This window comes from Rhodococcus sp. 2H158, assembly GCF_053764755.1.
This window is the reverse complement of the sequence record NZ_JBSNCE010000014.1, coordinates 111304-167725: the sequence shown is the minus strand read 5'-3', so window position 1 is coordinate 167725 and position 56422 is coordinate 111304. Positions and strand designations below refer to the sequence as shown.

Sequence of the window (56422 nt, the reverse complement as noted above, 5' to 3'; positions counted from 1 at the left end):
GACGTCGAGACCATGCCGCTGCACACCGGGTTCGCGGCGGCCTGGCCGGACCTGCGGACCCGCGCGGTGCGGATGCTGCTCGACACCGCCAACGTCCTCGGGTCGCGGCCGACGGGCTGGTGGCGCGACCGCCCGGGCGCCACCGCACGGCTGCTCGGGGAGCTGGCGGAGGCATTGCCCCGCACCGTCGAGCTGCCCGACGGGTGTTTCGGCTGGGTGAGCCGCATCGAGGCGGTCCTCGAGGGGCAGGCCCGCGCGGCGGTGATCCACGACGACCGGACCGCGGTGCACACCGCCGCCGGCAGCGGAGACGACGAGCTGGCCTCCCTGGCGACGGGCACGTCGGCCGTGCTGGACCAGGTGCTCACGGTGGTGGTGACGGCCGACCGGGGACTGCGCGCCCGGCTGCCCGGGGACGTGCCGACCCTGTCGCCGTCGACGGTCCTGGGCTGGCTCTAGCGGACTGCCGGCCGGCGGGCTGGCTCTGGCGGACTGCCGGCCGGCGGGCTGGCTCTGGCGGACTGCCGGCCGGCGGGCTGGCTCTGGCGGACCGTCAGCCGGGCAGCGCGGCTTTCAGCGCCGCCGCGGCGGCCCGCGGATTCGGTGCCGCGGTGATGGCCCGGACCACCGCGATGCGGGTGGCGCCGGCGGCGAGCACCTCGGGCAGCCGCTCGGCGTCGATGCCGCCGATCGCGAACCACGGCCGCTGCGGCTGCGACCGGGCCACCTCCCGCAGCACCTCGAGTCCCGCCGGGGTGCGCCCCGGCTTGGTGGGGGTGGACCACACCGGCCCGTGGGCGAAGTAGTCGACGCCCTCCTCGATGTCGGACAGGCTCGCCTGCGCGCGGCTGCCGGTGGACCGGCCGATCACGATCTCCTCGCCGAGGATCTGCCGGGCGTACCGCACCGGCAGGTCGCCCTGACCCAGGTGCAGGATGTCGGCGCCCGCGGCGAGGGCGATGTCGGCACGGTCGTTGACGGCCAGCAGCGCACCGTGCCGGCGGCACGCCGCCGCCAGCACCTCGAGTGCCGCGAGTTCCTCGCGGGCCTCGAGCGGGCCGAACTTCTTCTCGCCCGCCGAACCCTTGTCGCGGAGCTGGACGATGTCGACTCCGCCCGCGAGGGCCTCCTCCGCGAATCGGGCCAGGTCTCCGGTGTCGCGACGGGCGTCGGTGCACAGGTAGAGCCGGGCCTGCGCGAGGCGTTCCCGGGGGGCGGGACGGTTGCCGCGGTAGGTAGTCACGGCGAAGACGGTAGTCTCTGCACTGAACGAATCGACACGGGAGTCCCGGGGATCGCGGGGCTGAGAGGGGGCCTGCCGGCCCCGACCGTCAGCACCTGAACCGGATCATGCCGGCGCAGGGAGTGAGGTGGACGAACTGTGGGAACCGTATCCGTCGTCGGCGGAGGCGTGATCGGGCTGTCGATCGCGTGGCGCGCGGCCCGTGCCGGCTGGACCGTGACCGTGCACGACCCGTCCCCGGGGGCGGGGGCGTCGTGGGTGGCCGGCGGGATGCTGGCACCGTTGTCGGAGGGCTGGCCGGGGGAGGAACACGTCCTCGAGCTGGGCGCGGCGTCGCTGGCCCGCTGGCCGGAGTTCGGCGCCGAGCTGTTGCGGGAGACCGGACTGGACCTGTTCACCTCCGACGCGTCGCTGACCGTCGCGCTGGACGCGGCCGACGCGGCCGATCTGCGCACGATCGCCGAGTGGGTGTCGGCTCAGGGACACGAGATGCGCGTGCTCGGCCGCGCCGAGGTGCGCGAGCTCGAGCCGTCGCTGGGGCCGCGCATCCGCCTGGGCCTGCTGGCCCCGGACGAGCTGGCCGTGGACAACCGGATCCTCGTCGACGCGCTGCGGCGGGCCGTCGCCGAGGCCGGTGTGGCCCTCGTCGATGTGCCGGTGCGCGACCTCGCGGACCTGGACGCCGACCGGGTGGTGCTCGCGGCGGGCGCGGCGTCGGCCCGCCTGTGGCCGGGCTTGCCGGTGCGGCCGGTCAAGGGGGAGATCCTGCGGTTGCGGACCCGCCCGGGCGCGGCTCCTGCCCCGCATCGGACGGTCCGCGGCAGTGTGCACGGCCGACCGGCATACCTGGTGCCGCGCGCAGACGGCCTCGTCGTGGGCGCGACCCAGTACGAGGCCGACGACACGCAGGTCACCGTCGCGGGGGTGCGGGACCTGATCGCCGACGCCGAGGCGCTGTTCCCGGCGATCGGCGAGTACGAGCTGCACGAGGCGAGCGCGGGGCTGCGGCCCATGAGCCCGGACAACCTGCCGCTGATCGGCCGGCTGTCCGAACGGGTGATCGCCGCGACCGGGCACGGCCGCAACGGGGTGCTGCTGACCCCGGTCACCGCGGACGCGGTGGTCGCGGAGCTCGCGGACGAACCCCTCGCTGTCTCGAAACATGCCGATCCACAACGATTCTCGAAGGGGAGAAGGTCATGAACGGTGCGCCGACGGTGGGTGTCACGGTCAACGGGGAGGAGCGCTGGTTCGCGCAGGCGCCGACGATGGCCGAACTGCTCAGCGAACTCGGTCTGCCCGACAAGGGCGTCGCCGTCGCCGTGGACGGTGCCGTGTTCCCGCGGGGGCGCTGGTCCGAACGCGTCGAAAAGGGCTGGCAGATCGAGGTTCTCACGGCGGTGCAGGGTGGCTGAGCGCAACACCGGCCGCGACCCCGGCCACGACCTGCCGCCGCTGACGATCGCCGGGCGGACCTTCTCGTCGCGGCTCATCACCGGCACCGGTGGGGCCGCGAACCTCGCGGTGCTCGAGGAGGCCCTCGTCGCCTCCGGCACCGAGCTGACCACCGTGGCGATGCGCCGCGTGGACGCGGCGTCCGGGACCGGCGTGCTCGATCTGCTGCGCCGCCTCGGCATCGCGCCGCTGCCCAACACCGCCGGCTGCCGCGGCGCCGCCGAGGCGGTGCTCACCGCACAACTCGGGCGCGAGGCCCTCGGGACGGACTGGGTCAAGCTCGAGGTCATCGCCGACGAACGCACCCTGCTGCCCGACGCGATCGAACTCGTCGCCGCCGCCGAGCAGCTCGTCGACGACGGGTTCGTCGTGCTGCCCTACACCACGGACGATCCGGTGCTGGCGCGACGGCTCGAGGACGTCGGCTGCGCCGCCGTGATGCCGCTCGGCTCGCCGATCGGGACCGGCCTGGGCATCGCCAACCCGCACCACATCGAGATGATCGTCGAGGCCGCCGGGGTGCCGGTGATCCTCGACGCCGGCATCGGCACCGCCTCGGACGCCGCGCTCGCGATGGAACTCGGGTGCGACGCGGTGCTGCTGGCGACCGCGGTGACGCGGGCGAAGGACCCGGCGCTCATGGCGTCGGCGATGCGGCACGCCGTCGAGGCGGGTTTCCGGGCCCGGCACGCGGGCCGCATCCCGAAGCGGTTCTGGGCGCAGGCCTCCTCGCCGCTCGAACCGTAGGGCGACCCGATGTGACGGTGACCGGTTGGTCGCTCGACGTGCGGGTGGTGCCGCACGGGCCGCGGCACCACCTGCGCTGTCAGGCGGCGGAGAGCAGCCGTGCGAGGGTGGCTCTTCCCTCGGGTTCGAGGGGCAGCAGCGGCGCTCGGGGATCCCCGACGTCCGAGCCGAGAATGCCGAGGCCCGCCTTGATCGTGGTGGGGAGGCCGCCGGCGACGATGAACTCGAGCAGGGGCTGCAGTTCGGCGTACAGGGCCTGAGCGCGGGCGAGGTCGCCGTCCTCGACGGCCGTGTACAGCGCGAGACACGGCTCGGGCCGCAGGCACGGCGCGGCGGTGCACCAGCCGGACGCCCCGGCCCTCAGCGCCTCGAGCACGAGCGGGTTGCTGCCGTTGTAGAACGGCAGGCGGCCCTCGCTGAGCTCGGCGATGCGCTGCATCCGGGACAGATCGCCGGTGGACTCCTTGACCATGGTGAGGTTGTCGATGGTGTCGAACATCGACACCAGCAGTTCCGGACTCATGTCGATGCCGCTGGTGGCGGGGTTGTTGTACGCCATGACGGGAATGTCGATCGCGGCACCGACAGCGGCGTAGTGGCAGGCGATCTCGCGATCGGTGAGCTTCCAGTACGACACGGGGAGCACCATGACGGCCGCGGCGCCCGCCGTCTGCGCGCGACGGGCCCGGCGCACGGTGTTCGCCGTCGTCAGGTCGGACACTCCGACGACGACGGGGACACGGCCGGCGACGGCGGCGATCGTGGTGTCGAGGACGGTGTCGAACTCCTTCTCGGTGAGATAGGCGCTCTCGCCGGTACTGCCGAGTGGGGCGACGGCGTGCACGCCGTCCCCGACGAGGCGGTCGACGAGCGCGGCGAGCGCGCCGGTGTCGACCGTCGCATCGGCGCCGGAGGTGAACGGGGTGATCGGGTAGGCGATGATGCCTTCCAGTGTTGTCAAGGCAGAGAATCCTTTTCGTCTCGTGAAAGCGGGGGCGAGCAACCTCGCCGGGTGCCGGTGGGCGTTCAGCCGGCGATCGCGTCCGGGTGCCGGGCCAGGGCGCGACGCGCGTAGTAGGCGAAGTTGGCCTGGCTGCGTTTCGGGGTGAGGGTCCAGTCGTGCGCCTCTCGCGCGAGCCGGTCCGGAAGTTCGGCGATCGTGCCGGCCGCCATGGCGGCGAGTTGCAGCTCGGCGCCGCGTTCGATCAGCACGGCGAGCGAGCACGCCTCCTCGATGCCGGCCCCGGCGACGACGTGGCCGTGGTGGGCCAGGAGGATCGCCTTCTTCGAGCCGAGCGCGGCCGTGATGATCTCGCCTTCCTCGTTGCCGACCGGCACGCCGGGCCAGGCGGGGAGGAAGGCGCAGTCGTCGTAGAGCGGCGCGATGTCCATCTGGGACACCACGAGCGGGACTTCGAGCATGGACAGTGCGGCGACATGGAACGGATGGGTGTGGACGATGCACTGCACGTCGGGGCGCGCGCGGTAGATCCAACTGTGGAACCGGTTGGCGGGATTGGCCATCCCGGAGCCGTCGAGAACCTGGAGGTCCTCGTCGACCAACAGCAGGTTGTCCTCGGTGATCTCGTCGAACCCGAGGCCCAGCTGCTGGGTGTAGTAGGTCCCCGGTTCTTCGGCGCGGGCGGTGATCTGGCCCGCCAGGCCGGAGTCGTGCCCGGCGTCGAACAGGATTCGACAGGTCAGGGCGAGCTTCTGGCGTGTCGTCCAGCCGGACTCCGCAAGGTGGGTCCGCATGCGGGCCTGGGCCTGGTGCATCAACTCCGCTTTCGTAGCGGTGAACGTCCCGGACATCGATCGGCCTCCTCGATCTCGACTGTGGTGGACACGATGGAGACTATAGGACACCTTGTGTCATGTACAGCCACTTTCGCCGGCAGGGACCTCGACAGGACACTTTGTAGACTCGCCGTGTGAGGGGTGACGAAGGAAGGACGGGGCCGTGACCGCGCTGGTGCGAGCGCTACGCAAGGAGCGGGGGCTCACGCTCGAAGCCCTCGCGGCGCAGACCGGGTTGACCAAGAGCTACCTGTCCAAGATCGAGCGCGAGCGCAGCACGCCGTCGATCGCGGTGGCGATGAGGATCGCCCGCGCCCTCGATGTCGACGTCGGGCAGTTGTTCGCGGACGACGCCTCGCGCTCGCGGATGACGATCGAGCGCGCCCCCGCCCGGGCCGGGGCGGACCGCTACCACCCCGTCGCCGCGGGAATGCTGGGGAAAGCGATGTCCCCGTTCGTCGTCCGGCCCGGACGCGACTTCGCCGACGACCCGCACCCCGAGCACAGCGGCCAGGAGTTCGTGTTCGTCGTCTCCGGATCGATCGAACTCGACCACGGGGGGACGATCGTCACCCTGGACTCCGGCGACTGCGCCTATTTCGACGCCTCCCTCGATCATCGGCTCCGCAGCACCGGCCCGGTGGACGCCGAGGTCCTCGTCGTCGCATGCAACGACAACCACTGATCGAGACGCCTACAGGACCGTAGGGTGACCCCGCGCGGCGCGATCCGCCCGAATCGGGCAGGCTGTGGGTCATGATCGAAGTGACCGGACTGACGAAGACCTTCGGTTCCACCGTCGCCGTCGACGACGTGACGTTCACGGTCCGGCCGGGGATCGTCACCGGATTCCTCGGCCCCAACGGGGCCGGGAAATCCACGACGATGCGGATGATCCTCGGCCTCGACCGGCCCACCGCCGGGACCGCGCTGATCGACGGCGTCCCCTACCGGCAGCTGAAGCGGCCGCTGCGGACCGTCGGTGCGCTGCTCGACGCGCGCTGGGTACACCCGAACCGGTCGGCGCGGGCACACCTGCGCTGGCTCGCCGCGTCCAACGGCCTGCCGAACTCGCGGGTCGAGGAGGTGCTCGCGCTCGTCGGCCTGACCGAGGTGGCCGACAAGCGCGCGGGCGGTTTCTCGCTCGGCATGTCGCAGCGGCTCGGACTGGCCGGTGCCCTGCTCGGCGACCCGAAGGTGCTGCTGTTCGACGAGCCCGTCAACGGCCTCGATCCCGAGGGCATCGTGTGGATCCGGCGGTTCATGCAGGCCCTCGCGACGGAGGGCCGCACCGTGCTCGTGTCGAGCCACCTGCTGTCGGAGATGGCGCAGACCGCCGACCACCTGCTGGTGATCGGCCGGGGCCGGCTCATCGCGGACACGTCCGTCGCGGAGTTCGTCGAGCGGGCGTCGGAGGCGACGGTGCGGGTGCGCAGCCCACAGCTCGACACGCTGCGGACGGCACTGACCGGGCAGGGCCACACCGTCCGGGACGACGAGGGCGCGCTGATCGTCAGCGGCGTCACCACCGCGCAGGTGGGTGAGGTCGCTGCTGCGCACTCGGTGGTGCTGCACGAACTGGCGGCCCAGAACGCGTCGCTCGAGGAGGCGTTCATGAAACTGACCGGAGACGACGTGCAGTACCAGGGAGCCGCGGCCGGGGGCCCGGCTGTGCAGCCGATGAAGGGGGAGCTGCGATGAGCGTGGCCGTGGACAACGCCGGGACGACGAGCGTGGTCGTGGACACCGTCAAGGCGGAACGGATCAAACTGACCTCCACCCAGTCGCCGTGGTGGTGCACCGTCGTGATCGTCGCGCTGGGCCTCGGCCTCGCGGCGATCCTCGGCGCCGCGTCCAAGGCGAGCATGTCCGTCGACGACGAGGTCGGCCGGTTCTACCCGACCGTCGACGTCGCGGTCAGCGGCGTCGCCGGCTTCGGCGTGCTCGTGCTGATGATCCTCGCGGCACTGTCGGTGACCAGCGAGTACCGGTTCGGGGTCATCCGTACCACGTTCCAGGCCATGCCGAACCGCAGCGCCGTCCTCGTCGTCAAGGCGCTGCTGATCGGGGTGTTCGGCGCGGTGCTGACCGGCGTGCTGGCCCTCGCCTCGTTCTATCTCGCCAAGGCCCTCGCCGGCCCGGAGGCCGGGCGGGACCTGGTGCTCGAGGGCGACGATGCGTGGCGGTCGATCTACGGCGTCTCGATCTACGCGCTGCTGTGCGCGGTGCTCGCCGTCGCGGTGGGGGCGCTGTTGCGCCAGTCCGCCGGCACCATCGCGCTGCTGCTGCTGTGGCCGCTGCTGATCGAGTCGCTGTTCGCGCTGTTCGGTTCGTTCGGCCGGCAGGTGCAGCCCTTCCTGCCGTTCGCCAACGCCAACCACTTCCTCGGCAGCGAGCAGGGCATCGACTTCCACTGGGGACCGTGGGGTTCGCTGGTGTACTTCGCGGTGTTCGTCGCCGTGGTGTTCGCGGCCGCGCTGGTCGTGGTGAACCGGCGCGACGCGTGAGTATTCTCGGCGGATGAACCGGGGAGCGCGGGTACGGGCCGGGGGCGCCGTCGCGGCGATCGTGCTGCTGGCGGCGGCATGCTCGGAGGAGCCGCCGGCGCCGCCGCCGGTGGACCCGGCCGCGCTGGCGGGGGCCGTGGGAATCGACGCGGTGGTCGGCCACCTCACGGAACTCGAACGTATCGCCACCGAGCACGACGGCAACCGCGCCGTGGGCACCGCCGGCTACGACGCGAGCGTCGACTACGTCGCCGGCCGGTTGCGCGACGCGGGATTCGACGTGCAGACCCCGGAGTTCGACGTCCGCAGTTTCGACGTCGAGACCGAGACCCTGACCGTCGCCGGCGCGCCGGTGCCGGTCCGGGCCCTCGAGTTCTCGCCGTCCACCGGCCCGGACGGACTCACCGCCCGGCTCGTGCCGGTGCCCGCCGACGACACGCCCGGGTGCGAGGCCTCCGACTACGACGGGCTCGACGTCTCCGGCGCCGTCGTGCTCGTCACGCGCGGGGTGTGCCCGTTCTTCGTCAAACAGCAGGTCGCGGCCGAGCGCGGTGCGGCGGCGATCCTCGTCGCCAATAACGAGGACGGTGCGCTCGCCGGCGCCACCCTCGGCGAGGAGGGCAACGACCTCGTGCCCGCCGCGGGGATCAGCGGCGCCGACGGCCGCGCGCTCGCCGCCGCACCCACCACGGTGACCCTCGTCCTCGACACCCGCGTCGACAGCGTGCGCTCGCGCAACGTGCTCGCGCAGACCGCCACGGGCTCCACCGACGACGTGGTCGTCGTCGGCGCCCACCTCGACAGCGTCCCGGAGGGGCCGGGCATCAACGACAACGGCACCGGCGTCGCTGCGGTGCTCGAGACGGCCCTGCAACTCGGCAGCGACCCGGGTGTCACCAACGCGGTGCGGTTCGCGTTCTGGGGCGCCGAGGAGGTCGGGCTGGTCGGCTCCACCGACTACGTGGTCTCCCTGGACGACGCCGCCCGCGAGGACATCGCCCTGTACCTGAACTTCGACATGCTCGGGTCGCCGAATCCGGGGTACCTCGTCTACGACGGCGACGACTCCGACGCGGTGGGCGCCGGACCGGGACCGGAAGGCTCGGCCGGCATCGAGCGCACGTTCCTGGGCTACCTGACGTCGCGGGGCGTCGCCGCGGACGGCACCGACTTCGACGGCCGCTCCGACTACGGGCCGTTCGTCGACGCGGGCATCCCCGCCGGGGGCGTGTTCTCCGGTGCCGACGACCGCAAGACCCCGGAGCAGGCGGGCAAGTGGGGCGGCACCGGCGACGCGCCGTTCGACCCGAACTACCACAGCCCGCAGGACACGCTCGCCAACATCGACCGGGCCGCACTCGCCGTCGCCGCGTCGGCCGTCGGGTACGGGGTGGGCACGTATGCGCGGACCGTCACGGGACCGGACGGGGTTCCCGTGGGGCCGCAGCGCGCCGAGGTCCGCTCCGATGGATGAGACGCCGGCCCCGGGCTTCGGCCGTCGCCTCGCGGACCGGTTCTCGGCCGTGGACCGGCGGCCCGAGCTGGTCCGGCTGGCCCGGCGGCTGCGGCGCACGCTCCCCGGTGATCCCGGTTTCGGCGATCCGCTGTCCACCGCCGGGACCAGCGGGCCGCAGGCCGTCGCCCGGCTGGCCGGACGGTGGCGCGACGTCGACGAACCGAGCGCGGTGCACGAACTCGGATTCGGCGTGCTGCAGGCCTGGCAGGCGCTGCTCGAACGCGCCGGCGCCGGCCGCGGCGACCGGGAGGTCACCGTGGTCTTCACCGACCTCGTGGGGTTCTCGACGTGGTCCCTCGCCGCGGGCGACGTCGCCACCCTCGACCTGCTGCGGCGCGTCGCCCGGGCGCTGGAGCCGGCGTTCACGGACCGCGGCGGCACCGTCGTCAAGCGGCTCGGCGACGGTCTGATGGTGGTGTTCGACCGGCCGGAACGGGCGCTGGACGCGATCTTCGCGGCCCGGGCCGCCCTGACGGCGGTGACCGTGGACGGCTACCGGCCGCGGATCCGGGTCGGCGCGCACACCGGTCTGCCCCGGCGGATCGGCAGCGACTGGCTGGGCGTCGACGTCACCGTCGCGGCCCGCATGATGGAGCTCGCCGGCAACGGGCACGTGGTGGTGTCCTCCGCGACGCTCGACGCACTGCCGGCCGGTGCCCTCGACACGCTCGGCCTCGAGGTGCGCCCGCACCGGCGCGGGCTGTTCGCCTCGGCCCCCAAGGGCGTGCCGCCCGAACTCGGGATCTGGCGGATCAGGACTGCAGTCGCCACAGGGGGTTGACCGGGCCGTGCCCGGCGCCGAGGTCGTACGACCACTCCAGGCACCGGGTGACCCACTCCTTGCCGAACTCCACGGCCTCGGGCACCGACCACCCGTGGGCGAGGGCCGACGCGATCGCCGCGGCGAGCGTGTCGCCGCCGCCGTGATCGTTGCCGGTGTCGATGCGGGGGCTGGTGAACTCGAGGAACCGGTCCCCGTCGAACAGCAGGTCGGTGCTGACGTCGGAGGTGCGCAGGTGCCCGCCCTTGACGATCGCCCACTGCGCGCCGAGGCCGTGCAGCGCCTCGGCGGCGCGTCGCGCGGAGGCGTCGTCGACGACCTCGATGCCGGTGATCAGCCGCACCTCGTCGAGGTTCGGCGTGACCACCGTGGCCTGCGGTATCAGGGTGTGCCGCATCGCGTCGAGAGCCTCCGTGTGCAGCAGGGGATCGCCGTGCATCGACGCGCACACCGGGTCGACCACGAGCGGCACCGGCCGATCGCGGCCGATGCCGACCTCCGCGCACACCGCGGCGACCGCCTCGATGATCCCGGTGGAGGCGAGCATGCCGGTCTTGGCACCCGAGACCCCGATGTCCTCCACCACGCACCGCACCTGCGCGGCCACCGTCTCGGGCGGGATCTCGTGAAAGCCGCTGACGCCCACGGAGTTCTGCACGGTCACGGCCGCGACGGCGACGCAGGCATGCACGCCGCACATCGCCATGGTGCGCGAGTCGGCCTGGATGCCGGCCCCGCCACCCGAGTCGGTTCCGGCGATGGTGAGGGCACGGACCGGGGTTCGGCCCTTCGGGGCCAGGGGCAGCAGCTTCACGGCTGCGACCCTACCGATTCGATCGGGACGTAGACCTGGCCGCCCGCGCCGGCGAATTCGGCGGCCTTGCCGGCCAGCCCGGCCCGCACGTCCGCGGAGATCCGCATCGAGCAGAACTTCGGGCCGCACATCGAGCAGAAGTGGGCCTTCTTGGCCGGCTCCGCCGGCAGCGTCTCGTCGTGGAACGCGCGGGCGGTGTCCGGGTCGAGGGACAGCGCGAACTGGTCGTGCCACCGGAACTCGAACCGGGCGCGGGAGAGCGCGTCGTCGCGCTCCCGGGCGCGCGGGTGGCCCTTGGCGAGGTCCGCCGCGTGGGCGGCGATCCTGTACGCGATCACCCCGGTCTTGACGTCGTCCCGATCGGGCAGGCCCAGGTGCTCCTTGGGCGTGACGTAGCACAGCATCGCGGTGCCGGCCCGGGCGATCATCGCGGCGCCGATCGCCGAGGTGATGTGGTCGTAGGCGGGAGCGATGTCGGTGGTGAGCGGCCCGAGGGTGTAGAAGGGGGCCTCCTCGCACAGCTCCTCCTCGAGCCGCACGTTCTCCTCGATCAGGTGCATCGGCACGTGTCCGGGACCCTCGATCAGCACCTGGACGCCGTGCGACTTCGCGACGCGGGTGAGCTCCCCGAGCGTGCGCAGCTCGGCGAACTGGGCGGCGTCGTTGGCGTCGGCGACGGAGCCGGGACGCAGGCCGTCGCCGAGGGAGATCGTCACGTCGTAGCGCTGCAGGATCTCGCACAGCTCGGCGAAGTGTGTGTACAGGAACGACTCCCGATGGTGCGCCAGACACCATGCGGCCATGATGGCGCCGCCGCGCGAGACGATGCCGGTCACCCGGTGCGCGGTGAGCGGGATGTGCCGCAGCAGCACCCCGGCGTGGACGGTCATGTAGTCGACGCCCTGCTCGCACTGTTCGATCACGGTGTCGCGGTACATCTCCCAGGTCAGCGCGGCCGGATCCCCACCGGCCTGCTCGACGGCCTGATAGATCGGCACCGTGCCGACGGGCACCGGCGAGTTGCGCAGGATCCACTCGCGGGTCTCGTGGATGCGCGGGCCGGTGGACAGGTCCATGACGGTGTCGGCCCCCCACCGGGTCGCCCACACCATCTTGTCGACCTCCTCGGCGATCGAGGACGTCACCGCGCTGTTGCCGATGTTCGCGTTGACCTTCACCCCGAACGCCTTGCCGATGACCATCGGCTCGAGCTCGGGGTGGCGGTGGTTCGCCGGGATCACGGCCCGGCCGGCGGCGACCTCGGCGCGGACCGTCTCGGCGGGTACGCCCTCGCGGGCGGCGCAGTAGCGCATCTCCGGGGTGACGACGCCCGCGCGGGCGGCGGCGAGCTGCGTGCCCGGGTGCCGCGGCCACCCGGCCCGCAGCGCCGGCAGGCCCGCGGCCAGGTCGACCACGACGTCGGACTCGGTGTACGGCCCGGACGTGTCGTACAGGTCGTGGTGCTCGCCGGTGGTCAGGTGGACCCGGCGGACCGGGATCGACATGCCCGGTTCCCCGGGCACGGTGACGTAGTGCTTGGTGCTGCCCTCGATGGGGCCGGTGGTGACGGCGCCCGCGCCGGACGCGGACGAGCCGGATACAGCTGTGCTCACGAGATGATCTCCCTACGCCGGAATTACCCGGTCAGGTTCTACGGTCGACGGCCCCGAGCCGTCCTCTCAGCCCGCTGGTGCGAGCTCCCGTGTGGTTGCGATGTGCGGTGCCACCATAGCGCAGCACTGTGCCGGGGGCAGGGCAGCACCGTGCCGGGGGCAGGGCAGCACTGTGCCGGGGGCAGGCAGATATTTGCCGTCTACGTCTCGGCGGATACACCCTGCATGCTCTATAGTGGCGTAGGTCACAGTTCGGTTACGGCACCACGGAGGGGATCATGCTCGTCAACTCGCCGCGTACCGAGGTGACCGACAACAAGGATCAGAACCGCTTCGAGCTACGCCTCAACGGGGATCTTGTCGGGATCCTCGGGTATTTCGACACGGATCGTCCCTCGGGCGTGCCCGGGCGCAACCATCCCGTCGTCGATTTCCTGCACACCGTCATCGTCGAGGACTTCGGGCACCGTGGGCTCGCCGGGGTGCTCGTGGGCCACTCCCTGGATCTCGCGCGCGAGCGTGGCTGGCGGGTCCGGCCCGTGTGCACCTACGTGCAACGATTCCTCATCGCCCACCCCGAGTACCGGGACGTCGTCCTGCCGCTCGAGCCGACCGCCGGCCGTCGCTGACGCGCGGATTCCGCCCCGCCCTGACCGGGTCGCCTCAGTCGGCGAGGTCGACGACGACGGGCGCGTGGTCGCTCGCGCCCTTGCCCTTGCGCTCGTTGCGGTCGATCTCCGCGCCGGAGACCCGCGCCGCGAGCGCGGGGGAGCCGAGGACGAAGTCGATGCGCATGCCCTGGCGCTTCGGGAAGCGCAGCTGGGTGTAGTCCCAGTAGGTGTACACACCCGGGCCCGGGGCGTGCGGGCGCACCACATCGGTGAAGCCGCCGTCGAGGAAGGCGCGGAAGGCCTCCCGCTCCGGCTCCGACGTGTGCGTCCGGCCCTCGAAGAACGCCGGATCCCACACGTCCTCGTCGATGGGAGCGATGTTCCAGTCACCGACGAGCGCGATCTGCTTCTGCGGGTCGGCGGCGAGCCAGGCCTGTGCGTCGGCCCGCAGCTTCGCCAGCCACTCGAGCTTATAGACGTAGTGGGGATCGGCCAGCTCGCGGCCGTTGGGTACGTACAGGCTCCACACCCGCACGCCGCCGCACGTCGCGCCGATCGCCCGGGCCTCCTGTGCCGGGTCGGCGTCCGGGTCCTTGGTGAACCCGGGCTGGTCCTCGAACCCGACCTGAACGTCGTCGAGACCGATGCGGGAGGCGATGGCGACGCCGTTCCACTGGGAGAGCCCCACGTGTGCCACCCGGTAGCCGAGTTCTTCGAACCGCTCGTACGGGAACTGCTCGTCCTTGCACTTGGTCTCCTGCATGGCGAGCACATCGGTGCCCGTCCGCTGCAGCCAGTCGAGGATCCGGTCGGTACGGGCACGGACGGAGTTCACGTTCCAGGTAGCAAGACGCACGTCCCCACTCTAGGCGAGCGGACCGACAGGTTCCGCGGCGTACCGGTAGCGGTGGTGCTCGACGAATCCGAGCGCCCGGTACAGGCCCCGGGCGGCGGTGTTCCCCGCCGCGACCTGTAGGTATGCGTGTGTGGCGCCGTGGTCGCGACCCCACTGCAGCAGGGCCCCGCACACGAGCGTGCCGAGTCCGTTCCGGCGGTGCGCGGCGGCCACCTCGACGGCGGTCAGGCCCACCCAGCGGCGGCCGTCGGGGGCGTCGGTGACCGCGGCCCGGGCGATCGCCAGGGTCTCCGTGTCGCCGCCGATGCGGCCGAAGCCCAGGACGCCGCCCAGGACGGACTCGACGACCGCCCGGCCTTCGGCAGGCATCGGCGCGCCGCGATAGCGGTACAGCGACAGCCACCCGGGGTCCGGGCCGGCGTTCACGGTCACGGGGGTGGCGACGCCGGGCAGCGGCACGTTGTCGAGGTCGGCGGCCAGCACCTGCACCTCGTCGCCCGCTGCCCACCCGTGCGGGAGCCGCGCGAGCCGGTCCGGCAGCAGGAGCCGCAGCGGCAGGCCGCGGACCGCGAACCACTCGCGCATCCGGGCGTGCACGTCCGGGTCGAGGGGGTCGGCGACCGTGCCCGGGTCGCCGAGCGGGGTGGCCGAGTTCGCGCGGCCGGTGAAGCCGGCGCCGGCCCGCAGGAGCCAGCCGTCGATCCAGCCCTGTTCCAGCCCGGGCCAGGCGGCGGCCGCGGCGTTCTCGAGGGCGCGGATCTCACCGGTGCGGATCGGCCGGGCACCGAGTGCCTTGAGCGCGACCACGGCCTCGGGCGCAACCTGCACGAGGCGGCTGTCGGCGGTGCGCACCACCACGGCCGGTTCGAGGGAGACCAGCTCGCCGATCACGTCGGTCATCGGGTGGCTGTAGCCGGCGGGCAGCCGGTAGCGCAGCACCACCCGGGTGCCGACGGGTACGGGCTGCTCGGTCGTCACCGGTGCGTCAGTCCTCGTCGTCGTCGTGGCCGAACGGGTCCTCGACCGTCCCGGGCACCCAGCTGAGGCCGGGCACGCCCCACCCCGCCCGCTTGATCGTCTTCTTGGCGGCGCGGGCGTTGCGTCCGATGAGCTTGTCGACGTACAGGTAGCCGTCGAGGTGGCCGACCTCGTGCTGCAACATCCGGGCGAAGAAGCCGTGGCCCTCGATCTCGATCGGGTTGCCCTCGGCGTCGGTGCCGGTGACCTTCGCCCACTCGGCGCGCCCGGTGGGGAACTGCTCGCCGGGGACCGACAGGCACCCCTCGACGTCGTCGTCCGGGTCGGGCATGGTCTCCGGGATCTCCGACGTCTCGAGCACCGGGTTGATCACCTCGCCGCGGCGGCGGACCACGTTGCCGGCCCCGTCCAGGTCGGGGCAGTCGTAGACGAACAGCCGCAGGTCGACACCGACCTGGTTGGCGGCGAGACCGACGCCGTTCGCCGCGTCCATCGTCTCGTACATGTCGGCGATCAGCTGGGCCAGTTCGGCCGGCGACTGGGTGACCGGTTTCGTCGGGTGATGCAGGACGGGGTCACCGACGATCCGGATCGGAAGAATTGCCATGGTGCAAGAGGATAGTGGGCGGGACTCGCCTGTCCGTTGAGCCGGTACCTGTCGTACCACCATGGTTGAATTGCCCTCGGAAACACCCGGGTCCGATCGGACCTCGGCGTGATTCGAGGCAGTCGAGGAGTGAGATGGACGGCGCAGCAGCGCATATCGGTAACGAATCCGAGCAGGTTTCCGACCGGAGCAACCACGCCGAGAACAACCACCCCGCGGCCGGCCCGGACGAGGCCGGTACGGACGGTCTCTCTCGCCGGGAGCGCGACATCCTCGCCTTCGAGCGGCAGTGGTGGAAGTACGCGGGTGCCAAGGAAGAGGCGATCAAGGAACTCTTCGGTCTGTCCGCGACCCGTTACTACCAGGTCCTCAACGCGCTGGTGGACCGGCCGGAGGCGCTGGCGGCCGACCCCATGCTCGTCAAGCGGTTGCGCCGGCTGCGGGCCAGCCGGCAGAAGGCCCGGGCCGCGCGCCGGCTCGGCTTCGAGATCACCAAGTAGTACGAGTACGACGGTGATCCGGCGGGCGCGGCAACTAAGGTCGAGAGCGTGAGCACAACCTCGGAATCGTCGGGTCCGCCGCTGCGAGCGCTCGCGATGGTGCTGATCTCTCTCGCCATCCTGTTCACCGGCCTCGGTCTCGCCTCGCTCGGAAGCTCCGATTCCGAGAGCCCGGCTCCCGAGCCGACGACCGAACCGGCGGCCGCGCCGGCGACCACGTCCGCGACGTCGGCGCCGCTCGCCGCGACGTCGGCGAGGACGACCGTCCCCGGCGCGGCTCCGTCGGCCACGACGACGGTCTCCGCCACCACGTCGGCGGGGGCCGCCGCCCCCGTGCGGGTGCTCAACAACAGCAACGTCTCGGGCCTGGCCGCCCAGACGGCCGGCCTGCTCGAGGACGAGGGATTCACCGTCGCGGAGACGGGCAACTACAGCGACGGCGTGATCGAATCCACGTCCGTGTACTACGGCACGGGTCCGGGGGAGCGGCAGACCGCGGAGGCGGTGGCCGAGGCACTGGGGGTGACGGCCCAGCCGCGCTTCGCCGGGATCCGGGACTCGTCGCCGGGCGTCATCGTCATCGTCACCTCGCCGTGAGGGCTTCCGCCCCCCGGCTATGATCAGGTGACTTTTCGCCACTTCGAAGGAGCGGTTTGATGGCCTCGAGTTCCACCCGTCGCATGTCCTGGCGTGCCCTGGCCCCGATCGTCGCGATCGCTGCGGTGGGCCTGAGCGCGTGCTCGAACAGCGAGGAGCCGAGCGACACCCCCGGCACCACCCCGCCGGTGTGGACGGGTTCCGCGGCGCCGGAGGGCGCCGACGAGGCACACGGCGGCAGCGCTGTCCCGGGGGAGGCCACGACGGGCGCGGCGGGCGGCACCGGCGGCGCGGAACACTCCGCCGAGCTGCGGACCCCGGCCGGTGCGGCCGCCGGCACGGTCACCTTCACCGAGGTCGACGGAGCCGTCGAGGTGACCGTCGAGCTCGAGGGCATGCCGGTCGGCTACCGCGGCGTCCACGTCCACGAGGTCGGCAAGTGCGAGACCAACTCCACCGCCCCGACCGGCGGCGAGCCCGGCAACTTCCTGTCCGCGGGCGGGCACCTGCAGGCCAGCGGCAACACCAGCATCCCCGAGAGCGGTGACCTCGGTGCGGTCGTGGTGCGCGAGGGCGGCTCCGGGTCGCTGGCCGTCACCACCGAGGCGTTCACCCTCGACGACCTGCAGGGCGGGGACGGCACGTCCGTCGTCGTCCACCAGGAAACCGCCGGCGGCGAGCGTCTCGCCTGCGGCGTCGTCTCCTGACGGCCACCTCCCGAAACTCTTCTTGCAGGGCCCCGGCGACCGGCGACGGTCGCCGGGGCCCTGTGGTTGGATCGATTCGTGCCTGTACCGTTTCCCGGTTCACCCCGCCCGACCCTCGGCGTCGAGTGGGAGATCGCGCTGGTGGACAAGAAGACGCGCGACCTGTCGAACACCGCGGCAGTCGTCTTCGACGCGGTCGAGCGGCGCGCCGGGCAGACCCCGCGGCTCACCAAGGAGTTCCTCCGCAACACCGTCGAACTCGTCACCGACGTGCACGACACCGTCGCCGAGGCCGTCGACGACCTGGCCGAATCCCTCGACCTGCTACGCACCGCCGCCGATCCCGCGGGGGTGGATCTGATCTGCGCCGGCACCCATCCGTTCGGGCAATGGACAGACCAGGTCGTCACCCGGTCCCCGGACTACGACGAGATGATCGAGCGCACCCGCTGGTGGGGCCGGCAGATGCTGATCTGGGGCGTGCACGTCCACGTCGGTGTCTCGTCCGCGGAGAAGGTCATCCCGATCCTCAACGCGCTGCTGGTGAAGTACCCGCACATGCTGGCGCTGTCGGCCTCCTCACCGATCTGGGCGGGCGTGGACACCGGCTACGCGAGCAACCGTGCCCTGATGTTCCAGCAGCTGCCGACGGCCGGACTGCCGTACCACTTCGAGAGCTGGGCGCAGTACGAGAGCTTCATCGAGGACCAGCTCAAGTCCGGGGTCATCACGAAGCCGGGCGGCATGCACTGGGACATCCGCCCGTCGCCGCGGTGGGGCACCATCGAGGTCCGGGTCTTCGACGGCATCACCAACAAGGCCGAGCTGGCCGCCCTCGTCGCCCTCGTGCACTCGCTCGTCGTGTACTACGACGAGCGGCTCGAGCAGGGCGAGCAGCTGCCCACCCTGCAGCCGTGGCACGTCAAGGAGAACAAGTGGCGCGCCGCCCGCTACGGTCTCGAGGCCGAGGTGATCCTCGACCCGGTGTGCCACGAGCGCCTCGTCACCGACGACCTGAACGACCTGCTCGAGCAGCTCACTCCCACGGCGGCGCGGCTCGGCTGCGCGGACGAACTCGCCCAGGTGGCGCAGATCCCCGTGCGGGGCGCCTCCTACCAGCGGCAGCGCCGGATCGCGGAGCAGACCGGCGGCGACCTCGTCGCGGTGGTGGACTCGCTGGTGGAGGAACTGCGCGCCTGAACGATCGGCCGCGTTCCCGCACAGTTCACACGCTGTTTACCATGTACCGGTGTCGATCCGAGGGGTGGAGCGCCCGAAGGCGCAGCCGGCGCATGTGCCGCAACTGTTCGTTCCCCTCGCTCTGACCGGCGCGATCCTCGGTGCCCTCGTGGCCGAGGCGGTCGCGCGGTACAGCGGGTTCCCCGGGCCGCTCCCCGGACTCGTCGGCGACGTCGTCGCGATCCCGAAGTCGGCGTCCGTGCCGTGGGCCGGTCTCGCGCTGGCGATGGTGGGCCTGACCGCGCGCCTGCGGTACGTGTCCGTCGGTGCCGCGGTGCTGCTCGACGGGGCGTTCGCGGTCGAGCGGTACCTCACCGGCGGCCCCCTGACGGTGGGGAACGGGCCGACGATCGTGCTCGTGCTGCTGGCCGGATACGCCGCGGTCGCGTTGCACGGCGGCCCGCGCCGCGGTGCGCTGCGCGGCATCGCGCTCGGGGTGCTGCTGGTGCTCTCGGTCAAGATCGGCGACACGTGGCTCGAACTGACCGCACGGACCCGGCCGGACGTGCTCGACGAGTACGTCCAGCTCGCCGACCATGCCCTGGGCAATCCGTCGTGGCTGGCGGGCCGGGTTCTCGAATGGCTCGGGCCCGGCGTGTACGCGGTGCTGCACTGGGTGTACATCGAGCTGCCCGTCGCGGCGATCGTCGTCGCCGTGTACCAGCTCCGCAACGTCGGCGGCGGCCGCCCCTGGCCCGCACACCACCTGGTGCGCACCTTCCTGCTCATCGGCCTGGTGGGGCCGCTGATCTACATGCTGTTCCCGGTGGTGGGCCCCATCTTCGCGTTCGGCGACCACGGCGAGGGCTGGCAGGTGGGGACCTTCTGGCCGGCTGCGGTGCCGTGGAATCCCGACCCGCAGCCGATCCCGTTCGACGCGGTCACCCCGCGCAACTGCATGCCGAGCCTGCACACCGCGTGGGCGCTGGCGCTGTTCCTGCACACCCGCGGCGGCCCCGGGTGGCTGCGGCTGCTCGGCACCGGGTGGCTCGGCTGCACCCTCGCCGCCACGCTGGGCTTCGGCTACCACTACGGGGTGGACCTCGTCTCCGGCGCGGTGCTGTGCCTGACGCTCGAGGCCGCGCTGCGCGACCCGGACCGCGGCTGGGGCTGGTTCCGCATCCGCCTCGTCGCGGGCGGCGCGGCGGTGCTGGCCGCGCAGCTGGCGGCCTACCGGTACCTGCCGGGCCTCATGGCGGAGCACGCCCCGCTCGCCGGGCCCCTCCTGCTCGGTTCGCTGGTGGTGCTGGCGGTGGCCTTCCACGTCACGTTCCATGCGGCCGACGGCGACCGCCGGCCGGACGCGGTCAGCTCCCGTCCGGCGGCCGCTCGTCGCCGCTGAGCAGACCGTCGCGGCCGAGCTGCTCCCGGTAGGCGAGCCGGCCCACCCGGTGGGCGATGACGGGAGCGGTCAGCACCATGAACATGCCCGCCAGCGCCAGCATCCAGATGTCGACGTTGCCCCGCAGGATGAGTATCGCGCCGCCGAGCACGAACAGCAGGCCGACCACCTGCGGTTTCGTTGCGGGATGCATGCGCGAGAGGGTGTCGCGGAAGCGCACGATGCCCACCGCTGCGGTGAGGGAGATGACCGAGCCGATCAGGATGAGGACGTGGCCGACGAGTTCCAGCACGGTGGTCACTGGTCGTCACGCACCCGGAAGCGTGCCACCGACACCGAGCCGATGAATCCGACGAGGGCCAGAGCGACGACGGCCGGCACGATCGTCGTATCCCGGCTGTGCACCGCCCACGCGGCGAGCCCGCACATCGCGATGGCCAGCAGTGCGTCGAGGGCGATCAGCCGGTCCAGCGAGGTGGGGCCGGCCAGCACCCGGTAGGTGATGAGCGCGGCCGCGACCACCAGCAGCGCGCCCGAGAGCGCCAGTATCACCGTCATCACGCCTCCTCCCGGACGACCCAGGGGCTGGGCTGCCATTCGTTGTTGCGTTCGAACGTCGAGATCAACAGGCGTTCGATGCGCCGCGCGGAGCGGTAGAAGTCCGCGACCTTCCGGTCGGTGCCCACATCCAGGACGTGGACGTGGACGATCCGGCGGGCCTGGTCGATCTCGAGGACCATCGTGCCGGGGATGTTGTTCATGATGTCCGCCCACAGGGTGAGCACCAGATCGGACTTGATGGTGAGCCGGCACCGCAGCACACCGGTCACCGGCGGCGGCGCCGGCCGGATCGCGAGCCACCCGACCGAGACCGTGGACTTCATCGTATCCACGAAGATCACGGCGGCCAGGCGCACGGCGGACAGCACGTGCAGGCGGCCCTCGACGGGAACCCGCGGCAGCGGCAGCATCACCATGACGATCACCGCGACGGCGATCCCGCCGAGCAGGTTCGCGGCGCTGAAGGTGCCCCACAACAGCACCCACACCAGCGTCATCCAGCCCAGGACGAACAGGCGCAGCAGATTCGACCGGCTTGTCACGGCTGACCTCCCAGCACGGCTTCGATGTAGACGGACCGATCCCGCAGGTTCTCGGCGGCACGGTCGCTGATGTCGATGAGCGGGCCGGCGAACACGGTCAGGGCCAGGCCGACGACGACGAGACCGATCGTCGGTACCAGCATTGCCGGGGGCATGCGCCCGACGTCGACCCGGTCCGAGAAGGCGACCTCCATCCCGGATTCGTCGATCAGCGCGGACGGGGCGGCGTCGGCGAGGCCGCCCTCGGGTGCGTCGGCGCGGGCCCGCCAGAAGGCCTTGGTCCACACCCGGGCGACGACGTACAGGGTGAGGAGGCTCGTGACGGTGCCGCCCGCAACCAGCACCCACGCCAGGACGGATCCGTCGGCGGCGCCGGCCTGCAGCAGGGCCACCTTCCCGATGAACCCGGAGAACGGGGGGATGCCCCCGAGGTTCAGCGCCGGGACGAGGAACGCGATCGCGAGGACCGGGCTGGCGAGGGCGAGTCCGCCGAGCCGCCGCAGCGACGCCGAGCCGGCCTGCCGCTCGATCAGGCCGACCACGAGGAACAGCGTCGTCTGGACCAGGATGTGATGGGCGACGTAGTACACGGCGCCGGACAACCCCGCCTGCGTCGAGAGGGCGATCCCGAACACCATGTAGCCGATGTGGCTGACGAGGGTGAACGACAGCAGACGCTTGATGTCGTTCTGGGCGATGGCGCCGAGGATGCCGATCACCATCGTCAACAGACCGGCCACCAGGAGCACGTTGTCGAGCTCGCCGCCCGGGAACAGCAACGTGTGCGCCCGGATGATGGCATAGACGCCGACCTTCGTGAGCAGGCCGGCGAACACGGCGGTGACCGGCGCCGGGGCGGTGGGGTACGAGTCCGGCAGCCACGTCGACAGCGGGAACACCGCCGCCTTGATGCCGAACGCGACGAGGAGCACGCCGAAGATCGCGGCGCGGGTGCCCTCCGGCACGTCGTCCATCCGCACCGCCATCTGCGCCAGGTTCAGGGTGCCGGTCGCGGCGTACGCGAACCCCATGCCGGCCAGGAAGATCAGCGACGAGACCATCGAGACCATCACGTACGAGACGCCGGCGCGGACCCGGTCCGCGCTCGCCCCCAGGGTGAGCAGCACGAACGACGCCGCGAGCAGCACCTCGAACCCGACGAAGAGGTTGAACAGGTCGCCGGCGAGGAATGCGTTGCACACGCCCGCGGTCAATGCCAGGTATGTCGGCAGGAAGATCGACACGGGCTGCTGGTCGTTGCCGTCGTGGATGCCCTGTCCGACCGCGTACAGCATGACGGCGAGCAGCACGATCGCCGACACCACCAGCATCAGCGCCGAGAGCCGGTCGACCACCAGGGAGATCCCGATGGGGGAGTCCCATCCGCCGACCTGCACGACCGCGATGCCGTCCCGGTCGGCGAGGTACAGCAGCAGGCCCGAGACCACCAGCACGGCGACGAGCGCAACGAGGGTCACGGCCCGCTGAGCGCGGGGCCGGCGCCCGAGGATCAGCGTCGCGGCCGCCGCCAGCATCGGGATGAGGACGGGCAGCGGGGTCAGCGCCGTCGCGGACAGGGTCATCGGGTCCTTCCTCCCCGGGACGGTGCGTCGTCTCCGCGGGCCGCCTCACCGTCGCTGTAGGCCGAATCCGTCTCGTCGTCGAAGTCGCCGTCGTGCAGGTCCTCGTAGGATTCGAGGTCCTCCAGGTTGACGAGTTCCTCCAGGGGGATCGGGTTGCCGGCCGCGTCGAACGCGTCGCCGCCGCGGCTCGGCAGGCCGGTGAGCGGATCGTCGGAACGGTCGCGGTCGGGGGCTTCGGCGGGCGAGCGCCGCTGCGACACCTTGGTGTCCTCGGGGTCGTTCTCGACCTCGTCGCGGGCACTGAGCGTGAACGACCGGTACGTGAGCGCCAGCACGAAGCCGGCCACGCCCATGGTGATGACGATCGCCGTGAGGATCATCGCCTGTGCCAGCGGGTCGGCCATGTTCTCGTGCAGGTCGTTGCGGGCACCGACCACGGGCGGGCCGCCGGCCGGCCCGGCGAGGGTGAGGATCAGCAGGTTGATGCCGTTGCCGATCAGCAGCAACCCCAGCAGCATCTTGATGATGCTGCGCTCGAGCAGCAGGTACACCCCGGAGGCGACCAGCACCCCGACCAGAGCGAGCATGGTCAGATTCGCGCTCATCGCTTCTCACCCACGATCTCTGCATCGAGACGCGCGCCGAGACTGCGGAGCACGTCGAGTACCAGGCCGACGACGATCAGATACACCCCCAGGTCGAAGAACAGTGCGGTGACGAGCTTGATGTCGCCGAGCAGCGGCAGAGTCATCTCGACGGTCGCCGACGACAGCGGCGGCGCACCGAGGAACAGGGAGACCAGGGCGGTGCCCGCCGAGAACGTCAGACCCAGGCCGAGGATCTTGCCCGCGTCGATGGGCACCGCCTCGCCGAGTTCGTAGCGGCCACCGGCCAGATACCGCAGCACCAGCGCAAGCCCCGCGATCAGGCCGCCGGCGAAGCCGCCGCCGGGCGCGTTGTGCCCGGCGAAGAAGAAGTAGACCGACAGCACCATCATCGTCGGGAACACCAGGCGGGTCGTGACCTCGAGGACCAGCGAGCGGTGCCGCGGGTCGATGAGGTCCCCGCCGCGCAGCCACGTCGTCTCGGTGCTCGACGACATCGCGTCGAGCTGCGCCGCGGGGGCGTCCGAGACGCGCGGCGCCGAACCGAAGCGGCGGGTGCGGAACACCAGGCTCGCCACGCCCGTCGCCGCGACGAGCAGCACGGAGATCTCCCCGAGGGTGTCCCAGGCCCGGATGTCGACGAGCAGCACGTTGACCACGTTCTTGCCGTTGCCGAGTTCGTAGGCCGCCTCCGGCAGCAGCAGCGCGATCGGGTCGGCGGTGCGGGCGTTCGTGGCGAACACCCCGATCGTCGTGACCGCGACGCCGACCGCGATGCCGAGCAGGGCGCGCGGCAGCTTCCGGCCCACGACGTGTTCGGGACGGGACTCGGCGGGGAGCTTGCGCAGCACCAGCACGAAGATGACGAGGGTCAGCGTCTCGACGAGGAACTGCGTGAGCGCGAGGTCCGGGGCGCCCTGCAGGGCGAACAGGAATCCGCACCCGTAGCCGGTCAGGCCCACGAGCAGCACGCCGGCGAGGCGGTTGCGCATCACCGTCGCCGCCAGGGCGCCGCACATGATGATGGCCGCCGCCGCGAACTGGACGGACGAGTCCCACCACCGCACCGCCATGTCCCGCTCGGGGCCGAACACCAGCAGCAGCGTGGTGGGCAGCACCACCAGGGTGACCAGGATGATGCCCTGGGTCAGCGGCAGCGAGCCCCGCTGGGTGGAACCGGTCAGCCGTATCGACACGGTGTCCATGAAGCGCAGCGCCGCGTCGTACATGCGGTCGGCGTTGCCGAACAGCTGACGCTCGAACCTCAGGCGAGAGATGGCGCGGTGTGCGAAGTACAGCGCGGTGCCCCCGGCCACGACGACGGCGGTCAGCACGAGGGGGAGGCCGACGCCGTGCCACAGCGCGAGGTGGTAGGGCTTGTCCAGGGTGCTGGGCAGCGTGTCCGCGTAAGGGGACAGCAGCGTGTCGAGCCACGGGGCGGCGAGTCCGGCAGCCAGCCCGCCGAAGGCCAGGACGGTCGGGGAGAACAGGAGCAGCGGTCCCGCGGCGTGGAAGTTCTGCACGGCCGGGCTCGGGCGCTTGAGCTGCTTGCGGCCGAAGGCGCCCCACACGAACCGGATGCTGTACGCCAGGGTGAGGATCGACCCGGCGACGATCGCGGTGAGTACCGCGATCCGGGCCCACGGGCTCAGCAGGGTCGTCACCTGCACGGCCTCGAGGGCCGCCTCCTTGCCGACGAACCCGATGAACACGGGCAGGCCGCCCATGCTCATCGCGGCGACGGCCGCGACGGCCGCGAGGAACGGCGCCCGCTTCCCGAGGTGCGCGAGCTTGCGGATGTCGCGGGTGCCGGCGCCGTGGTCGACGATGCCGACCACCATGAACAGGCAGGCCTTGAACATCGCATGGGCCACGACCATGGCCATGCCGGCCAGCGCCGCCTCCCGGCTGCCGATCCCCACCAGGGCGATGAGGAAACCGAGCTGGCTGACGGTGCCGAACGCCAGGATCAGCTTCAGGTCGAAGGCCCGGAACGCGCGCCAGCCGGCGAGCAGCATCGACGCCAGGCCGAGGGTGACGACGATGGGCCGCCACGGCGCCGCATCGGCGAAAGCCGGAGCCAGCCGCGCCACCAGATAGATGCCCGCCTTCACCATCGCGGCGGCGTGCAGGTACGCGGAGACGGGGGTCGGGGCCGCCATCGCGCCGGGCAGCCAGAAGTGCAGCGGCACCACCGCGGACTTCGACAGGGCGCCGACCAGGACCAGGGCGACACCCACCCCGGCCAGCCAGCCGCTCGGGGCGGCCGCGATCACGTCGGAGAGGTTGTAGCTGCCCACCAGCTGCCCGAGCACGATGATCCCGACGAGCATCGCGAGGCCACCGGCGGTGGTGACGAGCAGGGCCTGGGTGGCGGCGCGGCGGCTCGACGCCCGCTCCGCGTAGTGGCCGACCAGCAGGAACGACAGCACGGTGGTCAGTTCCCAGAACGTGTAGAGGACCAGCATGTTGTCGCTGGTCACCAGGCCGAACATGGCGCCGGCGAAGGCGACCATCTCGGCGGCGAAGATCCCCAGACGGGGCTCGTCGTCGGTGAAGTACCGGGCGCAATAGAGCAGGATGAGCGCGCCGATGCCCAGCACCAGCGCCGACATGATCGCCGCGAGGGAGTCGAAGCGCATGTCGATGTTCATCGACAGGCCCGGCGCCCACGCGATGTGCAGGGTGCGTTCCGTGCCCCAGTTGCCGATCACCCAGCCGAGGCTCGCCAGTGGCACCAGCGCCAGCGGTAGGAACGCATTTCTCCCCATGACTCTGACCAGAGGCGGCGCGACGAGAGTGGCGACCGCGTGGGCGATGAGTATGGCGAGCAAAGGCACTCCGTCGGGGTCGGGCCTGGCGGCGGGGTGTAACAGGCTTGCAATTGTTGTGCAGCACCCGCGAGGGGCGATGCCTGAGCCACGCGGACCCGGGAAATCCCGATACACGTGCTGCTCTGCAAATGGACAAATCGGATTCGATGTCAGCTTACCGGCATCATTCGCATGGTTGCGAACCGGCCGCCGACGCTCCGGTGTCCGATTCCCATCGTAGAGTGCCCCCATGCCCGACACCGGACCGATCCGTACCGCCGCGCTCGCGTACGTCCGCGACGGACGCCTGCTGCAGACCCGTTCCGCCGGCAAGACCGCCTTCTACATGGCGGGCGGCAAGATCGATCCCGGTGAGACCCCCGAGCAGGCCCTGCACCGGGAGATCCGCGAGGAACTCGGCGTCGGCCTCGTCGACGGCACCGTCGCCGAGGTCGGGATCTTCGAGGCCGAGGCATTCGGTCATCCGGTCGGCACTCGCCTGCACATGACCTGCTTCACGGCCGAGCTCGCCGGGGAACCGCGCCCGGCGGCGGAGATCGCCGAACTCGGCTGGTTCACCGTCGCCGAGTACGCCGCCCTGCCCGAGGTCGCGCCGGGTTCGATGCTGGTGTTCGAGCACCTGCACGCCCTCGGTCTCGTCCGGGCCGAGTGAGACCGGCCACGTCAGCTCCGGCAGCGCCACGCGCATACCGCGCCGGTCGCCGCCAGCGCACCGGTGAGCAGCCGCGGGTCGGCGGGTAAGGCCCAGACCGCGGCGACCGTTGCCGCCGCAACCGGCAGCACCAGGCCCATCGCGGCGACCGGTGCCGCACCGGGCAGCGCCGCCCCCAGGGCCAGGCCGGTGCCCGCGGCGATCAGCGCCACGCGCACCAGCAACTGCGGGCCGTCCGCCGCCGCGTCGGGCCACAGCGCCGCGGTCAGCGTGACGACCAGGGCCATTCCCAGGCCCAGCTCGACCCGCGGGACCCGCCACGCGAGCGCGGCTCCCACCGCGACCGCCAGCACCCCGGCCGCGGGCACCCAAGCGGACACCTCCCTCCCGGCCAGGTCGTCGACCAGCGGGTACGCCGCGGCCGTCGCCCCGAGCGCGGCGACGAGGAACCGGCCGTCCGCGAAGGGCAGGAAACGGCCGACGGCCTCCGCGCCGAGCACCGTCGCGGCGAGCACGGCCGCGGCGGCCAGCCACATCCACGCCGCAGCCGAGGTGGCCTGCTCGCCCACCCAGCCGGCGAGCACATGCATGCCGACGGTCAGCGCCGCCGTCGCCCCGACCGCGACGATCGGCAGCCGCGCCTCCGGCCGCTGCACCCGGGCCCCGGCCCCCGCGACGAATGCGGCGAGCACCACGGCCCCGGCCGCGACGGCGAGCGGCCACTGCAGCGGCGACGGCAGCGCCGAGGACTGCAGGGACGTCCCCATCGGGTCGGCGAGCAGGAACACCGCCCACGCCCCGACGACCACCGCCCACTGCCCGATCGGTTCGCCCCACGCTGCGGCGACCGCCGCCCCGAGCAGGATCCCGGCGGCTCCCGCACCGATCAGGGGCAGCACGGTGAGGGTGTCGGGGTCGGCGGCAGGTACCGCGAACCGCACCGTCCCGAGCACCACCGTGCAACCGGCTGCCAGCAACCACGCCGTGCGGCGCGACCCCGAGCGTTGCAGGCCCGCGACCGCCAGCACCGCCGCCACCGCGAACACGATCGGCCCGGTGGCGCTGCCCGTCGCGGCGGGGAGCGCCACCCCGTCCACCGATACAGCGAAGCCGGCGAGGGCGCCCGCGCACAACGCCGCGAGACCCGCGACCGGCTCGTCCAACCGCACCGTCGTCGCCGGCATCGTCAGCGCCCCTCGGCGTAGGCCCGCAGGTGTTCGACCTGCGCGGCCTCCAGCGACGGGCGCACCGCCTTCCGCGCCGCCGCCACGTCGTCGGCGGTGACCGCCGCGGCGTCGACGCTGCGGCGCATCGCCGCGAGCGCGGCCTCCCGAAGGAGCGCCGAGCAGTCCGCCGCGGAGTAGCCGTCGAGGTCCGCGGCGAGGGCGCCGAGGTCCACGTCGTCGGCCAGCGGCACCGACTTGCCCGCGGTGCGCAGGATCGCGGCGCGGGCCTCCGCGTCCGGCGGCGGCACGAACACCAGCCGCTCGAGCCGGCCGGGGCGCAGCAGGGCCGGATCGATCAGGTCGGGCCGGTTGGTGGCGCCGAGCACCACGACGTCGCGCAGCGGTTCGACCCCGTCGAGTTCGGTGAGCAGGGCGGCCACCACCCGGTCGGTGACACCGGAGTCGGAGCTCTGCCCGCGGCGCGGGGCGAGCGCGTCGATCTCGTCGAGGAACACCAGCGCCGGTGCGGAGTTGCGGGCCCGCTGGAACAGCTCCCGCACGGCCTTCTCCGAGGCGCCCACCCATTTGTCCATCAGCTCGGCGCCCTTGACGGCGTGCACGCTCAGCTGTCCCGAGCTGGCCAGCGCGCGCACCAGGAAGGTCTTGCCGCAACCCGGTGGTCCGTAGAGCAGCACACCGCGCGGCGGCTCGACGCCGAGGCGGGCGAACGAGTCGGGGTGGTGCAACGGCCACAGCACTGCCTCCGTGAGCGACTGTTTGGTGTCGACCATGTCGCCGACGTCGTCGAGGGTGACGCTGCCGATGGCCAGTTCCTCGGTGCCCGATCGCGACAGCGGGCGGATCACCTCGAGCGCACCGAGCAGGTCACCCTGGGTGAGCCTCGGCTCGGTGTCGTCGCGGCTCGCCCGCGCCGCCGCCCGCAGCGCCGCCTCCCGGCACAGGGCGGCCAGGTCGGCGACGACGAAGCCGGGCGCGCGGGCGGCGACGGCGTCGAGCGAGAGGTTGTCGGTGGGCACCCGGCGCAGCAGCACGTCGAGCAGGGCGCGACGGGTGGCGCCGTCGGGCAGGGGCAGGGCCAGTTCCCGGTCGCAGATCTCGGGGGAGCGGACCCGCGAGTCCACCTCGGTGGGGTGCGCCGTGGTCGCGACGAGCGCGACCCCCACGGTGTCGACGGCGCGGCGCAGCTGGTCGAGGACCAGCGCCGACACCGGTTCGGGGTCGGCGGGCAGCAGGGCGTCGATGTCGGTGACGAGCAGGATCCCGCCGGGGGTCAGGTCGGCGACGGCGGTGCTCACGCGGCGCAGCCGATCGTCGGCGGCGGTGGCGCCCACGCTCGGCCCGTCGAGCTCGACGACGCGACGGCCGGCGAGCACCGCGCGGGCGAGGGTGGCCTTGCCGACGCCGGCGGGCCCGGTGATCAGCACTCCGAGGTGGGGGGAGGCGCCGAGGGCGCGCAGCAGTTCGGGCTCGTCGAGGGCCAGCTTCAGCCACTCGGTGAGCCTGCCGGCCTGGGTCTGCACGCCGACCAGGTCCTCCACCGGTGGTGGCGGCGGTGCGGGGGTCGCGGGCCGGGGCGACGAGGCGGCGGCCGGGCGGGGGCCGGCGACGGCCCGCCCGGCCGGGATGGTGCCCCAGCTCACCGCCGTGTTCGGTTGCACGCTCACCGGTGCGGCGGGGTCGACGGCGGTGACGGTGAGCAGTTCCGTGGTCCAGGCGATCCCGAACGTGCGGGACAGGGTGCGCGTGGTGGGGGCGGTGCTCGTGCCCGGTCCGAGATCGCGGGGCAGCAGCGACACCGCGTCGCCGACGGTGAGGACCTTGCCCAGCAGTGCCTGGCGCAGCGTGACGGCGTCGATCGTGTGGGTGGCGAGTGCCGATCCGGTGACCGCGACCGTGCGGGCGCCGTGGACGACGACCGGGCCGACGAGGACGGTGGCGTCCTCGCGCAGCCCCACGTTGGAGAGCGTCACGTCGTCGAGCAGGATCGTGCCGGTCGGCGTGCCGGCGGAGGCGAGGCCGGCGACGGCCGCGGTGCGGCGCCCCCCGATCAGCGCGATCGCATCCCATTCGCGCAGGCCCAGCGCGGTGAGCACCTCCGGGTGTACGCGGACGACGCCGCGGCGCGCATCGGCCGCGGAGGTGTTGAGGCGGACGGTCAACGCGAGTTCGGGGCTGCTCACCCCGCCGAGCCTAGAGCGTCGTCAGCGTCCGCGGGGGCGACGTAGACCGAGTCGCGCGGCGGACTGCCGGGGCTGCGGGGCGCGCCGGATCGCGACCCGGCGTGGCCTCAGGGCGCGGTGCTCGGCGCGCAGGGCGCGACGCTCGGACGGCTTGATGTTCCATGTCTCCGGCCGCGCCGCCACCCAGCGCTTGGAACGGATCGCGAACGGGATGTGCGCCAGGTACAGGCCGATGAGGACGAGCATGAGCACGTACGGGTAGGTGACCAGCGCGGCCGCCGCGACCGCCACGAGTACCAGGAGGATCACCGCGTAGCGGGGCGGGACGGACACCGACTTCATCGCCAGGGTCGGTATCTGACTGACGACGAGGGCGGCGGTGAGCAGCGTCCAGACGGCCACGACGGGGTAGGAGTCCCACCAGCCCTCGCCCCACTGGATGTGCGCGGCGACCGGCGCCAGAGCGACGAGGGCGCCGGCGGGGGACGGCACGCCGACGAAGTACTCGCGGGCGTACGCGGGCACCGTGTCGTCCTCGAGCAGGGTGTTGAACCGGGCGAGGCGCAGCACGATGCTGACCGCGTACAGCAGGGAGATGATCCAGCCGAACGGGCTGCCGTCCAGCAGCGTCACGTACAGCACGAGGGCCGGGGCCACGCCGAACGCCACCGCGTCGGACAGCGAGTCCAGCTCGGCGCCGATCTTGGTGGTGGCGTCCAGCAGACGGGCGATGCGCCCGTCGAGGGAGTCCAGCACCGCTGCCGCGCCGATCATGCCGAGGGCGGTGCCCAGCTGGCCGTCGAGGGCGAACTTCACTGCGGACAGGCCGGCGGAGAGCGCGAGGATCGTGATGACGCTCGGCAGCAGCCGCACGGCCTGCGGGCGACCGCGGCGTTTGCGTTCCGGGGCTGCCGGGGAGGCGGCGGACGGGCTCACGGCAGCTGGGCGATGACGGTCTCGGCGCCGATCGTCTTCTGCCCGCGTTCGACGAGGAGGGTGCTACCCGGGGGCAGGTAGGTGTCGACACGGGAACCGAAGCGGATCAGGCCGTAGGTGTCGCCGATCGGCAGCGTGTCGCCCGCCTTCGCGTCGCACACGATGCGGCGGGCGAGCAGCCCGGCGATCTGGACGACGGCCACGTCGGCGCCGTCGCGGGTCTCGAGGAGCATGCTGTTGCGTTCGTTGACCTCGCTAGCATCGGCGAGGTCGGCCGAGAGGAACTGCCCGGGGCGGTGCACGACCTTGGTGACGGTGCCGCCGACGGGGCTGCGCTGGACGTGCACGTCGAGCACGGACAGGAAGATGCTCACCCGCGGCCGCGGCTCGGTGCCCATCTCGAGTTCGGCGGGCGGCACCGCGGTGTCGACGAGGGCCACCTCGCCGTCCGCCGGGGCCACGACGACGCCGACCCGGTTGGGTGGCACCCGGTGGGGGTGGCGGAAGAACCCTGCGGTGGCGGCGGCCGAGACGAGGCCGGCACGACGGACCCACTTGCGGTTGCGGCCGAGCGCCGCGACGGCGAGCGGGGCGGCGACGAAGGGGATGCCTGCCGGGTGGAGCGGTGGAATCGTCTTGCGGACCAGTTCGAGAACATGCTCGACGCTGGTGGGCGGTGGGGTTCCGGGGGGTGTGGGCTTTCGGGCCACGGCTCCTCTTAGTGTCGCGCGGTGTGACCCGCGGGCGTGCGGCCCGCGGGCTAACACAGCCTACGCGAGGAGGGTCACCGTGCGAGGGCCGCGCCCTCGGCCTCGTTCCTGATGCGCGCGAGGGTGGCGTTCATGCCGACCACCATGTCGTCGTCGAAGGCGGTCGCGCCACCGAGGACCTTGTCGATGAGGAACTGCGAGACCTTGCTGGTCCCGGTGGGCGCCTCCCGTCGCTGGGTCACCCGGGTGCCGGTGTCGGTGGGCTCGAGGGTGAACGACCAGACGGTGCGGTTCTCGTTGACCCGGAAGCGGAGCAGGCGCCCCGGCTCGAAGGCGAGCACCTTGGCGGTGGTGGGCCACACGAGCAGGCCCTTGCGGTTGACATTGATCGTCTTGGTCCCGACTCCGACGGGTCCGCCGAGCACGGCCATCTTCCGGCACTGCGGGCTCCACTCGCCCATCCGCTTCAGGTCGGAGATCACATGCCACACCTGCTGTGGCGATGCGGCGATCTCGACGGTGGCTTCGAGGGTCTTCGACACGGGGCCTCCCTGATTCTTCGCGTAACCGCGAGTTACAAATACTGCCCGTCGATCATAGCCGAGTCTGTGACGCCCGCCACCTGGACGTGCACCACCCACCCGCGGGGAGAGCCCGCAGTGGACCCCGGCCGGGACGCGTCCGGTGGCCGGCGCCTTCCTGTCCGGTGAGGGTCCGGCCGAGCAGCACCAGGCCCCACGGCCCGATCACCCAGACCGGCCACGGGTACACGGCCGCGCCGACGGCGATCGACACGATCGCCCAAATCGCGAGGTTGATCGTCCCGGCTGCGGCCCAGGCTCCCCACTCGATCCGCTGATGCAGGGGGAGCCGGCGGTCCGCGGTGCGGGCCGGGGCGGGCGGGGGTGCGGGTGGGGCCGGGGGTGCCGCCGGAAGGTCGCTCAGCACCCGGTGCGCCTCGTCGGTGGTGACGGACCGGTACACCTCGCCGACCCGCTGGTCGAACTCGCCGATCGTGAGCCGGCCGGCGGTGAGGTGCCGGCCCAGTTCGTCGACGAGCCGCTCGCGTTCGGAGTCGGAGATCCGGACGCCGTTGACGTATTCCATCGCTGCCTCCTGCGGAGGGTCGAGACCACTGAGGTTCCACAGTGGAATGTCGATACCACCATGGTGGATATGCCACAGTGGAATGTCAAGCCCCCGGGAAAGGTGTCCGCCATGGTCGACCGTCCGCTGAATGCCACCGCGGCTCGTCCGCTCGATGCCACCGCGGCCCGTCCGCTCGATGCCACCGCGGCTCGTCCGCTCGATGCCACCGCGGCCCGTCCGCTCAATGCCACCGCGGCGTCGCTGCTCGGATTCCTGCACGAGGGTCCGAAGACCGGGTGGGATCTGGTGGTGACCGCGCAGGAGCGGATCGGGAAATTCTGGTCGATCACGACCAGTCAGGTGTATCGCGAACTCGCCGCGATGGAACGGGCCGGTCTCGTCGAGGCGGGCGAGGTGGGCCCGCGCGACCGCAAGCCCTTCGCGCTCACCGACTCCGGCCGTGCCGCATTCGCCGAGTGGATCGAACGCGAACCCGGACCGGAGAACATCCGCTACCCGCTGCTGCTCACCGTCGCGTTCGGCAGGCACCTGCCGCCCGGCAGGCTGGCCGAGATGCTCGCCGTCCACCGCGCCGCCCACGAACGCCGGCTCGCCGACTACGAGCGCACCGCCGCCGAGCACCGTGCGGACCCGTACTCGTCGGCGACCCTGGACTTCGGCATCGTCTACGAACGGGCCGTGCTCGAGTGGTTCGGCCGGGTGGCGGACACGCTGGGGCCGGCCTCGTGAACCGGCCCTGGCTGATCGTGATCGGGGGCCTGCCCGCGACCGGGAAGACGACCGTCGCCCGTCGCCTGGCGGCCCGGATCGCCGCCGCCTATCTGCGGATCGACACGATCGAGCAGGCCCTGGTGGACTCCGGTGAACTGCCCCGGCCGCCCCGGACCGCCGGATACGACGCCGGTTACGCCCTCGCCCGCGACCAGCTCGCGCTCGGACTCACCACCGTCGTCGAGTGCGTCAACCCGGTGAAACTCACCCGCGACGCCTGGTGCGCCGCCGCGCACCGGGCCGGGGCCCGGGTGCTCGAAGTGGAACTGGTCTGCACCGACCCCGCCGAACATCGCAGACGCGCCGAGCAGCGTGCCGGAGACATCGCCGGCCTCACGCTCCCCACGTGGCAGCAGATCCGCGGACGACACTACGAGGCGTGGGACCGTGCCCACCTGACGATCGACACGGCTGTGGCCGGTCCCGACGATGCGGTCACCGCGATCCGGCGCGAAGCCGGCCTCTTCGACCCCGATTCGGCGGCGCGCCGGCCGGTGCCGGGGACACAATCCGGATAGCGCGTATCGATCGGGAGGTGGCCGTGGCCGAGGAGGTCGTCGTCGGGGTCGGTCCCGTCTCGACGGACGAGGTCCTGCGCGTGGCGCGGTCCGGCGCGCCGGTCCGGCTCTCCGCGGACGCGCTCGCCCTCATCGGCGCCGCCCGTGCCGTGGTCGACGCGCTCGCCCGCGACCCCCGGCCCGCGTACGGCATCACCACCGGGTTCGGGGCACTCGCCACCCGCCACATTCCCCCGGAATCGCGAATCGATCTGCAGCGCAGCGTGATCCGCTCCCACGCCGCCGGGACCGGCCCCGAGGTGGAACGGGAGGTGGTCCGCGCGATGATGCTGCTGCGCCTGTCCACCTTCGCCACCGGGCACACCGGGGTCCGCCCCGGGACCGCCACGGCCTACGCCGCGATGCTGAGCGCGGGAATCACGCCGGTGGTGCCCGAGCACGGCAGCCTCGGCTGTTCCGGGGATCTCGCGCCGCTCGCCCACGTGGCCCTCGTCCTCACCGGCGAGGGCGAGGCCCGCGACGCCGACGGCATGCTCGTGCCGGCGGCGCAGGCCCTCGCCGCGGCGAGCCTCGCGCCCGTCGTGCTCGCCGAGAAGGAAGGGCTCGCCCTGATCAACGGCACCGACGGGATGCTGGGCATGCTGGTCCTTGCCTGCCACGATCTGCGCGCCCTGCTGCGGCTCGCCGACGTCACGGCCGCGATGAGCGTCGAGGCCCTGCTCGGCACCGACCGGGTCTTCGCCGCCGACCTGCACGCCCTGCGGCCGCACCCCGGCCAGGCCGTGGCCGCCGCCAACATGACCCGGCTCCTCGCCGGCTCCGCCGTCGTGGCCAGCCACCGGACCCCGGACTGCCCGGTGGTGCAGGACGCCTACTCGCTGCGGTGTGCCCCGCAGGTCGCGGGCGCCGCGCGCGACACCCTGACCCACGCCGAGCAGGTCGCCGGACGCGAACTCGCGGCCGCGATCGACAACCCGGTCGTCACCCGCGACGGCCGGATCGAGTCGAACGGCAACTTCCACGGCGCCCCGCTGGCGTACGTCCTCGACTTCCTCGCCGTCGTCGTCGCCGACGTCGCGAACATCAGCGAGCGCCGCACCGACCGGCTGCTCGACGTGGCCCGCAGCCACGGCCTGCCGCCGTTCCTCGCCCACGATCCCGGCGTCGACAGCGGGCACATGATCGCCCAGTACACCCAGGCCGCGCTCGTCGCCGACCTCAAGCGCCTCGCCGTGCCCGCCGCCGTCGACTCGATCCCGTCGTCGGCCATGCAGGAGGACCACGTCTCGATGGGCTGGTCCGCCGCCCGCAAGCTGCGCCGCGGCCTCGCCGCGCTGACGCGTGTCCTGGCCATCGAGGCACTCACCGCGGCACGCGCACTGGACCTGCGCGCCCCGCTCACCCCGGCCCCCGGCACCGGCGCGGTGGTCGCCGCGCTCCGCCGGCACGTGGCCGGGCCCGGCCCGGACCGCCATCTCGCCCCGGAGATCGACGCCGCGGTCCGGCTCGCCGCGAGCGGAGAACTCGTCGCCGCGGCGGAATCCGCGATCGGAGCCCTGGACTGATCGTCAGCGGAGCGGGTCGAACTGCCGCGGCACCGCCGCCCGCGCACCGGTCATCGCGTCGGCCAGCAGGCGGCCGGTCAACGGGCCCAGCGCCACGCCCCACATGCCGTGACCGCCGGCGACGAACACGCGCGCGGAGCGGGTGCCGCCGACCAGCGGCAGACCGTCCGGGGTGCAGGGACGCGAGCCCACCCACTCCTCCGCCCGGGCGGCCCAGTCGACGCCGGTCAGCAGCGGCCGCGCCGCGTCGACGATGGCCTGGATCCGCCGCGGGTCGAGCGGGGCGTCGGGCCGGCGGAACTCCATCATCCCGGCGATGCGGAACCGATCGTGCAGCGGCGTGCATGCGACCCGCTGGGCCGGGAAGTAGATCGGGTTCTTCGGCAGGTGCGCCGGGCGCACGCTGAAGCTGTAGCCGCGACCGGCCTGCACCGGCATCCGGACCCCGAACGGCCGGGCCAGGTCGTTCAGCCGGGCCCCGGTGGCCAGCACCACCGCATCCGCCGCCCGGTCCCCGCCGCCGGTGCCGACCACGCGCACGTCCCGCGGGCCGTCCCGGACCGCCTGCACCTCGAACCCGGTGACGACCTCACCGCCACGGTCGCGCACCGACTCCGCCAGCGCGGCGACGAACCGCGGCGGGTCGACGAACCGCTGCCCCCGCAGCCGGATCCCGGCCCGCACCCCGTCGCCGAGCAGCGGCTCGAGGGTGCGGATCGTGTCCCCGTCGAGCAGGTCGAAATCCACCTCGCCGCCCGCCGCGACCACCTGCCGGAACTCCTCGACGAGCACGCGACGGTCGTCCTCGGACGCGAACGCTGCCAGGAACGGATCCGCCGGGCGGGTCTGCTCGACGACACCGCCGCGGGCCAGATCGTCGTAGGCGCCCAGCGCCATCCGGTTCACCTCGGCGAACACCGCCATCGCCGCGCGCCACCGGCGGGCGGTGCAGTGCCGCGCGAATCCCGCCAGGAACCGCCACAACCGCAGGTCGACCGCGGGCGGCACGTACACCGGGGACGACGGCGTGAGCATCGAACGGATCCCGTACCGCAGCACCGCCGGCTCCGGCAGCGGCAGGGTCAGCGCGGGGGCCAGCCAGCCCGCATTGCCCCACGACGCATCGGCGGCCACCCCGGTGCGGTCGAGCACCGTGACCTCGACGTCGCGCTCCTGCAGGAACCAGGCCGCCGACAACCCGACGAAGCCCGCCCCGACGACGACCACCCGACGAATCGCCATGACGCACTCCCGATCTCGAGGTACCCCATCACCTCCATCATGGACCGTCGCCGGGCTCGGTGCCCGCGAACCGGGGGTGGTCGCCCGCCGGCCGCCCCGTGACGATCCGGTGGATCAGGCGGGCCGCCGCCCGGGCCGTGCGCCCGTCGACGTCGACGGCCGGCGCCAGCTCGGCGACGTCGACGAGCGCGAGCCTGCCGCTGCGCGCCACGACGTCGCACACGTGCTGCACCACCTCGAACGCGACCCCGCAGGCCGCCGGGGCGCTCACCCCGGGCGCCACCCAGCCGGGCAGCACATCGAGGTCGATCGTCAGGTGCACCGCGTCCACCGCGCGGACGAACTCCTCCACGAACGTCTCCACGACGGGCAGGTTCGTCGCGCGGCACTCGTCGTCCAGCAGGTACCGCACCCCGAACTCGTCCGCGGCGGCGAACAGCGCGGCCGTGTTGCTCGGCTGCGCGATGCCCACCACCGCGTAGCGCAGCGCCCTGCCCTGTTCGCGTTCACGTTCGGCCATCTGCCGGAACGGGGTGCCCGACGTGGCGACGGGCGCCGCCCGCAGGTCGAAGTGCGCGTCCAGGTTCAGCACGCCCCAGCGGGTCCCGGCCCGCGCGGCCGCGGACCCGGCCCAGCCCAGGTAGCTGCCGAAGGCCACCTCGTGTCCGCCGCCGAGCACCACCACCGCATGCTCCGCGTCGAGCAGCGCGGTGACCGCCGCGCCGAGACGGCGCTGCCCGTCCTCGAGGGCGCCGCCGCGCACCGCGACGTCGCCGGCGTCGTGGATCGTCGCCGGCGCCGGCAGCGCCAGCGACGCCAGGGCGCGCCGCAACGCGACCGGCCCGTCCGCCGCGCCGGGCCGCCCCTGGTTGCGGCGCACGCCCTCGTCGCTGCGGAATCCGATCAGGACCTGCGCCCGCGCGGCGTCCGCGGGCAGCGGCGAGACCACGTCGTGCCAGCGCAGGTGCTCGGGACCGGGGCCGTCGTCGCGGCCTGTCCACGGCGCCGGCGGCACGTCGACCGGAATCCTCAAATCCGCAGTCCTTCCTGCCAGACCTCCCGGACCAGCTGCACTCCCGGCCGGTACGCCAGGTGCAGATACGACGGCGCGTCCAACGCGATCAGATCTGCCCGCGCGCCCTCCCGGACAACGCCGACGTCGTCGCGGCGCAACGCCGCGGCGCCCCCGGCGGTCGCCGCGTGGACCGCTTCCTCCGGGCTCATGTGCATCTCGCGCACCGCCAGCGCGATGCAGAACGGCATGTTCGTGGTGTAGGAGGTGCCGGGGTTGCAGTCGGTGGCCAGCGCGACGGTGACGTCCGCGTCCAGCAGTGCCCGCGCGTCCGGATACCGGTTGCGCGTGCAGAAGTCGGCCCCCGGCAGCAGCGTCGCCACCGTGCCCGAGCCGGCTAGCGCCGCCACGTCCGCCGCCGTCGTGTAGGTGACGTGGTCCACCGATGCCGCACCGAGCTCCACCGCCAGCTGCACGCCCGGCCCGGGACCGAGCTGATTGCCGTGCACCCGCGGGGTGAGGCCGTGCGCCATCCCTGCCTGCAGCACGGCCCGGCACTGGTCGGCGTCGAACGCGCCCCGCTCGCAGAACACGTCGATCCACTTCGCGTGCGGCGCGCACACGGGGACCATCTCCTCGCACACCAGCCGGACGTAGTCGTCGGGGCGGCCCGCGAACTCCGGCGGCACGGCGTGCGCGGCGAGCAGCGTCGTCTCCGGCGTGAACACCTCGGCCACCCGCAGGCTGCGTAGCTCGTCGGCGACGGACTGGCCGTACCCGGACTTGCACTCGACCGTGGTCGTCCCGGACTGCCACCCCTCCGCGACGAGCCGCGACACCGTCGCCCCCAGCGCGCGATCGGTCGCCGCGCGGGTCGCCGCGATCGTCGTGGCGATGCCGCCGGCCGTGTAGGGGGCACCGGCCATGCGGGCGGCGAATTCCTCGGCGCGCTCCCCGGCGAACACGAGATGCGTATGACTGTCCACGAATCCGGGCAGCACGGCGCGGCCCTGCAGGTCGTGCCGGTCCGCGGCGGCCCCCTCGGGGACCCGGTCGCGCGGCCCCACCCACCGGATCAGACCCTCGCCGACGACCACCGAGGCGTCGACGAGCACCCCCAGCGGGCCCCGGTCGAGTTCCGGGTCGTTCGTGACGAGGCAGCCGATGTTGTCGAGCAGTGTCCAGTTCCGCCCGGGCGACACGGCGTCAGCCCTCCCGCATCGGGATGCGCAGTCCGCGGCGCGCGGCGACCTCGGCGGCACGGGGGTAGCCGGCGTCGACGTGCCGGAGGACGCCGGTGCCGGGGTCGTTCGTCAGCACCCGCTCGAGCTTGCGCGCGGCGAGGTCGGTGCCGTCGGCGATGCACACCTGCCCGGCGTGCAGCGACCGGCCGATGCCGACCCCGCCACCGTGGTGGATCGACACCCACGACGCGCCGGAGGCCGTGTTGACCAGGGCGTTGAGCAGCGGCCAGTCGGCGATCGCGTCCGAACCGTCGGCCATCGCCTCGGTCTCGCGGTAAGGCGAGGCCACCGACCCGGCGTCGAGGTGGTCGCGGCCGATGGCGATCGGAGCGGAGACCTCTCCGGCGGCGACCATCTCGTTGAACCTCAGCCCGGCCCGGTCCCGTTCGCCGTAGCCGAGCCAGCAGATGCGGGCCGGCAGCCCCTGGAACGGCACCGCGCGCCCGGCCAGGGTGAGCCATCGGGCGAGATGCTCGTTCTCGGGGAACAGTTCGAGCACGGCCCGGTCGGTGGCCGCGATGTCCGCGGGATCTCCCGACAGCGCGACCCATCGGAACGGCCCGCGGCCCTCCTCGAACAGCGGACGGATGTAGGCGGGTACGAAGCCGGGAAACGCGAACGCCCGGTCGAAGCCGCCCTTGCGGGCCTCGTCGCGGATGGAGTTGCCGTAGTCGAACACCTCGGCGCCACGATCGAGGAACCCGACCATGGCCTCCACGTGCCGGGCCATCGACCGGCGGGCCTGCTCGGTGAACCACACGGGGTCCTTCGCCGCGAGGGTGTGCCACTCCTCGACCGTCACCCCGCGCGGCAGGTAGGACAGCGGGTCGTGGGCGGAGGTCTGGTCGGTGACGATGTCGATGGGGGCCTGCATCGCGAGCAGCGCCGGCACGACGTCGGCGGCGTTGCCGACCACCCCGATCGAGCGGGGCTCGCGCGCATCCCGTGCCGCGAGCGCCGCGGCCAGCGCCGCCTCGACGCTGTCGGCCTTGGCGTCGAGGAAACCCTGCGCGAGCCGGCGGTCGACCCGGGCCTCGTCGACCTCGACGCAGATCGCGACGCCCCCGTTCATCGTGATCGCCAGGGGCTGCGCCCCGCCCATGCCGCCCAGGCCCGCGGTCAGGGTGACGGTGCCGGCGAGGCTGCCGCCGAACCGCTTGCGGGCGACGGCCCCGAACGTCTCGTAGGTGCCCTGCAGGATGCCCTGCGAGCCGATGTAGATCCAGGACCCGGCGGTCATCTGCCCGTACATCGTCAGCCCCAGCGCCTCCAGGCGGCGGAACTCCTCCCAGTTCGCCCAGTCGCCGACCAGATTCGAGTTGGCCAGCAGCACGCGCGGAGCCCACTCGTGGGTGCGCAGCACCCCGACGGGCTTGCCGGACTGCACGAGCAGCGTCTCGTCGCCGCCGAGGGTCTCGAGGGTCCGCACGATCGCGTCGAATGCGGCCCAGTTGCGGGCCGCCCGGCCGGTGCCGCCGTAGACCACCAGGTCGTCCGGCCGTTCGGCGACGTCGGGATCGAGGTTGTTCATCAGCAGGCGCAGCGCGCCCTCCTGTTGCCAGCCCCGGCACCGCAGCTCGGGACCGCGCGGGGCGCGCACGGGCCGCGGGCCCGGGAGGGCGGAGGGGGTCGTTCCGGTGGCCATGGGGCCTCCTCTCGAAACCGGCGAGGCGCGCCGGCGCCGCGACTCCCTCCCATGACACTGCGGCGGACCGCCCCGCGACAACCGGTCCGGGCGGATGTGTCGGATCCGAGACCGAGCGGCCGGCCGCCGCCCGCCCGGCGGCCCCTTGGAACAGCGGGGCGGCGCGGTCGTACGATTTCGTCGAACGTTCTGCTGTCGAAGGGAACCATCCATGACCACGGGTATCGAACAGCTCGAGTTTCAGGCGGAGACGCGTCAGCTGCTGGATCTGCTGATCCATTCGGTGTATTCGAACAAGGACACCTTCCTCCGGGAACTCGTCTCCAACTCGTCGGACGCGCTGGACAAGCTCAAGCTCGAGGCGTTCCGCAACAAGGACCTGCAGGTCGACACCTCGGATCTGCACATCGAGATCGAGGTCGACAAGGAGCATCGCACCCTCACCGTCCGCGACAACGGCATCGGCATGTCCCGGGACGAGGTGGTCGACCTGATCGGCACCCTCGCGAAGTCGGGCACCGCGGAACTGCGGCGCAAGCTGCGCGAGGCGCAGGAGTCGGCCGCGCCGGAGGAACTCATCGGCCAGTTCGGGGTCGGCTTCTACTCGACCTTCATGGTGGCCGACAAGGTGAGCCTGCTGACCCGCAGGGCCGGCGAGCACGACGGCACCCGGTGGGAGTCGAGCGGCGAGTCGACCTACACGATCGAGACGGTCGAGGGTGCACCCCAGGGCACGTCGGTGACGCTGCACCTCAAGCCGGAGGACACCGAGGATCACCTGTTCGACTACACGGCCGAGTGGAAGATCAAGGAGATCGTCAAGCGCTACTCGGACTTCATCGCCTGGCCGATCCGGATGCAGGTCGAACGCACCAAGCCCGCCGAGGGGGAGGGGTCCGTCGCCGAAGTGATCCGCGAGACGGAGACCCTGAACTCGATGAAGGCGCTGTGGGCGCGCTCGAAGGACGACGTCTCCGCCGAGGAGTACAGCGAGTTCTACAAGCACGTCAGCCACGCGTGGGACGAACCGCTCGAGATCGTCCCGATGAAGGCCGAGGGCACATTCGAGTACCAGGCGCTGCTGTTCATCCCGTCGCAGGCGCCGTTCGACCTGTTCATGCGCGAGCGCAAGACCGGGATCCACCTCTACGTCAAGCGCGTGTTCATCATGGACGACTGCGAGGAGCTGATCCCGGAGTACCTGCGGTTCGTCAAGGGCGTGGTCGACGCCCAGGACCTGTCGCTCAACGTCTCGCGCGAGATCCTGCAGCAGGACAGGCAGATCCGCGCGATCCGCCGGCGGCTCACCAAGAAGGTGCTGTCCACGATCCAGGACATGGCGACCACCGAGAAGGAGAAGTACCGGACCTTCTGGTCGCAGTTCGGCCGGGTCCTCAAGGAGGGTCTGCTCTCGGATTTCGACAACCGCGACACCCTGCTCGCCGTGTCCTCCTTCGAGTCCACGCACAGCGAGGACTCGACGACGACGCTCGCCGAATACGTCTCGCGGATGAAGGAAGGCCAGGACGAGATCTTCTACATGACCGGCGAGTCCCGGCAGCAGATCGAGAGCTCCCCGCACATGGAGGCCTTCCGCGCCAAGGGCTTCGAGGTGCTGCTGCTCACCGACCCGGTCGACGAGATGTGGGTGGGGTCCGTGCCCGAGTTCGAGGGCAAGCCGTTCCAGTCGATCGCCAAGGGCGAGGTGGACCTCGGTACCGAGGACGAGAAGAAGGCCGCGGAGGCCGAGCGCGAGGAACGGGAGAAGGAGTACGCCGACCTGCTGTCGTGGCTCGGCGAGACGCTCGACGAGCACGTGAAGCAGGTGCGGCTGTCGTCGCGGCTGACCACGTCGCCCGCGTGCCTCGTCGGCGACACGTTCGCCATGTCGCCCGCCCTCGAGCGGATGTACCGGGCGTCGGGCCAGCCCGTCCCGCACACCAAGCGCATCCTCGAGCTCAACCCGGACCACCCGTTGGTCACGGCGCTGCGCGACGCGCACGCCCAGCGCGCCGACGACCCGACGCTCGGCGAGACCGCCGAGTTGCTGTACGGCACCGCGCTGCTCGCCGAGGGCGGCGAACTCGACGACCCGGCGGCGTTCGCCCGCCTGCTCGCCGATCGCCTCGCGCGCACGCTGTAACCCTCGCCGCTCCGGCCATCCCCGCCTGTCCGGCCGAATGTCACATCGCGTCGATCGAATCGACGTGGTGTGACATTCGGTCCGTGCGTGGTGGGGGTGCGGCGACCCGATAGGCTCACACCATGGCCGGCGTGGACGGGGTGTTGTTCGATATCGAGGGCGTGATCGTGACGTCGTGGGAGCCCGTGCCGGGCGCCGCCGAGGTGCTCGCCGGGCTCCGCGAGCGCGGGGTGCATCGGGCCTTCCTGACCAACACCACGTCGCGGACCTGCGCGCAGATCGCCGAGAGCCTCACCGGGCTGGGCATGCCGGTCGAGCCCGCCGAGATCGTGACGGCCGCGTCCCTCACCGCCGAGTACCTGCGCCAGACCTACCCGGACCGGCGCTGCTGGGTGCTCAACCACGGCGACGTGGAGGCGGACCTCGAGGGCATCGTGCGCGACGAGGACGATCCCGAGGTGGTCGTGCTCGGCGGGGCCGGGCCGGAGTTCAGCCACCGCGCCCTCAGCCGTGTCGCCGAGCTCATGCTCGACGGGGTGCCGGTGGTCGCGATGCACCGCGGCTCCACGTGGCAATCCGCGGACGGTCTGCGCATCGACACCGGCGTGTACCTGCCCGGCCTCGAGGAACTCACCGGGCAGACCGTCGTCGCGGTCGGCAAGCCGTCGATGCGAGGCTTCCTCGCCGCGGCCGAGCTGATGGGCACCGAACCGGACCGGATGGCCGTGGTGGGCGACGATCTCCACGCGGAGGTCATCCCCGGCCAGCGCCTCGGCATGACGGGAATCCTGGTGCGCACCGGCAAGTTTCGGCAGTCGGTGCTCGACCTCGCGGTCGAGCGTCCCGATCGCGTGATCGATTCGGTCGCCGCCCTGCCGGAGCTCCTCGACACGCTGTGACGCCGTCTCGCTCCGGGCGGGTGTGACCGGTACCCTCGCCGCCGGGGGAGTCGCCCCCGTCCGGGCATCCGAGCCCAGCGAGTCCCGGCCCAGCGCAGAGGAGACCTTGTTGTCCATCCGATCCATCCGTGCCGTCGTAGTCCCCCGCCGCCTCCTCCGGGCCGGTGTCGTCGCCGCTCTCGGCGTCGCGTCGGCCGCCCTGCTCGGCGTGGGTACCGCGACGGCGGCGCCGGTGACGTGCGTGTCGCCGCCGTCGGCCAACGAGATCCTGGTCTCCGACGCCGCCAGCTGCGGCGCGACGGCCGCCGAGGGCGGCACGGCCCTCTCCTTCGCCTCCGAGAGCGGCACCGCGGTGTCGGCGGCGCAGACGGCCGGCGCGGCCGAGGCCCACGCGACGGGGTTCGGGACCGCCCTGAGCGGCGCCCAGAACGGTGGCCGCTCCTACGCGTACGCCCTCGGCGGCGGACTGAGCCATTCCTCGGCGCAGGGCCCGGTGACGACGGTGTCGGTCGCGGGCTGGGGGTCGGGGGCGACGGCCGATCCGACCGGGGTGACCTGCGTCGGCCCGCAGTCGTTCGCCGTCAACACGGCCACCGGTCAGTGGTGCGCCGTCGGAGTCGGTTCCACGCGTCGCTGAGAACACACCGCAGCGGTCTTGCGCGACGGGGGTGGCGGGTGCTCCAGACCTTGCACTCGCCACCCTCGAGTGCTAAGAATGCTCTTGGCACTCGCAACACGTGAGTGCCAGGTCGGGACGGTGAGGCCGGGAATATCGACACCCCTGGTCGTCCGTCGCGGGCACTGCTTCCGGCCGAAGGCGTACATGGGGCGACCCGACGAGCGGTCGCCCTGCGTGTCACCCCCATATCCGGAGGATCACTTCGCAATGGCCAAGATCATCGCGTTCGACGAAGAGGCCCGTCGCGGCCTCGAGCGGGGCCTGAACAGCCTCGCCGACGCTGTCAAGGTGACGTTGGGGCCCAAGGGTCGCAACGTCGTGCTCGAGAAGAAGTGGGGCGCCCCCACGATCACCAACGATGGTGTGTCCATCGCCAAGGAGATCGAGCTCGAGGACCCGTACGAGAAGATCGGCGCCGAGCTGGTCAAGGAAGTTGCCAAGAAGACGGACGACGTCGCGGGTGACGGCACCACCACCGCCACCGTGCTCGCCCAGGCGCTGGTGCGCGAGGGTCTGCGCAACGTCGCCGCCGGTGCGAACCCCCTCGGCCTCAAGCGCGGCATCGAGAAGGCCGTCGAGGCCGTCACTGCCAAGCTGCTCGACACCGCCAAGGAGGTCGAGACCAAGGAGCAGATCGGCGCCACCGCCGGCATCTCCGCGGGCGACCCCGCGATCGGTGAGCTGATCGCCGAGGCCATCGACAAGGTGGGCAAGGAAGGCGTCATCACCGTCGAGGAGTCCAACACCTTCGGCCTGCAGCTCGAGCTGACCGAGGGCATGCGCTTCGACAAGGGCTACATCTCGCTGTACTTCGCCACCGACGCCGAGCGTCAGGAGGCCGTGCTCGAGGACGCCTACATCCTGCTCGTGTCGGGCAAGATCTCGACCGTCAAGGACCTGCTGCCGCTGCTGGAGAAGGTCATCCAGTCCGGCAAGCCGCTGGCGATCATCGCCGAGGACGTCGAGGGTGAGGCTCTGTCCACCCTGGTCGTCAACAAGATCCGTGGCACCTTCAAGTCGGTCGCCATCAAGGCCCCCGGCTTCGGTGACCGCCGCAAGGCCCAGCTCGCCGACATCGCCATCCTCACCGGTGGCGAGGTCATCAGCGAAGAGGTCGGTCTCTCCCTCGAGACCGCCGGTCTCGAGCTGCTCGGCCGTGCGCGCAAGGTCGTCGTCACCAAGGACGAGACCACCATCGTCGACGGTGCCGGCGACGCCGACGCCATCGCCGGTCGCGTGAACCAGATCCGCGCCGAGATCGAGGCGTCGGACTCGGACTACGACCGCGAGAAGCTGCAGGAGCGTCTGGCCAAGCTGGCCGGCGGCGTTGCGGTCATCAAGGCCGGTGCCGCCACCGAGGTCGAGCTCAAGGAGCGCAAGCACCGCATCGAGGATGCCGTCCGCAACGCCAAGGCTGCGGTCGAGGAGGGCATCGTCGCCGGTGGTGGCGTCGCGCTGCTGCAGGCCGCGCCGGTTCTGGACGACCTGAAGCTCGAGGGTGACGAGGCCACCGGTGCCAACATCGTCAAGGTTGCCCTCGAGGCCCCGCTGAAGCAGATCGCCTTCAACGCCGGCCTCGAGCCCGGCGTCGTCGCCGAGAAGGTCCGCAACCTGCCCGCCGGCCACGGCCTCAACGCCGCCACCGGCGAGTACGAGGACCTGCTGGCTGCCGGCATCAACGACCCGGTCAAGGTCACCCGCTCGGCGCTGCAGAACGCGGCGTCCATCGCGGCCCTGTTCCTGACCACCGAGGCTGTCGTCGCCGACAAGCCGGAGAAGGCCGCCGCTCCCGCCGGCGACCCGACCGGCGGCATGGGTGGCATGGACTTCTGATCCACCCCCGACCGTCTTCGAGGCCCGGTTCCACTTCGGTGGGGCCGGGCCTCGTGGCGTCGAGGGCTCGGCCCCACCGAGCCGAGCGGCGGGGTGCGCAGGCCCCGGCGTGCGCGAAGTTCCGGCGGGTGCAGGAATGCCTGCCGGCGCCGGGAAATCGGGGAAATGTTCCGCCGCGCCGAGTGCAGGAGTGCAGTTCGGGGCGGCCGCGCGGCGCTTCCCGGGCAGCCGGGGACGCAATTCTTTTCGTCAAACATTCCGATTTTCCGCACTCACAATGCGGAAATCTTCGCGTTCCGGGATTTTCCGCTCTGCACCTGCGTAAATGCCGCGGAAATGCATCGAGAACAGGGCCGCATTTCCCGGGTGTGAATTGTCTCACCCCCTGAATTCGCCGGCTCGCAGCGCACAATTCGCGGAGCCCGTGCCACACTCGGAATGGTGATCGGGAACGATCCGGTCGCGTGCAGAAGCGGCGGGCCGGAAATTCCGGCCGGTCGAGAAACACGAGACAAAGGAGTCGAACAATGCTCGGATCCGTTCAGGACATTCTCAACCTCCTGCTGGAGACCTTCGGTGACTTCGCCGACATCCTCGGCACGGGCAGCGCGGAGGCCGGTGAGACCACCCAGCAGGCCGTGAGCTGATCGTCGGCCCGAGAGGGAGTCGGAGGGTTTCCCTTCTCGAGCTGCCTCGATCCACAGCACTCGGCCGCAGCGGCACACGTCGTCGCTGCGGCCGCGTGCTGTCCGGGGTTTCCCGGTGTGACCGGCCCGTTCCCATGAGGGGTGATTTTTCCGATTTCTGCGTTCTCGACTCGTGACATGTTGTAACAATGGCGTCGCGGTCGCAGTTCCAGACCGCGCATCCGTGACACCGACGAAATCAAGGAGGAGTCGCCATGGGGTCTCTCGCGGACATCATCGGTTGGGTACTCGAGAATTTCGATCTGCTGGAGGTTCTGGACTCGCTGAGTGCCGGCGACGACTAGCGGCCACCCACCACCTGGACGGAGAAGATCATGCTCGGCAGCCTGCTCGACCTCATCACGCCCATCCTCGAACTGATCGCAGACCTCGGCTCCGGCAGCGCGGACTAGCCCCGGGTCCCAGACCGCAGTCGAATCGCAGCCGCAGGATCTCCTGCGGCTGCGGTCGTGCGGGTGTCCGTCCGGTTCACACCGCCACGGCCGGGGCGACCGCACGCTTCGCCAGCCGCGCCGCGATCGCGGCACACACCAGGAGCTGGATCTGGTGGAACAACATGAGCGGCAGGACGATCAGCCCGATCGGCTGGCCCGGGAACAGCACCGTCGCCATCGGCAGTCCCGTGGCGAGCGACTTCGTCGAGCCGCAGAACAGGATCGTCGCGCGGTCCTCGTAGGAGAAGCCCAGGCGCGGTGCGCCGAACCACGTGATCGCCAGTACCAGCGCGAGCAGCACGAGGCACACGCCCACGAGGGCGAGCAGCCGCGCGGGCGACAGGCTCGACCAGATGCCCTCGTTCATGCCGCGGCTGAACGCGACGTACACGACGAGCAGGATCGAACCGCGGTCGACGATCTTCAGCGGCCTGCCGTGGGCCTTGACCCACCCGCCGATCCAGCGGCGCACGAGCTGGCCGGCGAGGAACGGAACCAGCAGCATAAGCACGATGTCGAGCACCGCAGAGGCGCTGAACGTCACACCCTGCGTGGTCATCGTCAGCGCGACGAGCAGCGGCGTGACGACGATGCCGAGCAGGCTCGACGCGCTGGCGGAAACGACCGCCCCCGGGATGTTGCCCCGCGCCACCGAGACCAGCGCGATCGACGACTGCACCGTCGAGGGCAGCAGGCACAGGTAGAGGACCCCGAGATACAGCGGCTCGGTCAGGACCGCCGGCACGAGGACCTTCGTCGCCAGGCCGAGCAGCGGGAACACCGCGAACGTGGTGGCGAGGATCGCCAGGTGCAGGCGCCAGTGCTTGAGGCCTTCGAGGGCCTCGTGCGTGGACAGGCGAGCCCCGTAGAGGAAGAACAGCAGGCCGATGGCGATCTTCGAGGCCCACGTGAAGGCGGTCAGGGCCGTGCCCTCGGCCGGCAGCAGCGCCGCGATCGCGACAGTGGCGAGGATGCCGACGAGGAAGGGGTCGAGGCGTCCGAGCACGGGGATCCTGGAGAACATGAGTCGACGCTAGGCCACCGCACGCCCATCCAGGAAACCGATCACCGCGATTACTGTAATCACGAATCGTGATTGAATACCGTGGTGTTCGATCCCGTCCACCTGCGCAGTTTCCTGGCCGTGGAACGCGCCCGCAGCTTCACACTCGCCGCGCGACGACTCGGCCTGCGTCAGTCCACGGTCAGCCAGCACGTCGGCAAGCTCGAACAGTCCGCCGGACGCCGGCTGTTCCTGCGAGACACGCACGCGGTCGATCTCACCGCCGACGGCGCAGCCATGCTCGGCTTCGCCCGGGACATTCTCGATCGGCACGACGCGGCCCGGCGGTACTTCTCGGAGTCGCCGATCAGCGGGCGGCTGCGCTTCGGGGCCTCGGAGGACCTGGTGCTGCACGAACTGCCCGCCATCCTCGCGGAGTTCCGGCGCAGTCATCCCCGGGTGGATTTCGAGCTCACCGTCGCGCTGAGCGAGGACCTGCATCGGCGCCTCGACGACGGGGACCTCGACCTGGTCTTCGGCAAGCGCCGGCCGGGGGAACGACACGGGGAGCTGATCTTCCGGGACCGGCTGGTGTTCCACGCCGCACCGGACTTCGTCGTCGAGCCCGACGGGCCGATCCCGCTGGTGACGTATCCGCCGCCGGCGCTGACCCGCGAGATCGCCCTCGACGCGCTCCGGCGCGCCGGACTCGGGGCGCGCATCACCTGCACCACCGACAGCCTCAACGGCCTGCGCGCAGCCGTCCTCGCCGGGCTCGGCGTCGTGCTCCACGCTGCCCGGCTGCCGCCGGCGGGGCTCGTTCCCGTGCGCGCGGGACGACTGCCCGACGCGGGGGAGGTCGAGTTCGTGCTGCTGTCGCGGCGTTCGGTCCTCAACGAACCCGAGCGGGCGCTGCGTGCCGTGATCCTCGCGAACGCCGACCGGCTCGGCCGGGACGGCTGACCGCCGTTGCGCGCGGCGTGCTCCCGTTCTGGCTGGAGGAGCGGGCACACGCCGCGGGGGAGATCGGTGGCTCGTCCCTCTCACTCGGGCAGCAGCATCCACAGCGCCAGGTAGACCAGCGCCGCACCGCCTCCGGTGACGAACGCGGCGACTACCACGCCGGCGCGGACGAGGTTGACGTCGATGCCGAAGTACTCGGCGAGACCGCCGCACACGCCACCGAGCATGCGCTGCGAGCGGGAACGGGCGAAGGGACGGGGACCGGGGGTGCTGTTCTCGAATGTCATGCGACAAGCGTGCCGCCGCGGGCCTGCCGGCCACATCGGGTGACGCCCCGATTCCTACCCTGATCTTTGGTCTCGGGGTTCGTCCTCAGCGGCGCTTGGCGAGCGTCTTCTTGAAGATCACCAGGGGCAGCAGCATCCGGGCGATCAGCGCGACGGCCCACACGATCACCGTCGCGAGGATCCAGGTCGCCGCGCCCCGGATCTGCAGGCCGTCGCTGACGAGCGAGGTGACGATCAGCGCCACCAGCGTCGAGATGAGCGCGCTGCTGCCCAGGAGCGCAGGGGTCTTGGTCACCGCCAGCTGACGCAGCAGGGGGTCGACGAGCATCGCGGCCACGGTGAACAGGACGACGGCGATGACGAAGGCGACGCCGTCGAGCGTCATGCCGGGCAGGACCCAGGCGCCGACGAGCAGCGCCAGTGCGTTGGCGAGCAGTGCGACGACCGTGGACGCGAGCAGACGGACCATGCCAGGAGAGTATCCCCCAGCGGCCGGGAGGGTGAACCGACAAGCCGACAAGGCGGGCCGGAATCCCGGCCCGCCTCGAGGCGCCGGATCGTCGGCGCGGCGCGAGAACTCGTCAGATGCAGACCACCGCCAGGCCCACGCCCCGCCAGACCTGCGTCTCGACGCGCTCGAATTCGTCCTTGTCGTGGTTGTACCGCATGTCGATCTCGGTGCGGTAGCCCCTGTCGCGCTGTTCGGTGACGTGGCAGTCGCCGGACGCCGTGCCGGCGCGGTTGACCACGCCGTACGGCACGCCCTGCGCCTCGAGCGCGGCCCGGGCGCTGTGTTCGCTCATGCCGACCACGTTCGGAGCCGGCTGGGCCGCCGCCGCGGTCCCGGCGCCCAGCAGCACCGCCGTCCCGGCGCCCAGCAACACCGCCGCGGCCGCCGCGCACACGGCCGCGGTGACGGAGGTGTGCAGCAAACCCCTTCCACGGCGGGATCTTTCGGGAACGGAGTGGGAACTGCTCATGGTGGATGTCATGCCTTTCAGCGTGCCGACCGGGGGGCCGGCTCCACATCGGGTGACGCCCCGATCCCTACCCTGATCTTTCGTCTCGGGGTTCGCGTGCGCTGCGCTCCGTAGGATCTGTGCATGGCCGGACCGACGCGTGTGGCGCTCGCCCTGGGCAGCGGGGGCGCACGCGGCTACGCCCACATCGGCGTGATCGAGGTGCTCGAGGAACGCGGCTTCGAGATCACCGGGGTGGCGGGCTCCTCCATGGGCGCACTCGTCGGCGGGCTGTACGCGGCGGGCAAGCTCGACGACTACACCCGCTGGGCGACGTCGTTGACCCAGCTCGACGTGCTGCGCCTGCTCGACGTGTCGCTGTCCGCGCCGGGCGCCATCCACGCCGAGAAGATCCTCGACAAGGTGCGCGAGATCCTCGGCGACACCCCCATCGAGGGGCTGCGGATCCCGTATACGGCGGTCGCGACGGACCTGGCCGCCGGCCGGTCCGTGTGGTTCCAGCGCGGCCCCGTCGACGTGGCGATCCGCGCCTCCATCGCGATCCCCGGCGTGATCACCCCGTACGTGCTCAACGGGCGGGTGCTCGCGGACGGCGGAATCCTCGATCCGCTGCCACTCGCCCCGATCCTCGCCGCCGGTGCCGACGTCACCATCGGTGTCAGTCTCGGGGCGGAGGAGCGCGACGTCGAGGGCGGCGCCCCGGCCCACGCGAGTGCGGAGCCGCGACCGGTCGACGAGTGGATCGGCCGCTTCCGCCGCAGCGCCGCGCAACTGCTCGAGCGCGACGTCGTCCGCTCGGTGGTCGGTCGCTTCGGCAGCGGGCAGGTGGCACGCAGCGATGCCGTGGAGGACCTGGCGCCCGAGGAGACCGAGGTCGTCGACGATCCGGTACCGGTCCCGAAGCTCAGCCGCTTCGAGGTGATGAACCGTTCGCTCGATCTGATGCAGTCGGCCCTGGCCCGGTATCAGCTCGCCGGGTATCCGCCGGACGTGCTCATCCGCGTCCCTCGCAAATCGGGGCGCAGCCTCGACTTCCACCGCGCGGCGGAGATGATCGCGCTCGGCCGCAGCCTCACGGAGTCCGCCCTCGACGCCGCGGGGCTCGGCGTCGCGCCGGTCGCCGAACCGGCTGACCCGGACACCGGAACCGCCTAGGCTGAGCCGGTGGAGACCGTACCGATCCAGCTGCCGGGCGGCACGACGACGCCGGTCCGCCTGTTTCCCGGTCCGGAACAACCGGCCCGCATCGACGTGCCACGGCCCGTGGTGGTGATCCTGCCCGGCCTCGGCATCCCGGCGGGCTACTACGAGCCCGTCGCCGAGGCGCTTACCGGGCACGGGTTCGACGCCGCGCTCTGCGAGCTGCCCGGGCAGGGCGACAGCCGCCCCCGTCCCGGACCCGACAGCGACTACGGCTACCAGGAACTGGTGGCCGTCGACCTGCCGGCGATGTTCGAGGTGGTGCACGAACGGTTCCTCGACTCCACCCCGTACCTCCTGGGGCATTCGATGGGCGGTCAGCTCGGAGCGCTCTATGCCTCCCGCAATCCCGGACGGCTCGGCGGGCTGATCCTCGTCGCCGCGGGCACCCCCTACTACCGTCACCACGCGGGCATCCGCGGGCCGGGGCTGCTCCTCGGGTCCGCGGCGATGTCGATCACCGCGAGCGTGGCCGGGTTCTGGCCCGGCGATCGGCTCGACGTCGCCGGTTTCGGCCGCCAGTCCCGGCTGCTCATCTCGGACTGGGCGCGCCTGGCCCGCAGCGGACGTTTCGAGCCCCGCGGCGCCGACGTCGACTACGAGCAGCGGCTGGCCGAGCTGAGCCTGCCGGTCCTGTCCGTCACCGTCGAGGGCGACGACATGACGCCCGTCCCCGCCGCCCGGCACCTGCTCGAGAAGATGCCTGCCGCGGACGTGACGACGTGGCACCAGTCCCGGCCGCTGGGGCACAACGGGTGGATCCGCGACAACGCGGACACCGTCGACCGCATCGCCGCCTGGTTGAAGGACCGGTGAGCGCGGCCTCCTACCGGGACAGCATGCGCTCGAGGAACGTGAACGTCAGTGCCGCCTTGAAGGCGGCCTGGGCGTTGTCCGCGGCACCGCCGTGCCCGCCCTCGATGTTCTCGTAGTACCAGACCTCGTGGCCCTGTTCCTCGAGCCGGGCCACCATCTTCCGGGCGTGACCGGGATGCACCCGGTCGTCCCGGGTCGAGGTGGTGATCAGGATCGGCGGGTACGCCGCGTCCGGGTCGGTGTTCTGGTACGGCGAGTACTCGCGCAGGAAGGCCCACTCGTCGGGGTCGTCGGGGTCGCCGTACTCGGCCATCCACGACGCCCCGGCGAGCAGCAGGTGATACCGCTTCATGTCCAGCAACGGCACCTGGCACACGATCGTCCCGAACAGTTCGGGATAGCGGGTGAGCATCACGCCCATGAGCAGACCGCCGTTGCTGCCACCCTGGATGCCGAGTCGGTCGGCGGTGGTGATGCCGCGAGCGACCAGATCCCGCGCCACCGCGGCGAAGTCCTCGAACACCCGGGGCCGGTTCTCCTTCAGCGCCTGGGTGTGCCACTGCGGCCCGTACTCTCCGCCGCCGCGGATGTTCGCGATCACGTAGGTGTACCCGCGTTCGAGCCACGCCAGGCCCACGCCGCCGCTGTACGCCGGCACCATCGAGTTCTCGAATCCGCCGTATCCGTACAGCAGGGTCGGCGCCGGGGACGAGGTGTTGCGGCCCACCACGAAGTACGGAACCTGGGTCCCGTCGTCCGAGGTGGCGAAATACTGTGTGACGCTGACATTCTCGGCGTCGAAGAACGCCGGGGCCTGCTTGATCGACTCCAGCGGGCTGCCGACCGTGCCGGACAGCAGCGTCGCGGGCACGGTGAAACCGCTGGAGTTGAGGAAGAATTCGTCGCTCTCGAGCGGGTCGACGTCGATCACGGAGGTGGAGGTCGCGGCCGGCACGTCCTCGAGGGGCCGATCGGTCCACCCGTCCGCTCCCGGGGTGAGCATCCGCACCTCGGTCTGCACGTCGCGCAGCGCGACCACCAGCAGGTGGTTCCGCGTCCAGGCGTACTGTTCCAGCGAGGTGTGCGCGTCCGGGGCGAACAGCACCGTCATCTCGCGCGACCCGGCCAGGAACTCGGGGTAGTTCGCGGCCAGCAGGGTGCCCGCCGGATGTCCGAGCCACGGCGACCGGGTCCTGATCAGCAGGTGGTCGCGGTACACGGAGACCTTCGCGTCGTCCGGGGCCTCGATCCGGACGAGTTCCCCGTCGGGCCGCAACTCGAAACGGTGCGACGTGTAGAAGTCGATCGCGCGCTCGACGAAACTGCGCTCGAAGCCGGGGGTGCGGTCGAACCAGGCGGAGACGGCGACGTCGGACTTGTCGCCCTCGTACACCGTCTCGGCCTCGGACAGCGGGGTACCGCGGCGCCAGCGCTTGGCCAGGCGCGGATACCCGGAGTCGGTGAGCGAGCCGTCGCCGAAGTCGGTGCCGACGTACACGGTGTCCGCATCGATCCAGCCGATGTCGGTCTTCGCCTCCGGCACCGTGAAACTGTCCGGTCCGTCGACGAACTTCCGTGACTCCACATCGAACTCGCGGATCACGGTGGCGTCGGCGCCGCCGCGCGACAGGCCGATCAGGGCCCGGGACTGGTCGGGCCGCAGCACCTGCGCGCCCGACCACACCCAGTTCTCGCCCTCCGCCTCGGCGACCGCGTCGAGATCGACCAGCACGTCCCAGTCCGGGGCGTCGCGCAGGTATTGCTCCATGGTGGTGCGCCGCCACAGACCGCGCACGTGCCGAGCGTCGCGCCAGTAGTTGTACAGGTACTCGCCGCGACGCCGCGCGTACGGAATGCGCGCGTCGGTGTCGAGGACCTCCCGGATCCGGGACTGCAGCGTCTCGAACGCCTCGGTGCGGGTGTACTCGTCGACGGTGCGGTCGTTGTGCGCGCGCACCCACCCGAGTTGCTCGTCGCCGGTGACGTCCTCGAGCCAGAGGTACGGGTCCTTCGTGTCGTCGGTCATGGGTAATTGTTACTCATCCGGCCCCGGGCGACCCGGTGGGGACCGCGGCGCGCGACAGGAACGCCCCACCCGCCACACTGGCGGCATGCAGCTCCACCCCTCCGACGCCCAGCGGGACTGGCTCGACGACCGCGTCCGCGGCGACCAGTTCCTGCTGTTCTGCTTCGAGGGGCCGGCCGGCGACCCGGACCGCCTGGTGGCGGAGCTGCGGCGACGGGCGTCGGCCGTCGCCGAGCTGCGGCTGCACGCCGTGGCGGTGCCGGGCGATCTGGACTATCCGTACTGGGCGGCCGGGCCCGTCGGCGCCGACCGGTTCGTCGTGCACCGGCTGCCGGATCCGTCCTGGCCGGGCGTGCAGGAGGCTCTCGGTGAGCTGCTCACCGACCGGCTCGACATCCGGGCCTCGCCGTGGCGGCTGCACCTGCTGCCCGGCGTGACGGGGGCACCGCGCTGCACCACGGCCGCAACCGTTGTCGTGCTGCAGGTTTCGCACGCCTTCGCGGACGGTACCCGCGCGTCCGCCCTGGCCCGGGCGTTGCTGTCCGGCACCGCCCTCGCCGGCGACGGGGCCCCGGCCGGGCCCGAGGCGCCGTCGGTGCCGGTGATGCTGTTGCGAGCCGCGGCCCGGGTGCCGATCCAGCTGGGCTCGCTGTTGGTGACGGGGGCCCGCGCGGGCCGCGCCGAACGCGAACTGGCCGATCCGGCCGTCCCGCCGCCGGCCCCGGGATGCCCGCCGAGCGCCGTGAACACCGACCCCGGCCCGCGGCGCGCGGTGCGGACGATCGTGTGCCCGGCGACGGACCTGCGCACGGTGGGGACCGTGACCGTCGGTGCGCTGACCGCGATCGGGTCCGCGCTCGCCGAGTTCCTCGGCGACTTCCCGGCCGACCGGCTCGGCGCGGAGGTGCCCGTCGCTGTCTCTGGAAACAGGTTGTCGCGCAACGCCTACCGCAGCACCGGCGTCCGGCTGTTCGCGCACGTGCGCGATCCCCGTGAACGCGCCGCGGCCATCGCGGACGACCTGGCGCAGCGGCGGCGACGGATCACGCATCCGGCCATGGATCTGCGGGATCGTCCGCTCGCGCACGTCCCGGCACCGCTGCTGCGGTTCGGGCTCGCCCGCGCCGACTTCGGCGCGGTGCCGCGGACCGTCACCGGCAACACGGTCGTGTCGAGCGTGTACCGCGGCGCGGGCGATCTGGTGCTCGGTGGCGCCGTCGTGCGCTTCACCGCCGGTTTCCCGGGCCTGTCGCCCGTCATGGGACTGACCCACGGCGTGCACGGGATCGGCGACGTGGTCACGCTGTCGGTCACGACCAGTCCGCAGGTGATCGAGCCCGGGGAACTGGACCGGTACGGGACCGTGCTGCGTGCCGCCGTCGCGCAGGTGGCGCGCGCGTAGGGAAGGTGCGCCCGGACCGCCCCGGGCGCTGTCGAGCAACTGCTTGGTTCGGGGCGGTTGCGACTGTAGCGTGCCGGTCGGAACCGGATCGACGAGGGAGTGACGATGGGTGTGTATGCGGTGACCGGTGCGGCGTCGGGGATGGGCCGGGCCGCCGCGGATCGGCTGCGGGCAGCCGGTCACACGGTGATCGGGATCGATCTGAAGGAGGGCGACGTCGTCGCCGACCTCTCGACCCCGGCG

57 protein-coding genes and 1 riboswitch (2 of these 58 running past the window's edge) are annotated in these 56422 nt (G+C 72.0%); of the genes, 28 read left to right on the top strand and 29 right to left on the bottom strand.

Annotated elements, in window-relative coordinates; all coding sequences use genetic code 11:
• Positions 1–459: the 3' portion of an NUDIX hydrolase gene (locus ACWPOB_RS15955; RefSeq protein WP_455401406.1), read on the top strand. 393 nt of this gene lie to the left of the window's left edge; only the last 459 of its 852 coding nucleotides appear in the window; the start codon falls outside the window, past its left edge; it ends in the stop codon at positions 457–459.
• Between the two features lie 94 nt (positions 460–553).
• Here the strand turns inward: ACWPOB_RS15955 and thiE are convergent, their stop codons facing one another.
• Positions 554–1243: a thiamine phosphate synthase gene (gene thiE, locus ACWPOB_RS15950; RefSeq protein WP_455401405.1), complete on the bottom strand. Its 690-nt coding sequence runs from the start codon at positions 1241–1243 to the stop codon at positions 554–556.
• A 26-nt stretch (positions 1244–1269) separates the two neighbouring features.
• A riboswitch (TPP riboswitch) is annotated at positions 1270–1382 on the top strand.
• Between thiE and thiO the strand changes: the two genes are divergently transcribed.
• The 3 genes from thiO to thiG all read left to right on the top strand — a co-directional run bounded on the left by thiO (position 1382) and on the right by thiG (position 3445).
• Positions 1382–2446 carry a glycine oxidase ThiO gene (thiO, locus tag ACWPOB_RS15945; RefSeq protein ID WP_455401404.1) on the top strand — a complete coding sequence of 355 codons (1065 nt, stop codon included), beginning with the start codon at positions 1382–1384 and terminating at the stop codon, positions 2444–2446. It overlaps the preceding riboswitch by 1 nt.
• Entirely contained in the window at positions 2443–2658 is a 216-nt protein-coding gene (gene thiS, locus ACWPOB_RS15940; RefSeq protein ID WP_029545344.1) for a sulfur carrier protein ThiS, read from the top strand. Before thiO ends, thiS begins: the two co-directional genes overlap by 4 nt.
• The gene (thiG, locus tag ACWPOB_RS15935; protein WP_455401403.1) at positions 2651–3445 is read left to right on the top strand and encodes a thiazole synthase; all 795 of its coding nucleotides are present in this window, start codon (positions 2651–2653) and stop codon (positions 3443–3445) included. Before thiS ends, thiG begins: the two co-directional genes overlap by 8 nt.
• A 79-nt stretch (positions 3446–3524) precedes the next feature.
• Here thiG and ACWPOB_RS15930 read toward each other — a convergent pair whose 3' ends face one another.
• Positions 3525–4406: a dihydrodipicolinate synthase family protein gene (locus ACWPOB_RS15930; RefSeq protein ID WP_455401402.1), complete on the bottom strand. Its 882-nt coding sequence runs from the start codon at positions 4404–4406 to the stop codon at positions 3525–3527.
• 65 nt (positions 4407–4471) lie between these two features.
• Positions 4472–5257, bottom strand: a complete 786-nt coding sequence (locus ACWPOB_RS15925) for an aldolase (protein WP_006938218.1) — start codon at positions 5255–5257, stop codon at positions 4472–4474.
• Positions 5258–5405: 148 nt separating this feature from the next.
• Here ACWPOB_RS15925 and ACWPOB_RS15920 point away from each other — a divergent pair, with 148 nt between their 5' ends.
• The 5 genes from ACWPOB_RS15920 (at position 5406) to ACWPOB_RS15900 (ending at position 10046) form a co-directional block, all read left to right on the top strand.
• Positions 5406–5927 carry a helix-turn-helix domain-containing protein gene (locus tag ACWPOB_RS15920; RefSeq protein ID WP_231772586.1) on the top strand — a complete coding sequence of 174 codons (522 nt, stop codon included), beginning with the start codon at positions 5406–5408 and terminating at the stop codon, positions 5925–5927.
• Between the two features lie 71 nt (positions 5928–5998).
• The gene (locus tag ACWPOB_RS15915) at positions 5999–6943 is read left to right on the top strand and encodes an ABC transporter ATP-binding protein (RefSeq protein ID WP_455401401.1); all 945 of its coding nucleotides are present in this window, start codon (positions 5999–6001) and stop codon (positions 6941–6943) included.
• On the top strand, positions 6940–7749 hold the full coding sequence (locus tag ACWPOB_RS15910; RefSeq protein ID WP_100057688.1) for an ABC transporter permease: 810 nt from the start codon (positions 6940–6942) through the stop codon (positions 7747–7749). The genes ACWPOB_RS15915 and ACWPOB_RS15910 overlap by 4 nt, the downstream gene beginning before the upstream one ends.
• A 13-nt stretch (positions 7750–7762) precedes the next feature.
• Positions 7763–9223, top strand: a complete 1461-nt coding sequence (locus tag ACWPOB_RS15905) for a M28 family peptidase (RefSeq protein WP_455401400.1) — start codon at positions 7763–7765, stop codon at positions 9221–9223.
• Positions 9216–10046, top strand: a complete 831-nt coding sequence (locus ACWPOB_RS15900) for an adenylate/guanylate cyclase domain-containing protein (protein ID WP_455401399.1) — start codon at positions 9216–9218, stop codon at positions 10044–10046. The genes ACWPOB_RS15905 and ACWPOB_RS15900 overlap by 8 nt, the downstream gene beginning before the upstream one ends.
• On the opposite strand, the gene thiD is transcribed toward ACWPOB_RS15900, so the two are convergent.
• Complete coding sequence (gene thiD / locus ACWPOB_RS15895) at positions 10018–10860, bottom strand: bifunctional hydroxymethylpyrimidine kinase/phosphomethylpyrimidine kinase (protein ID WP_455401398.1); 843 nt, start codon at positions 10858–10860, stop codon at positions 10018–10020. The genes ACWPOB_RS15900 and thiD overlap by 29 nt on opposite strands.
• Positions 10857–12473, bottom strand: a complete 1617-nt coding sequence (gene thiC / locus ACWPOB_RS15890; protein WP_455401397.1) for a phosphomethylpyrimidine synthase ThiC — start codon at positions 12471–12473, stop codon at positions 10857–10859. The genes thiD and thiC overlap by 4 nt, the downstream gene beginning before the upstream one ends.
• Positions 12474–12751: 278 nt before the next feature.
• Here thiC and ACWPOB_RS15885 point away from each other — a divergent pair, with 278 nt between their 5' ends.
• Positions 12752–13102 (top strand): GNAT family N-acetyltransferase, encoded by a 351-nt coding sequence (locus ACWPOB_RS15885; RefSeq protein WP_455401396.1) that lies wholly within the window; start codon positions 12752–12754, stop codon positions 13100–13102.
• A 34-nt stretch (positions 13103–13136) separates the two neighbouring features.
• Here ACWPOB_RS15885 and ACWPOB_RS15880 read toward each other — a convergent pair whose 3' ends face one another.
• From ACWPOB_RS15880 to ACWPOB_RS15870, 3 genes are read right to left on the bottom strand one after another with little or no spacing between them, the layout of a single operon-like run.
• Positions 13137–13940, bottom strand: a complete 804-nt coding sequence (locus ACWPOB_RS15880) for an exodeoxyribonuclease III (RefSeq protein ID WP_455401395.1) — start codon at positions 13938–13940, stop codon at positions 13137–13139.
• 9 nt (positions 13941–13949) lie between these two features.
• Entirely contained in the window at positions 13950–14918 is a 969-nt protein-coding gene (locus tag ACWPOB_RS15875; protein ID WP_455401394.1) for an N-acetylglutamate synthase, CG3035 family, read from the bottom strand.
• A 7-nt stretch (positions 14919–14925) separates the two neighbouring features.
• A complete protein-coding gene (locus ACWPOB_RS15870; protein ID WP_100058906.1) occupies positions 14926–15525 on the bottom strand; it encodes a peptide deformylase in 600 nt (199 codons plus the stop codon).
• Positions 15526–15659: 134 nt separating this feature from the next.
• Between ACWPOB_RS15870 and ACWPOB_RS15865 the strand changes: the two genes are divergently transcribed.
• From ACWPOB_RS15865 to ACWPOB_RS15845, 5 genes are all read left to right on the top strand, one after another.
• The gene (locus ACWPOB_RS15865) at positions 15660–16025 is read left to right on the top strand and encodes a DUF3263 domain-containing protein (protein ID WP_100058905.1); all 366 of its coding nucleotides are present in this window, start codon (positions 15660–15662) and stop codon (positions 16023–16025) included.
• 48 nt (positions 16026–16073) lie between these two features.
• Positions 16074–16622 carry a LytR C-terminal domain-containing protein gene (locus ACWPOB_RS15860; protein WP_455401393.1) on the top strand — a complete coding sequence of 183 codons (549 nt, stop codon included), beginning with the start codon at positions 16074–16076 and terminating at the stop codon, positions 16620–16622.
• Between the two features lie 59 nt (positions 16623–16681).
• Positions 16682–17329, top strand: coding sequence for a superoxide dismutase family protein (locus ACWPOB_RS15855; protein ID WP_455401392.1), 648 nt, complete (start codon positions 16682–16684; stop codon positions 17327–17329).
• A 78-nt stretch (positions 17330–17407) separates the two neighbouring features.
• The gene (locus tag ACWPOB_RS15850) at positions 17408–18529 is read left to right on the top strand and encodes a glutamate--cysteine ligase (RefSeq protein WP_455401391.1); all 1122 of its coding nucleotides are present in this window, start codon (positions 17408–17410) and stop codon (positions 18527–18529) included.
• Positions 18530–18593: 64 nt separating this feature from the next.
• Positions 18594–19910 (top strand): DUF5933 domain-containing protein, encoded by a 1317-nt coding sequence (locus tag ACWPOB_RS15845; RefSeq protein WP_455401422.1) that lies wholly within the window; start codon positions 18594–18596, stop codon positions 19908–19910.
• On the opposite strand, the gene mnhG is transcribed toward ACWPOB_RS15845, so the two are convergent.
• The 6 genes from mnhG to ACWPOB_RS15815 are packed head-to-tail and all read right to left on the bottom strand — an operon-like array spanning position 19876 to position 26035.
• The gene (mnhG, locus tag ACWPOB_RS15840; protein ID WP_100057752.1) at positions 19876–20211 is read right to left on the bottom strand and encodes a monovalent cation/H(+) antiporter subunit G; all 336 of its coding nucleotides are present in this window, start codon (positions 20209–20211) and stop codon (positions 19876–19878) included. The two genes, ACWPOB_RS15845 and mnhG, sit on opposite strands and share 35 nt — an antisense overlap.
• Complete coding sequence (locus ACWPOB_RS15835; RefSeq protein ID WP_006932436.1) at positions 20208–20468, bottom strand: monovalent cation/H+ antiporter complex subunit F; 261 nt, start codon at positions 20466–20468, stop codon at positions 20208–20210. The genes mnhG and ACWPOB_RS15835 overlap by 4 nt, the downstream gene beginning before the upstream one ends.
• Complete coding sequence (locus ACWPOB_RS15830) at positions 20468–20968, bottom strand: Na+/H+ antiporter subunit E (protein WP_455401421.1); 501 nt, start codon at positions 20966–20968, stop codon at positions 20468–20470. The genes ACWPOB_RS15835 and ACWPOB_RS15830 overlap by 1 nt, the downstream gene beginning before the upstream one ends.
• A 41-nt stretch (positions 20969–21009) precedes the next feature.
• Complete coding sequence (locus tag ACWPOB_RS15825; protein ID WP_100057750.1) at positions 21010–22596, bottom strand: Na+/H+ antiporter subunit D; 1587 nt, start codon at positions 22594–22596, stop codon at positions 21010–21012.
• On the bottom strand, positions 22593–23201 hold the full coding sequence (locus ACWPOB_RS15820) for a Na(+)/H(+) antiporter subunit C (RefSeq protein ID WP_100057749.1): 609 nt from the start codon (positions 23199–23201) through the stop codon (positions 22593–22595). The genes ACWPOB_RS15825 and ACWPOB_RS15820 overlap by 4 nt, the downstream gene beginning before the upstream one ends.
• Positions 23198–26035 carry a Na+/H+ antiporter subunit A gene (locus ACWPOB_RS15815; RefSeq protein WP_455401390.1) on the bottom strand — a complete coding sequence of 946 codons (2838 nt, stop codon included), beginning with the start codon at positions 26033–26035 and terminating at the stop codon, positions 23198–23200. The genes ACWPOB_RS15820 and ACWPOB_RS15815 overlap by 4 nt, the downstream gene beginning before the upstream one ends.
• 229 nt (positions 26036–26264) lie before the next feature.
• On the opposite strand from ACWPOB_RS15815, the gene ACWPOB_RS15810 reads away from it, so the two are divergent.
• Positions 26265–26687 carry an NUDIX hydrolase gene (locus ACWPOB_RS15810; protein ID WP_100057748.1) on the top strand — a complete coding sequence of 141 codons (423 nt, stop codon included), beginning with the start codon at positions 26265–26267 and terminating at the stop codon, positions 26685–26687.
• Positions 26688–26698: 11 nt separating this feature from the next.
• Here ACWPOB_RS15810 and ACWPOB_RS15805 read toward each other — a convergent pair whose 3' ends face one another.
• The 6 genes from ACWPOB_RS15805 to ACWPOB_RS15780 all read right to left on the bottom strand — a co-directional run bounded on the left by ACWPOB_RS15805 (position 26699) and on the right by ACWPOB_RS15780 (position 32807).
• A complete protein-coding gene (locus ACWPOB_RS15805; RefSeq protein WP_455401389.1) occupies positions 26699–27871 on the bottom strand; it encodes a hypothetical protein in 1173 nt (390 codons plus the stop codon).
• A 2-nt stretch (positions 27872–27873) separates the two neighbouring features.
• Positions 27874–30054, bottom strand: a complete 2181-nt coding sequence (locus tag ACWPOB_RS15800; protein ID WP_455401388.1) for an AAA family ATPase — start codon at positions 30052–30054, stop codon at positions 27874–27876.
• Positions 30055–30075: 21 nt separating this feature from the next.
• Positions 30076–30990 carry a CDP-alcohol phosphatidyltransferase family protein gene (locus ACWPOB_RS15795; RefSeq protein ID WP_455401387.1) on the bottom strand — a complete coding sequence of 305 codons (915 nt, stop codon included), beginning with the start codon at positions 30988–30990 and terminating at the stop codon, positions 30076–30078.
• Positions 30987–31700 carry a phosphatidylserine decarboxylase gene (locus tag ACWPOB_RS15790; RefSeq protein ID WP_006932415.1) on the bottom strand — a complete coding sequence of 238 codons (714 nt, stop codon included), beginning with the start codon at positions 31698–31700 and terminating at the stop codon, positions 30987–30989. The genes ACWPOB_RS15795 and ACWPOB_RS15790 overlap by 4 nt, the downstream gene beginning before the upstream one ends.
• Before the next feature lie 74 nt (positions 31701–31774).
• Entirely contained in the window at positions 31775–32242 is a 468-nt protein-coding gene (locus tag ACWPOB_RS15785) for an SRPBCC family protein (protein WP_100058705.1), read from the bottom strand.
• A gap of 52 nt (positions 32243–32294) precedes the next feature.
• Complete coding sequence (locus ACWPOB_RS15780; protein ID WP_455401386.1) at positions 32295–32807, bottom strand: DUF1707 SHOCT-like domain-containing protein; 513 nt, start codon at positions 32805–32807, stop codon at positions 32295–32297.
• A 111-nt stretch (positions 32808–32918) separates the two neighbouring features.
• On the opposite strand from ACWPOB_RS15780, the gene ACWPOB_RS15775 reads away from it, so the two are divergent.
• From ACWPOB_RS15775 to hutH, 3 genes are read left to right on the top strand one after another with little or no spacing between them, the layout of a single operon-like run.
• Positions 32919–33539 carry a PadR family transcriptional regulator gene (locus ACWPOB_RS15775; protein ID WP_455401385.1) on the top strand — a complete coding sequence of 207 codons (621 nt, stop codon included), beginning with the start codon at positions 32919–32921 and terminating at the stop codon, positions 33537–33539.
• Positions 33536–34099 (top strand): AAA family ATPase, encoded by a 564-nt coding sequence (locus tag ACWPOB_RS15770; RefSeq protein WP_455401384.1) that lies wholly within the window; start codon positions 33536–33538, stop codon positions 34097–34099. Before ACWPOB_RS15775 ends, ACWPOB_RS15770 begins: the two co-directional genes overlap by 4 nt.
• 17 nt (positions 34100–34116) lie before the next feature.
• Entirely contained in the window at positions 34117–35664 is a 1548-nt protein-coding gene (gene hutH, locus ACWPOB_RS15765; protein ID WP_455401383.1) for a histidine ammonia-lyase, read from the top strand.
• 3 nt (positions 35665–35667) lie between these two features.
• Here hutH and ACWPOB_RS15760 read toward each other — a convergent pair whose 3' ends face one another.
• From ACWPOB_RS15760 to hutU, 4 genes are read right to left on the bottom strand one after another with little or no spacing between them, the layout of a single operon-like run.
• Positions 35668–36906: an NAD(P)/FAD-dependent oxidoreductase gene (locus ACWPOB_RS15760; protein ID WP_455401382.1), complete on the bottom strand. Its 1239-nt coding sequence runs from the start codon at positions 36904–36906 to the stop codon at positions 35668–35670.
• A 37-nt stretch (positions 36907–36943) separates the two neighbouring features.
• On the bottom strand, positions 36944–37939 hold the full coding sequence (hutG, locus tag ACWPOB_RS15755; protein WP_455401381.1) for a formimidoylglutamase: 996 nt from the start codon (positions 37937–37939) through the stop codon (positions 36944–36946).
• On the bottom strand, positions 37936–39120 hold the full coding sequence (hutI, locus tag ACWPOB_RS15750; RefSeq protein WP_455401380.1) for an imidazolonepropionase: 1185 nt from the start codon (positions 39118–39120) through the stop codon (positions 37936–37938). The genes hutG and hutI overlap by 4 nt, the downstream gene beginning before the upstream one ends.
• A gap of 4 nt (positions 39121–39124) precedes the next feature.
• Positions 39125–40807 (bottom strand): urocanate hydratase, encoded by a 1683-nt coding sequence (gene hutU / locus ACWPOB_RS15745; RefSeq protein WP_455401379.1) that lies wholly within the window; start codon positions 40805–40807, stop codon positions 39125–39127.
• Positions 40808–41018: 211 nt separating this feature from the next.
• On the opposite strand from hutU, the gene htpG reads away from it, so the two are divergent.
• The 4 genes from htpG (at position 41019) to groL (ending at position 46361) form a co-directional block, all read left to right on the top strand.
• On the top strand, positions 41019–42950 hold the full coding sequence (gene htpG, locus ACWPOB_RS15740) for a molecular chaperone HtpG (RefSeq protein WP_455401378.1): 1932 nt from the start codon (positions 41019–41021) through the stop codon (positions 42948–42950).
• A gap of 122 nt (positions 42951–43072) precedes the next feature.
• Positions 43073–43849 (top strand): HAD-IIA family hydrolase, encoded by a 777-nt coding sequence (locus ACWPOB_RS15735; RefSeq protein WP_006932403.1) that lies wholly within the window; start codon positions 43073–43075, stop codon positions 43847–43849.
• Between the two features lie 109 nt (positions 43850–43958).
• Positions 43959–44486, top strand: coding sequence for a DUF6764 family protein (locus ACWPOB_RS15730; protein ID WP_455401377.1), 528 nt, complete (start codon positions 43959–43961; stop codon positions 44484–44486).
• Positions 44487–44735: 249 nt separating this feature from the next.
• A complete protein-coding gene (gene groL / locus ACWPOB_RS15725; RefSeq protein WP_006932397.1) occupies positions 44736–46361 on the top strand; it encodes a chaperonin GroEL in 1626 nt (541 codons plus the stop codon).
• A gap of 1175 nt (positions 46362–47536) precedes the next feature.
• On the opposite strand, the gene ACWPOB_RS15720 is transcribed toward groL, so the two are convergent.
• Complete coding sequence (locus tag ACWPOB_RS15720) at positions 47537–48526, bottom strand: bile acid:sodium symporter family protein (protein WP_455401376.1); 990 nt, start codon at positions 48524–48526, stop codon at positions 47537–47539.
• Between the two features lie 84 nt (positions 48527–48610).
• Here ACWPOB_RS15720 and ACWPOB_RS15715 point away from each other — a divergent pair, with 84 nt between their 5' ends.
• Positions 48611–49468: a LysR family transcriptional regulator gene (locus tag ACWPOB_RS15715; protein ID WP_455401420.1), complete on the top strand. Its 858-nt coding sequence runs from the start codon at positions 48611–48613 to the stop codon at positions 49466–49468.
• An 80-nt stretch (positions 49469–49548) separates the two neighbouring features.
• Here the strand turns inward: ACWPOB_RS15715 and ACWPOB_RS15710 are convergent, their stop codons facing one another.
• The 3 genes from ACWPOB_RS15710 to ACWPOB_RS15700 form a co-directional block, all read right to left on the bottom strand.
• The gene (locus tag ACWPOB_RS15710; protein ID WP_029545293.1) at positions 49549–49755 is read right to left on the bottom strand and encodes a PspC domain-containing protein; all 207 of its coding nucleotides are present in this window, start codon (positions 49753–49755) and stop codon (positions 49549–49551) included.
• 85 nt (positions 49756–49840) lie between these two features.
• Positions 49841–50224: a phage holin family protein gene (locus ACWPOB_RS15705; protein WP_455401375.1), complete on the bottom strand. Its 384-nt coding sequence runs from the start codon at positions 50222–50224 to the stop codon at positions 49841–49843.
• A gap of 112 nt (positions 50225–50336) precedes the next feature.
• Positions 50337–50684: a PASTA domain-containing protein gene (locus ACWPOB_RS15700; RefSeq protein WP_455401419.1), complete on the bottom strand. Its 348-nt coding sequence runs from the start codon at positions 50682–50684 to the stop codon at positions 50337–50339.
• A gap of 174 nt (positions 50685–50858) precedes the next feature.
• On the opposite strand from ACWPOB_RS15700, the gene ACWPOB_RS15695 reads away from it, so the two are divergent.
• The gene (locus ACWPOB_RS15695; RefSeq protein ID WP_100058043.1) at positions 50859–51890 is read left to right on the top strand and encodes a patatin-like phospholipase family protein; all 1032 of its coding nucleotides are present in this window, start codon (positions 50859–50861) and stop codon (positions 51888–51890) included.
• A gap of 9 nt (positions 51891–51899) precedes the next feature.
• On the top strand, positions 51900–52751 hold the full coding sequence (locus ACWPOB_RS15690; protein WP_100058044.1) for an alpha/beta hydrolase family protein: 852 nt from the start codon (positions 51900–51902) through the stop codon (positions 52749–52751).
• Between the two features lie 10 nt (positions 52752–52761).
• On the opposite strand, the gene ACWPOB_RS15685 is transcribed toward ACWPOB_RS15690, so the two are convergent.
• Entirely contained in the window at positions 52762–54777 is a 2016-nt protein-coding gene (locus ACWPOB_RS15685) for a prolyl oligopeptidase family serine peptidase (RefSeq protein ID WP_455401374.1), read from the bottom strand.
• 85 nt (positions 54778–54862) lie between these two features.
• On the opposite strand from ACWPOB_RS15685, the gene ACWPOB_RS15680 reads away from it, so the two are divergent.
• Entirely contained in the window at positions 54863–56179 is a 1317-nt protein-coding gene (locus ACWPOB_RS15680; RefSeq protein WP_455401373.1) for a wax ester/triacylglycerol synthase domain-containing protein, read from the top strand.
• Between the two features lie 105 nt (positions 56180–56284).
• Positions 56285–56422 carry the beginning of an SDR family oxidoreductase gene (locus ACWPOB_RS15675; protein ID WP_100058217.1) on the top strand. The gene runs 702 nt beyond the window's last position, so 138 of the gene's 840 nt are visible here — the first part of the coding sequence; its start codon is at positions 56285–56287; its stop codon lies beyond the right edge, outside the window.

What these genes read in the sequence shown, in the direction of transcription:
- thiS (WP_029545344.1), top strand. Translation starts at nt 2,443, where the DNA reads ATGAACGGTGCGCCGACGGTGGGTGTCACGGTCAACGGGGAGGAGCGC.
- ACWPOB_RS15925 (WP_006938218.1), bottom strand. Translation starts at nt 5,257, where the DNA reads ATGTCCGGGACGTTCACCGCTACGAAAGCGGAGTTGATGCACCAGGCC.
- ACWPOB_RS15915 (WP_455401401.1), top strand. Translation starts at nt 5,999, where the DNA reads ATGATCGAAGTGACCGGACTGACGAAGACCTTCGGTTCCACCGTCGCC.
- ACWPOB_RS15910 (WP_100057688.1), top strand. Translation starts at nt 6,940, where the DNA reads ATGAGCGTGGCCGTGGACAACGCCGGGACGACGAGCGTGGTCGTGGAC.
- ACWPOB_RS15905 (WP_455401400.1), top strand. Translation starts at nt 7,763, where the DNA reads ATGAACCGGGGAGCGCGGGTACGGGCCGGGGGCGCCGTCGCGGCGATC.
- ACWPOB_RS15900 (WP_455401399.1), top strand. Translation starts at nt 9,216, where the DNA reads ATGGATGAGACGCCGGCCCCGGGCTTCGGCCGTCGCCTCGCGGACCGG.
- ACWPOB_RS15885 (WP_455401396.1), top strand. Translation starts at nt 12,752, where the DNA reads ATGCTCGTCAACTCGCCGCGTACCGAGGTGACCGACAACAAGGATCAG.
- ACWPOB_RS15870 (WP_100058906.1), bottom strand. Translation starts at nt 15,525, where the DNA reads ATGGCAATTCTTCCGATCCGGATCGTCGGTGACCCCGTCCTGCATCAC.
- ACWPOB_RS15865 (WP_100058905.1), top strand. Translation starts at nt 15,660, where the DNA reads ATGGACGGCGCAGCAGCGCATATCGGTAACGAATCCGAGCAGGTTTCC.
- ACWPOB_RS15855 (WP_455401392.1), top strand. Translation starts at nt 16,682, where the DNA reads ATGGCCTCGAGTTCCACCCGTCGCATGTCCTGGCGTGCCCTGGCCCCG.
- ACWPOB_RS15835 (WP_006932436.1), bottom strand. Translation starts at nt 20,468, where the DNA reads ATGACGGTGATACTGGCGCTCTCGGGCGCGCTGCTGGTGGTCGCGGCC.
- ACWPOB_RS15830 (WP_455401421.1), bottom strand. Translation starts at nt 20,968, where the DNA reads ATGACGCTGGTGTGGGTGCTGTTGTGGGGCACCTTCAGCGCCGCGAAC.
- ACWPOB_RS15825 (WP_100057750.1), bottom strand. Translation starts at nt 22,596, where the DNA reads ATGACCCTGTCCGCGACGGCGCTGACCCCGCTGCCCGTCCTCATCCCG.
- ACWPOB_RS15820 (WP_100057749.1), bottom strand. Translation starts at nt 23,201, where the DNA reads ATGAGCGCGAATCTGACCATGCTCGCTCTGGTCGGGGTGCTGGTCGCC.
- ACWPOB_RS15810 (WP_100057748.1), top strand. Translation starts at nt 26,265, where the DNA reads ATGCCCGACACCGGACCGATCCGTACCGCCGCGCTCGCGTACGTCCGC.
- ACWPOB_RS15805 (WP_455401389.1), bottom strand. Translation starts at nt 27,871, where the DNA reads ATGCCGGCGACGACGGTGCGGTTGGACGAGCCGGTCGCGGGTCTCGCG.
- ACWPOB_RS15780 (WP_455401386.1), bottom strand. Translation starts at nt 32,807, where the DNA reads ATGGAATACGTCAACGGCGTCCGGATCTCCGACTCCGAACGCGAGCGG.
- ACWPOB_RS15775 (WP_455401385.1), top strand. Translation starts at nt 32,919, where the DNA reads ATGGTCGACCGTCCGCTGAATGCCACCGCGGCTCGTCCGCTCGATGCC.
- ACWPOB_RS15760 (WP_455401382.1), bottom strand. Translation starts at nt 36,906, where the DNA reads ATGGCGATTCGTCGGGTGGTCGTCGTCGGGGCGGGCTTCGTCGGGTTG.
- hutU (WP_455401379.1), bottom strand. Translation starts at nt 40,807, where the DNA reads ATGGCCACCGGAACGACCCCCTCCGCCCTCCCGGGCCCGCGGCCCGTG.
- htpG (WP_455401378.1), top strand. Translation starts at nt 41,019, where the DNA reads ATGACCACGGGTATCGAACAGCTCGAGTTTCAGGCGGAGACGCGTCAG.
- ACWPOB_RS15735 (WP_006932403.1), top strand. Translation starts at nt 43,073, where the DNA reads ATGGCCGGCGTGGACGGGGTGTTGTTCGATATCGAGGGCGTGATCGTG.
- groL (WP_006932397.1), top strand. Translation starts at nt 44,736, where the DNA reads ATGGCCAAGATCATCGCGTTCGACGAAGAGGCCCGTCGCGGCCTCGAG.
- ACWPOB_RS15720 (WP_455401376.1), bottom strand. Translation starts at nt 48,526, where the DNA reads ATGTTCTCCAGGATCCCCGTGCTCGGACGCCTCGACCCCTTCCTCGTC.
- ACWPOB_RS15710 (WP_029545293.1), bottom strand. Translation starts at nt 49,755, where the DNA reads ATGACATTCGAGAACAGCACCCCCGGTCCCCGTCCCTTCGCCCGTTCC.
- ACWPOB_RS15705 (WP_455401375.1), bottom strand. Translation starts at nt 50,224, where the DNA reads ATGGTCCGTCTGCTCGCGTCCACGGTCGTCGCACTGCTCGCCAACGCA.
- ACWPOB_RS15695 (WP_100058043.1), top strand. Translation starts at nt 50,859, where the DNA reads ATGGCCGGACCGACGCGTGTGGCGCTCGCCCTGGGCAGCGGGGGCGCA.
- ACWPOB_RS15685 (WP_455401374.1), bottom strand. Translation starts at nt 54,777, where the DNA reads ATGACCGACGACACGAAGGACCCGTACCTCTGGCTCGAGGACGTCACC.
- ACWPOB_RS15680 (WP_455401373.1), top strand. Translation starts at nt 54,863, where the DNA reads ATGCAGCTCCACCCCTCCGACGCCCAGCGGGACTGGCTCGACGACCGC.